The sequence below is a fragment of the Lederbergia ruris genome (genome assembly GCF_018332955.1).
GTDB lineage: Bacteria > Bacillota > Bacilli > Bacillales > Bacillaceae_C > Lederbergia > Lederbergia ruris.
Genome location: NZ_BORB01000009.1, coordinates 1 through 57,671 on the forward strand (window position 1 = coordinate 1; position 57,671 = coordinate 57,671).

A 57,671-nucleotide genomic window follows, 5' to 3' on the forward strand; every position below is an offset into this window, starting at 1 on the left:
TCGTCTTTCGCAAATCACCACGCACACAGAGGCTCCATGTCAAGCCTTCAAATACACATTTAAATAAGTTTCGAAGCACAATGAAAAAAATTAACTTTTATGTGTCCTAAATATTGACGTAGATCCACTACTTAATTTAAATATTATTTCAACTTTGTTTCATAACGCCTATGTAGTGAATCCCTTCCTTAGGTTTCCCACTATACCTAAATACAAAACACGAGATAATTCCGCCAATAATATACGGGTATTTCTATCTTTTTGCTTTACCTATTTGTTCTCTTATTTAGCATTGAATGGTATTCTTATTTGTAGTATAGTTTATCTATAAAACTACTAAAGAGTATGAAACTATATTATCATATTTGAAAGCGCTTTTCACCATCTAGTATGGTAATATAGTAGATGAAAATATAAAATAAGAGGTGGAAAGAATGGCGATTATTCGTAACCCAATTCTAACTGGATTTAATCCAGATCCAAGTATTTGTCGAGTAGGAGAAGATTATTATATAGCTGTGTCAACTTTTGAATGGTTTCCTGGTGTTGGAATCTACCATTCAAAAGATTTGAAAAACTGGCGTTTAGCATCAAGACCTTTAAACCGACTGAATCAATTAAATATGATGGGAAATCCAGATTCCGGGGGGATTTGGGCACCCCAATTATCGTATAGTGATAACAAATTTTGGCTCATTTATACAGATGTAAAGGTTACAGAAGGACAATGGAAAGATTCCCATAATTATCTTGTGACCTGTGACACTATTGACGGAGAATGGTCCGAGCCTATTTATTTAAATAGTTCCGGGTTTGACCCTTCCTTATTTCATGATGAAGATGGAAAAAAATATTTGGTCAATATGCTTTGGGATCACCGCGTTGGACACCATAATTTTTATGGTATTGTTCTTCAAGAATTCAGTGCTAAAGAAGAAAAACTAGTTGGGAAGGCAGAAGTGATCTTTAAGGGAACAGATGTAAAACTGACAGAAGCTCCACATCTTTATAAAATAAATGGATATTATTATCTTTTAACTGCAGAAGGTGGAACGAAATATGAGCATCAGGCAACCATTGCCCGTTCAAAGGATTTAAGAGGACCTTATGAAGTTCATCCTGAAAACCCTTTAATTTCATCCTTTTCAAGTCCTAGAAACCCATTACAAAAGGCTGGACATGCCTCCATCGTGAAGACCCATACTGATGAGTGGTTCTTAGTGCATTTAACAGGACGTCCATTACCGAGAGAAGATCAGCCTTTATTAGATCCACGCGGATTTTGTCCGCTCGGAAGAGAAACAGCTATTCAAAGATTGGAATGGAAAAACGACTGGCCTTATGTGGTTGGTGGAAATCAACCATCTCTTGAAATTGAAGGTCCAAGTATTGATGAGGTTAAATTTGAAAAAGATTATGAGGAAAAAGACGATTTTAATTCAGATACATTGAATCTACATTTCCAGACATTGCGTATTCCATTAGGAAAAGATATTGTCTCATTAACCGACAATCCAGGACATTTGCGATTATATGGAAGAGAGTCATTAACATCAAAATTCACGCAAGCTTTTGTAGCAAGACGCTGGCAGCATTTTAATTTTACAGCGGAGACGAAAGTTGCTTTCCGGCCCGTTACTTTCCAACAGTCAGCAGGTCTAGTAAATTATTATAATACTCAAAACTGGACTTCTTTCCAAATTTCTTGGAATGAGGAAAAAGGAAGGATTCTCGAATTAATGACCTGTGATAACTTTACATTTGATCAACCTCTTAAAGGTGATGAAATTAAAATACCTGAAGATGTGGAATACATATACCTACGAGTAGATGTAAAGACCATCAACTATCAATATGCTTATTCCTTTGATGGGGATAATTGGAATACCGTTCCAGTCACATTTCAGTCCTATAAACTATCAGACGATTATATCCAAGGTGGAGGATTCTTTACAGGAGCATTTGTCGGAATGCGCTGCCAAGATACATCAGGTCAAAATAGACATGCTGATTTTGATTACTTTATATATAAAGAGAAAACGGCCAAATAACAACTAAGAAAACGACCATACTGATTTTAACTAAAAATCGTATGGTTGTTTTTGTACTGAGATTGGTCTAGCTTTTAAAACTTTATTTACAGGCTTGTTATGATAATTGCTTTATTTTCTGTATGAAAACTCAATAGTGGATTGCAGGATCCAAAAAATTATTGTATGTATAGTTGATCGGTTTTTCAAATTTTTGGTACACAAAAGCACCGGGCTGCTTTTGCCCGGTCTCTCTTCATTGCATATTTACAGAATCAGATAGGTTTTTAACTATTCAAAGCGGAACCATCCAAAGTCAAAATTGCTTCCTGGGAGAAAAATAAACGTTACTTTTTGTAGACCTGTTACCTTTTCTAGTTCAAATACCCGTTCTTCATATTCTTCTGATTGCTTGAATTCTATAATTTGGCTACTTTCGCCTTCTTCATTAGCAAAACGTACGTGAATCGTATTTTTGTCGATCACGGATCTTCCGAAAAGGACTAGTTTCGTAGCACCTACATTTGCAAAATCCATTTGTTCGAATTCTAAGGAAACATTATTGCCTATGCGCTCTATATTGTTACCCACCTGCTCAAATGAATCACCGTAAATTCTGTCACCAGCGGCAGCATCATTCTGTTCAAAGGCACGGTTCCCCTTTTCAAATGAGAATCCTTTAATATGTACCTTCTGTTGAAGGACAAAGCAAATGGAAGTAATCCCTCGTAGTTTTTTGGATAATTGATAAGTTTCTTCTTGATAAACATTCCATTTGGATTCCTTTTGATAAATGACATCAGCTAACAATTCACTACCCTCTTCCTCAGGCATCCCCTCCCAAATTTGTAAATAATATTCTTCATTTGATAACGCAAAGATCGGAATTGTTATCGTATCAGAACCATATGGACCAAAGTCGATATCCCGATAACCTACTTGAGTTTCGCCATCTCTACTTGTGGCGACTCCTCTTTCATTACCATTACCGACTTCACCTTTACTATAGTCGTAAAGACCACCTGAGATAAATCCATAAGGATCTTTATAAGCCGTACCAAGATTAACAGCCGTAAATTCTAATTCGGAAATGAGTTTCGTTTTATCTGTCCCATTCTTACTTGTACAGCGCAGTCGAAACTCTCCATCTCCCAATGCTATAACCCTTACTTTATGTCCATCTGATTCCACTTTCGCAATATTGGATTCAATCCCAACATCATTCACGACACTCCACTCAACTTCCCGGTAGGAAGTATTTTCGGGATATAACCTTACATGAATATCCATTTCTTTTGTGGTATTATCAAAGTTTTGTCCAGAATTACTTATAATCTCTAACTTCCGTAAAGGAATCTCCATTTTGTTCCCGGTCACGATTGGTAAATCCTTATTAGTTGTAAGAGCAGAAATTCCCTCGGCATCTTCACCCGCACTAGGAATAGATTCGAATGTGAATGTTTCTCCTTGCAATCCAATAGAGGATACCTCCAGTTGAATATTTCCCGCTTCTAATGTTGCCCCAATAATTGCCATTAACTTCCCACTAAATAACCTACGGCTCGTCCCTTTGTATGGATCATAGTCCGTACTATCACCGTTATCTAGACCTAGTAGACGCCCTGCTCCGGATACTTGAACAAAAACACGATTATTAGCATTTTCAACTCGATGGCCATTTTCATCTTCCACATTAACCTCAACAAATATTAAGTCTTCACCATTGGCAATAAGTTGATCCTTATCGGGGATTAAACTAATTTTCTTCGCATCACCAAAGGACTCTCGTACATCTGTCGCAATAATATTTCCTGATTCATCGTAGGCAATGGCCTTTAATTTCCCATGTTCATAAGGGACTTTCCACCACCCAAGAAGCTCTGTTCCATGTTCATGATCAATATTATGTATACCAATAGATCGACCATTTAATTGCAGCTCAATTTTTGGCGCATTTGAACAAACTCGCACATCAATCATTTGACCTTCATTAAAATCCCAATAAGGGAAAATATGAACCATTGGCTTTGTCTTATAGTTTGTCCATGCTGCTTGATAAATGTAATAAGAATCCTTCTTAAAAGTAGCTGTATCTATTTGTCCAAAATAGGAGTTCTTCGTATGATAAGGGGTTGGTTCTCCTATATAGTCAAATCCCGTCCATAAAAACTGTCCTAAGGAAAAGGAAGTGTCTCTTTCAGCGAGAATACAAAATTCCGCTGATTTTGCCCCCCAACTTGTTGAACTATTGCCTAAAGCAGAACATTGCTCATCATCATCCGCTAGAATCGACTTTTCATACGGAAAATGGTAAATGCCTCTACTTTGTACAACGGAGGATGTCTCACTACCATAAATGACCCAATTTGGATGCTCCTCATGATGTTTTTGATAATATTTTTCCGCATAATTATAACCGGCAATCTTGACAATATCTGCGCACTTCTGAGCATTTTCCCATGGCATATAATTGGAACCAATCGTAACAACAGCATTCCCTTTTGGATCATATTCGTACACATAATCCACGAGCATTTTAGTGATTTCCTGTCCTCGCTCATCGGCGTGTGTATCATAAATTTCATTTCCAATACTCCACATTAATAGACTCGGATGATTCCGATCCCGCGTGACCCAACTTTTTACATCCATTTTTGCCCACTTTTTAAAGAATCGGGCATAATCAAAAGGAGTCTTCGGTCTTTCCCACATATCAAATGCTTCAGATACGATTAGGAACCCCATTTCATCGGCTAGATCCATTAGCTCTTTGGCAGGCATATTATGTGCTGTGCGAATGGCATTAACGCCCATATCTTTCAATATCTCAAACCTTCTTTTAAGGGCAACTTTATTAAAGGCTGCTCCTAATGCCCCTAAATCGTGGTGTTCACAAACTCCATTTAATTTCATCTTTTTCCCATTCAGTTTAAGACCTTTCTGTTTGTCGAGCACAATATATCGAAAACCTATATTTTGTGAGTATTGCTCGATTACCTTTTGGTCACCATTATTTACATCACATAATAATTGTGTTTGTAGTTGATACAGATTAGGATCTTCAGGGCTCCATAATAATGGATGGGCTACAAAAAGGCTGTGTTCGACTTTCTGAAATGAAGCGTTTCCAGCTGTTACCTTTTTGGACGATTTCACAATCTCTTGCCCATTATATAAAATGGTATGGACAAGATAAGCATCATCATGAATGTTCAAATCTGTCTCTACTTCTACATACCAACTATCTCCTGCCTGTTTTGTCGTCACATAAATACCATCTGTCCCAATATGATTTTGCTCTCTAACTTTTAACCATACATTGCGATAGATACCCGCACCTGAATACCATCTACTATTGGGACTCTGATAGACAATTTTCACAAGTATTTCATTTTCGCCTTCCACAAGCTTCTCCGTGATATCGAATTCGAAGGATGAATACCCATATTTCCATTCCCCGACTAATTGTTGATTTACATATACAGAAGAATCCATATAAACTCCGTCGAAATATAATAGGAGTTGCTCCTCTTTTCCTTTTGTATATGAAAATTTCCTGCGATACCAACCGATACTGTTTTCATATAAATCCAAAGTGTTATAAATAAGCCAATCATGTGGAAGTTCCACAGGTTTAAATTCCAAATTAATACAGTCGGTTAGTTCTAAATCACTTTTAGCGAATTCCCAACCATCGTTAAAAAGAAGTTTTTTATTCACGATTATAAATATCCTTTCCTCGATAAACATTATGTAATGTCATTCTGCTAACAACCTAACTAGCAGAATGAATCACTCATTTCTAATTTCCTCCACTTGTAATTTCATTATTGGCGAAATTCTCAACAGATGTCGTTTTTTCATAGAAATAAGTGGTGTTTTTTAAGATCCCTTCCCTTGTATAAAATGGGCTATCCGTTTTAAGGGGAAGCTTGATTGTCTCTTTTAAACTAGCAGATTGATAGATCGCTGTAATAAGTTCTAGGGTTTGCTTTCCTTGTTTTCCATCAATTAAAACTTTCATGTTGTTTTCAATAGCTGAAAGCACGTCTTGGATTTGTCCTGCATGACCTTCATATGGCAAGCTTGGTAGTTGATCATATACTTTTTGGATTTCCACTTCTAATTCTTGATCTTCTTCTGGAAAACCATTTTCTTTTGCTTTTGAAGCCTTCAATTTCCAAGGTGCTGAAACGCGTGCTTTTTTCCCTTGGAATATCAATTGCTGTTCTTCTCCATGGTGAACAACCGAACTCGTAATTTGTGCGAGACTTCCATTACCATACTTGGCGATCGCAATCGACAAATCCTCTACTTCAGCATTATCATGAGAAGTGTTACTCGTGATCGCCGTGATTTCCGCTGGCATCCCGTTCATCCATTGAAATAGGTCAATATGATGTACGGCATGATTTAATGTGCAGCCGCCACCTTCTTTTTCCCATGTACCTCGCCACCACAAATCATAATAACTATGTCCTCGCCACCAATATGAATCTACTTGTGTATGCACAATCGGTCCCATTAACTTTGTATCAAGTACCTTTTTCAGTTTCATCATCGGTGTTGTAAAGCGATTTTGTGCAACAATGGACAAAACTTTCTGATTTCTATGTGCGGCTTCATTCATCGCATCGCATTCTTCAAGCGACGAAGCCATTGGTTTTTCCACTAAAACATGCTTTCCAGCGTTTAAAAAGTCAATTGAAATTTCTGCATGTGTATAAGGTGGTGTACAAACAGAAACAAGGTCAATATCCTGCCTATTCAAAAGCTCTTTGTGATTATCCACAGTGTCAGCTGTAAGCTGGTATTCCTGTTTTAACTTTTCTGCCTTTTCAGGGTATTGATCACATAAGGCGACAATTTTGCATCGATCGGGAAACTTCAGGTAAGCATTCACATGAGCTGGAGCAATCGCTCCTGTACCAATAATCGCGATATTTAACATCTAACAAACTCCCCTTTTCGATTGATTATTAGTTGAAATAGAACCATTGATAATTAAAATTTACATTTGTGTTATTACAGCATTGTCTTACTATTATATAATTTGAAAAACAGGTTTTTCATCTAGAAAATGTACAGGAATAGTTGGATAGACTGATTTTAATTTTTTTGCTAAATACCTCATCCCTGCTTTCTCACTTTCAGCATGACCAAGGAAGATTAAAGCCCTCTTACGACCTTGCTGTACGGCATCTCTTACATATTCTGGTGTTTCCCATTCAGGTCCTTCACCTGTAATCAGTAAATCAAGTTGTTCTCGTACAAATAAAGGAATCGCATTCTCACCCCCACCTCGATAGCCAACAGATACTGCTACACGTTTACATATCTGTGATACATCACCAACAACACGCACATATGGAATATTCAGCTTTTTCTTTACATATTCCGCGAATTCTCCTAATGTCATAGCAGGCAAAGTAAGAATCGATTCAGTAAGATCGTTCTTTTCTACATAACATCCCCAATCTAAACTATGAAGTAATCCTTTTGTTATGCCATCCGGTTTATATAAATGTATAGCATCATGCAAACGAAAAATTGCCATATCTGAGGATTCAATTAAGCGTCTTTTTTCAAGATAAATAGGGTCTTGTATCCATTTATCGGTTTGATCGTGATGACTATAATAAATTCCTTCGTGAGTGATAATTAAGTTGACACCTAAATCTATCGCCCGTTGAATCACATCATATGTTGCCATGAAGGTTGTACCAATTCCTTTAACAACCTTATCTTTCTCCCCTACAATGAGCGTATCTACAGTTTTTTCTGGTTCAGGTATAGGCTTGATCAACTCATTTATTACTTCTTCCACTTTTATCATCATTAAGCCAAACCCTCTTTTTTAATAGTTATCGAGATTTCAGTATTGAGACTAAACCACCTTATCTTCTTAATGTGTTAAGTAATATATTATTTTGTATAATTCTCCTCAATATCATCAATGACCGCCCTACTATTTAAGGTAAGAACATAACTTAGAACACTCGCAATAAAAATAAATAAAAAGTCCGTTGTAATAATCATCAAAAATAAAGCAATGATAAGAATCCCAATATTACCAGTCGTTATTTTCAATTTTTTAAAACTATAATAAAAGGATAGTTTAAAGACATCTCTCATTCTAAATTTAAATTTAGCTGTAATTGGAAACACATAGAGTAAAATACAAATGAGAAAACCAAGTCCCACCAAAAATACAATCGCCATAATTTGGTTGATCTTCGTACTTTCTTGATAAAAATATTGTAAATCAATAATTAGTATAAAGATCGCCGCAAGCATTGGTAGCCATACTTTTAATGTATCTTTAAAGTTAATTTTATACCCGTAAAAGAAGTCTCTTGTAGGTGAGATTTCCTTTTCACGTACTAACTTATCCATTACATAGCATAAAGCGGTGATTGCTGGGCCCGTCGGGATAAGCGCTATAAAAATTAAAATCATATTGGAAAGCTCAGGCTCCAATGTCATAAAAGCAATTAGAAAAATAAGATTGCAAAAAACAAAGTAAATATTGGTTAGCATAAACCAATAGATATGATTTGTGACAACAGACAATATCCCTTGACCGAATTCCTGTTGTTTATTCATGCCGATTCATCCTTCTTAAAGTCTTTAGTGAAATTCTTTGAAATATAAGAATATCCCATATATATAGTTTCACTGAATAGTTGCGTACATGCAACTACCTGCAATAATTTTGACTATTTTATTGCAGGTAGCTTTTTGAGTTCACTCTATCCGCTAATCTTGACTTTTGTATACTTCATTTGCTAAATCTACATAATCTTGCATTCCCATATTTTTCAACTCATTTACATAATCATCCCATTTAGCTATATCACGATCACCTAGGATGAATTCATATGTGGCTGTATCCACAAAGTCTTTCAATGGTGTGCTTAATAAAGTAGATTGTTCAAGTTCCATTTCATCATATCGAATTGGTGGGTCAGGTAATACAACTTCTTTCGTTTCAGCCATAGCATTTTGGAATTCAATCTCTTCTTCACTAAACATTGAATGAAGGAGGTCTGTTGTTCCTCCATAAGCAAAATTTCCTCCAGAGAAACCAAAATCGGCATTCAAGGCTTTCGTCCCGTCCGGGTTAAGACCAACATAGTTCACATCATCCGTTAGGGTACGTTTACCATTTTCGTCTTTTGTATAAGTAACTCCCTCTACTCCCCATTTAGCAAATTCTTGCCCTTCATCGCTATACCATAACCAGTCAACAAACTGGAGAATGGCTTCAAAGTTAGGATCGTCCTTCACTTTAGAAGAGAGCATGATCCCGTTTTCTAATTTGGAACCTCCCATTACCTGTCCTGCTGGACCACCTGGAACTACAATTTTTTTAATGGCAAAATTGTCTTCCCCTAGAATATCATTCATATCTTTACGATAATCAACTATCGTTTGTGAGTTTGTTCCTAAAACAAATGATTCCCCATTCACGAATTTCTTTTGTGCTTGATCATCATCTTGGGTCATACTTTCCTTATCAAGTAAACCTTTTTCAACAAGTTCACGGAAATAACTAACCATTTCTTTATACCCTTCTGTCGCTGGGCCAAAAACAAATTCGTCTTTATCTTTGTCATAATTCAAGGCAGATCCTAACCCCCAGCCAGCAGTCGTTCCAAAACTAGTCGCTGCAAAGCCCAAAGTGCTCTTAAATTCCCATCGATCTGAGAAAGGTGTGACATCGGGGTAAGCTTCTTTCATTTTTTCTAACACGGTTTCAAGTTCATCCCACGTAGTTGGCATTTCTAAGCCTAATTCATCTAAAATATCGGTTCTAATTGCTAGAGAGTAGTCTGGCCAAACATCTTCATGAAGACCTGGTAGCACATAATATTTACCATCATCTTGACGTAACCCCTCTAAGAAAGGCTCGATCTCCCATTTTTCAACTTTTTCCTTGTAATTAGGCATGAAGTCTACATAATCACTGATAGGTAAAATCGTACCTGAAGAAACAAATGGTACTTCTTCACCAGGATAAGTCTTTGGAATAATATATGGCGCATCTCCACTACTAATAAGTAAACTTCTCTTCTGACCATAATCACTCATTGGAACAATAGTCATATCTAAATTAACATTTGTTCTCTTTTTAATTTCCTCAAACAAAAGCCAATCTTTTTTATATGGATAATTTGGGTGATCACTATATAGCATTGGAATTGTAAACTCTTCTTTTGCCTTAAATGTATCACCTACACTATAATTATCCATAGCAGCCTTACTTTCAGGTACGTCTGCTTTCTTGTCCCCGTCTGTTTTTTCCGAGTTATCACAGGCAACCAGCGTAAAGGCGATGATGGACAAAAATGAAATAAGGAACAAAAACTTTTTAAAGCCTTTCTCCATTTAAGACTCCCCCTTAATTTAATAAACGATAGTAATACGGCAAACTAGCAACAATAGTTGATTCTGATCCACCTCCTTTTTCATAAGCAGTAAAAATTTTTTATTATTACCCTTTTACAGATCCCAACATGACACCGGAAACAAAATACTTTTGCACATAAGGATACACACATAAAATTGGTAGTACTGTTAAAACCATTGTGACCGCTTTAATATTAGAAGAAATTTGTGCTAGATCATCTGCCCCTGTTGCTCCAACAGAACGTGAAGAATCGGCACCCTTAATTAAATTCCGCAAATAGATTTGTACTGGAAAAAGGTCTTTATCTTCAAGATAGATAAATGCTGGGAACCATGCGTTCCAGTTTCCTACGGAATAAAATAAAACCATTGTAGCAAGTACAGGACCGGAAAGAGGCAGTACAATTTTGAATAATGTTCCATACGTGCTCGATCCATCCATAATCGCCGCTTCTTCCAGTTCATCGGGAATATTTTGAAAAAACGTTTTCATAATAAGCATATTGAAAACACTAATCGCACCTGGTACAACAATAGCCCACATTGTGTTCCCCATGCCAAGAGATTTCACCAAAACATAATTTGGAATCAATCCTCCACCGAAGAACATGGTAAATACAGCAAACATCGTAAAGAACTCTCTGCCCAAAAGACGTTTCTTCGATAAAGCATAAGCAAACATGGTTGTCATAATCATTTGAATACATGTCCCCACAACTGTGTAAACAACTGTATTTTTATAATTAATCCAGAACATACTATCTTTTACAATTATTTTATAAGTATCTACGTTAAATCCTTTTGGCCACAGATTAACCTTCCCTGAATTGATATAAGATTCCGAGCTGAACGATTGTGCCACGATATTTATAAATGGGTAAAAGGTCAAAGCCACAATGAGCACTAGTATGGTGACGTTAAATACTCTAAATACCTTATATTGCATGGACTCTTTCAAAATCTTTCTCCCTCCTTACCATAAACTGCTATCTGTAAGCCTTCTAGAAATATAGTTCGCTGAAAAGACCAGAATGAGTCCAATGATTCCCTCAAAAAGACCAATGGCTGTAGCATAACTAAAGTTACTAGATTCTAGCCCCACACGATAAACGTAGGTTGCAATAACATCAGATGTTTTATAGTTTAGCGGATTGTACAAGAGTAATATTTTTTCAAACCCAACCGCTAATAGGTTACCAATATTTAAAATTAACAAAGTAATGATGGTAGGAAGAATTCCTGGAATAGTAATATGAAGAGTCTGTTTCCAACGGTTCGCTCCATCGATTTTCGCCGCTTCATACAACTCATTATTAATTCCGGTCAGTGCCGCAAGATACAGAATAGCTCCCCAACCAAGCCCCTGCCATATTTCGGAACCAATATAAATCGTTCGGAACCATTCCGGTTTCTGTATAAAACTAATCCGATTCCCTGTAAAGAATTCGACAATATTATTTATCGATCCATTAACAGCGACCAGTTCCAAAATCATCCCTGATACGATCACAATCGAAAAGAAATGTGGTAAATAAGAAGCCGTTTGCACAAATCTTTTAAATTTCATCGATTTCAGTTCATTTAACAAGAGGGCAAAAATGATCGGTGCTGGGAAAGTGATCAGCAATGTGAGACTACTAAGAATAAGCGTATTTTTGAAAACTTTCCAGAAAGTTGGATCATTTATAAACATGTTTATATAATGTAAGCCCACCCATTTTTCTCCAAATATACTTCCCCCAGGCACAAATTTCCTGAAGGCAATTATATTACCGGCCATTGGTCCATATTTAAAGATAATAAGATAAAGAATTGGAAGAACCAATAAAGAGTACAGCTGCCAATCTTTCTTAAGAGCTCCTAAAATTACTGCCATTTTTGAAGTTTTACTAGCGGGTATATTTGTTTCAGTCTTTCTGGCTATTTGATGCACGTATACTCCCCCTTAGAATACCTAATTAAAATCTCCAGGTATCAAGCGCTTTCAAATCACCTTAGCTTTTACAAAACATTGTTTGTCTAATGGATAATCAAACTAAGGAAACTTTTATTTGGAAATCCTCTATTCCGAATTAACTGCAAGCATTCCAAAGTTCGACAAAATTGATCGATGTTTCGCTGTTATCTAACTTACTAGTATGTTAGTTTAATTCTATAATAGCTGTTCATCTTAAAATAAGCAACACATATTTTTATAAAAAAATAGTTTTATTCCAACTGTTTTGTTCTATAGACCTCTTCACAATTCTATAAAATTTTGAAGAGGCACTGGGAATACTGTATCGATCACACACCTGAATAAGCCATAAATCCTCCATCCACAGGCACACAAACCCCTGTCACAAATCCACTTGCTTCTTCATCTGCTAACCAAAGTAATGTACCTAATAAATCCTCCGGCCGTCCCAATTTCCGCATAGGTGTGTGTGCGACGATTTTTTCCATTCTTGTTGTTGGACTCCCATCTTCATTCGTTAACAAACGACGATTTTGGTCTGTTAGGAAAAAACCAGGTGCAATCGCATTGACGCGAATATTAGCTGGTGCCATATGAACGGACAACCATTGGGTAAAATTATTTATCGCTGCTTTTGCGGCGCTATATGCCGGCACTTTCGTCATTGGACTTGGCGCACTCATGGAAGAAATATTAATGATTGAACCATTATTCTCTAACATGCGTTTGGAAAAAATTTGTGTAGGAATTAGTGTCCCAATAAAATTTAAATTAAAAACGGATTCAAAGCCATCTCTCGATAAGTCGAAGAAGGAGGTAACATCCTTAGTCACGATATCTGCTGGATCGAATACCTCATTCGTCGTGCTTGCTTTCGGATGATTTCCACCGGCACCATTAATTAGCAAATCACAGTTACCGTACTTTTCAAACACTAGTTCATCGGCTTTTCGAACACTTTCTTTATCTAAAACATCACATTGAACAGGTAAAGCCTCGCCACCTGCATGTTTAATCTCTTCTGCTACTTTAACTGCCTTTTCATAAGTACGGTTTAAAATCGCCACCTTCATCCCTTGTCTTGCAAGTTCCTTCGCCATACAACCACATAAAATACCGCCACCCCCTGTGACGATTGCCACTTTTCCTACTAAATTTGGATTCTGTGCTAACAACATGCATACTCCTTTCTCCTTACAACTTAAAGATTTTAGTATTTACCTTGTTTTCGAATGAACAATATCTATTTTTTCTTTATAAATGCTCTCCAAAGAATCCCATATTCCCCAAAGATACATGATCCCTAAAGCGCGGTCATATAATCCATATCCTGGCCGACACTCTTCATCCCATATATGCCGCCCATGATCTGGTCTGGCATACCCCGTAAATCCACAATCATGATAGGCCTTAACAATTTCATATATATCAACTGAACCATCCTTTGTTCGATGCGATGTTTCAATAAAGTCACCATTGGCAAAGCGTTTTACATTTCTAATATGAGCAAAAGGAATCCGATCAGCAAACTCTCTAATCATAGCAGGGATATCATTAGCAGAATTGGCACCCAATGATCCACTACATAAAGTAACACCGTTATAAGGGTTATCCACTAATTTAAGAAATCTACGAATATTGTCTTGGGATGTGATTAATCTTGGCAAGCCAAAGATTTCCCATGGAGGATCATCGGGATGAATCGCCATTTTAACATCACACATCTCAGCGACTGGAATAATTTTTTCCAAGAAATACTGAAGGTTATCCCATAATGACTCTGTCGACACATTGCTATAAGCAACAAAAAGTTCCTTTAATGATTTTAAACGTTCCGGTTCCCATCCCGGCATCGTAAACTCGGGGTTATAGGCATTATTCTCTACTAATTCGAATGGATCCATCCCAACCACTTTCGCCTTCTCGTAAAATAAGGCCGTTGAACCATCTTCCAACGGTTTAAATAGATCAGTTCTCACCCAATCAAATACAGGCATAAAATTATAGCAAATTACCTTCACTCCAACTTTGGAAAGATTTTGGATTGTCTTCTTGTAATTTTCGATATATTGATCTCGAGATGGAAGACCTAGTTTGATATCATCATGAATATTGACACTTTCAACAACATCAATCTGAAAACCGTATTTATTTGCTTGTTGTTTCACTTCTAAAATACGGTCTAATGGCCATACTTCCCCTGCCGGTATATCGTGAAGTGCCCAAACAAGCCCTTCTACACCGGGGATTTGTTTAATATGTTGTAAGGAAACACTATCATTTCCTTTCCCAAACCATCTAAATACCATCCTCATCTAAGATTCCTCCAGCCGTTGTATAAACCTTGATTTCCTCCAGAATATTATCATTAATAAATCGTCCTATTATTCTCATCCGCAATGCCTGACTTCCGGTAAAAATACGTATTTACTTGATCTCTCCATTCTTTTGCATTCTTCAATTGAAGTTGGAAACGTTCTGAAACATTTACAAACCTTATCTCGTCTATCTTTCCTCGCAATCCATTCCATTTTTCTATTAACTCTTCCACTTGCTCTGCGCCTTTAAAATGTGTGTCATAAATATGTTGAATGACCGTTTTCCCAGATTTCAATTTATACGTATAAGGAACATGGTGAAAAAACAATAATAATTCATCTGGACATGTTTCCAAGTTATTATACATTTCCTTATTAGGTGAGTAGTATTGACCCGCATATCCCGTTCCGGTCTCAATAGTACGATCCACACCAATTCCATCACGATCAGCAAAATGGTAGGTTCCCCAAACGGAATATTCGTATCCATCAATATTTGGACCATAATGATGATGAGGATTGACCATCCAACCAACCCCAAGTGGAGCGGTGTAATTTTCATAAATTGACCATGAATCTAATAACATTTGTTTGATTTGTTCAACTACAGATGGATCTTGGCCAAAAGTAGAACGAATCCATTCTTCAGCAATTTCCTCTGATGTAAGATCAGGATTCCAAATTAGGCGTCCGTATCCATATAAATTCGCCTGAGCAAGTGTGTTCCCAGTCCAATTCTCGTCATTACCAATATTGGAAACAGCACAAATGCCACTAAATTTATCATTAAATAGAGATCCATTGACGATATTTTTAACCTTTGAACCTTCTCCCTTGGCATACGTATCAAATTCAAGTACTTCTTTCCATAATGGAACAAGGAAACATAAATCTTTCTGCTGTCCTGTATACTCTTGCGCCACCTGAAACTCCATCATTTGATTTGTCTTTTCGAGCGCACCAAATAATGGGGACACGGGCTCACGTACTTGGAAATCCATTGGTCCATTTTTTATTTGCAAAATAACATTATCAAGGAAATCACCATCTAAAGGTTTAAAATGGTCATAAGCAGCTCTTGCCCTATCTGTCGAACGATCCCGCCAATCTTGCAAACAGTTATAGACAAAACATCTCCAAATCACAAGTCCGCCAAATGGTTCTAAAGCTTCTGCTAACAGATTGGCCCCATCTGCATGGTTTCGATCATATGAAAAAGGTCCAGGACGATGTTCCGAATCTGCCTTCACAACAAAACCGCCGAAATCTGGGATGTATCTATAAATCTCCTCTACCTTGTTTTTCCACCATGTTTTCACATCTGGATCTAAAGGATCAGCTGTTTGTAGCCCATCAATTTCGATTGGACTCGCAAAATTGATACTTAAGAAAGTCTTTATTCCATAGGCTCGTAAAATATCGGCAATTTTCGCTACATCTGGTAAGAAATCGTTTGTAATTAATTTTGTTTCTACCTTCCAGACATTCACATTATTGATCGAAATGGCATTAATCCCTATAGATGATAGTAATCTTGCATAATCTTTAATTCTTTCGAGGTTTGTTGTGATTTTATGATTCTCATAAAAAATCGATTGACCTGAATACCCCCGCTCCACACTGCCATCCATATTATCCCATTGGTTTAACATTCTTAATTGATTTTTTGGGGATTCAACAATATTTACTTGTTTCAATGATTCCCGTAATTGAAGCAAACGTAATAAATGATGAACAGCATAAAGAACCCCTTTATCCGACTTAGCAGCAACAATAATCTTTTCTTCATCCTTCACTGCTTTCAAAAGATAGCCTTCCTCATTCATATTTATAAGTGAAGCTTTATTCAAGCCGTAATCTTCCAAAGGGATTGATTCAAATGTTCCAGCAATAATAGAAGCTTCTTTTGCTGCTTCGTTATAAACAGTTGACTTTTGACCAAACATCGAGAAAAGTCCTCTCTCTAACTCATCAAGGGCTGACTTTAAAATAGGAGAGTCTCCAACTACCGCTATTCCCCGGCTATAAGCTACGTATTGATTATAGTATTCATGATCTCTTATCTTTTCATATTGTAGCCAACAGTCATAACTTGCCTGCCGGGAAACATTATTTTTCAAACTCACTTCCATCCCTTATTCTCCTCCTAAACTAGTCTCTCTGACAACGTTTACAAAAGACTTGCAAAAATGCGCTATCCTTTATTTAAAATAATTTGGATAGCGTGAGATCAGTTCTTCTTTTTCAAAGTTTACTAATTTTAAATGCTGAGCCATCGTGTCTTCCGCAAGATCGGGCTTATTTTCCGATATATATTGGAAGATCGCCTTATGTTGATCAAACAAAACAGACCAATTTAAAGCAGATGAGATACTTAACATTCGTACTCTATCAAAATGACTATTCATATGCCTGATCATCTTAAAGGAGCGAACTTTTCTGCATCCTTCGAATAATAAAAGATGGAAGGACTCATCAAGTTCAAACAGGTCGGGAATCAATCCTTTTTCCAGACATAATTCCTGCATAACCAAATTTTTCTCAATCTTCATTAACTGTTCTTGGTTAAAGCTACCACAAGCATCCCTAACAATGGCTTTTTCAATATTTTCTCGAATAAAACGTCCTTCCTCCACCAATTCCAGATCAATTTTTGTAACGAAAGTTCCGCTTTGTGGATAAATCCCTAATAATTCTTCTTCCGCTAATTTTAAAAAAGCTTCTCTTACTGGAGTTCGACTTACATTAAGTTTTGTTGCTATTTCATTCTCTGAGATTTTCGTTTCAGGTTCTAACTCACAATGAATGATTTGTTTTTTTATCGTTTCATACACATAATCCCTAGTGGAACCATTCGTTCTTGTCCGTACTTTATTAATACCCCTCACCTCGGCTTTCATAATGAACAATTTTATAATAACATGTCCCACGGCATTTGTATACTAGTATGGTAATTTATCAATCTAGATATTCTCGATTTACAATGGTATTTAAATAGGTCTTTTTAACCTCATTCTTTTAAATTATTATGAGATTTTTACTTTTCTCTACATTTTATTGCCAATTCACATAGTACAAATGATATAATCAAGCTAATAAAAAACACCTATAAGGAAAAAATGACCAGGATAAAGGAAAGGGGATTCATATTTAGAATTTTGCAGCCTTGCATGACTAGAATAATGACAACAAGTAGATTTTTTTACATTGAGGGAGGAAGGAATATTGGGGCACCTAGGTAAATGGTTGAATAAAGCCAAAGAATCAGGTACAAAACTTATTCAAAAAATATCTTTTAAAAACAGAAAATTACATAAGAAGAAACAAAAATTAGGATCAATCCAGACAAAAAAATCCATTAGCACAAAAATTTTATACAATTTTATTGTGACTGTTTTAATATTCGTTTCTGTTGTGGGCATCTCCTCTTATATCATTTCCAATCAGATCATCAAATCGAAAGTAAAAGATGCATCAGAACAAACGATTATTCAAGCGGGAGATAAATTGGATTTTATCTTTAGTAATTATAAAAACCGCATCACTGAGCTGATCATGAAAAAGAGCTTTACAAATAATCTGTCCTCTTTACATGAGATGGAGGGAGAGACGAACGACTATCAATATTTTCAATTAAAAAAAGAGGTAGAAGATGAATTAACAAGTGCCGCCTTGGTGGATAATTATCTGAATATACATGTATTTGATTTGGAAAAATCTGAAGTTATTTCATCTGCAAGTATTTCAGATAGTACGAAAATAATGGAATCAGATTGGTATAAAAAGGCACTTGATTCTGGTAATGGTCCGATTTGGATCGGGGGGAATCAATTAGGGATTACTGGTGACAGTTCCTACTCAACGGTTAGTTTTGGTCAGAAGCTTGCGATCGGTAATAACCCCTACCTAATTATTCTTGAATTAGATAATGATTTATTAAAAGAATCATTAGAAGATGTTCGTTTTGGAGAAAACGGCTTAGCTAAAATCGTAGACGAAAACAATCACATTGTCTTTTCATTTGATGATGAAGAAATTAATAAAGAAAACGCCTATCCTATTTCAACAGAGTCAAATGCGAATGTATTTGAATCAGGGAAACAACTTATTTTTCAAGTTAAACCCGAAAGCACGGAATGGTACTTAGCAGGGGCTTTATCTTCTTCTGAATTAACTAAGGATACAAGAATCATCTTTTTTGTCACACTCATCACCATTCTTGTGTCCATTATCGTCTCTTTAATTATCGGAAGACGGATTGTCAATATGGTTGGCGTTCCTTTAGGCAAAATAACGGGCTTAATGGCTGTTGCACAAGATGGAGATTTAACTGTACGTTCTGATCTTATGAATCGTGAAGATGAGATCGGACTTGTAGCCAAAAGCTTTAACAAAATGCTTGAAAACATTTCAGAAATGATGTGGAAAACAAGAGACTCAGCTAATAAAGTTTTACAGGCAGCCATCGAATTAAGTGAAATATCGAAAATTCAATCGGAATCAGCAAAAGAAGTAGCCGTGGCCTCCGAAGAAATTTCTAGTGGGGCAGCGAACTTAACGCACGAAGCCGAAAATGGTAGTGGTTTAGCCATGAAAATTAATGTGGAAGTAGAAAATGTATACAGTAACAATACAGAGATGGAAAACTATGCAAAAGAGGTTTTAGCAGGTAGTAATGAAGGGATTAGCAAAATGAATGAGCTCGTGACCCAGACCAAACACGGTGAGCAAATGACGACTGCGCTAATTCGTAAAACAGACACTTTAAAAGAAAGTACGAATCAGATTAGTGAAGTGATGGAGATTTTAACGAATATCGCCCAACAAACCAATTTGCTCTCACTAAATGCAGCGATTGAAGCGGCACGAGCAGGTGAAGCTGGCAAAGGATTTGCCGTTGTGGCCGATGAAATTAGAAAATTATCGGCACAATCGAAAGAATCCATTGACACAGTTGGAAGTATCACCCTTGCCATTATCAATGAAGTGAATGGTACATTACAGGTATTAGAGGAAGCGAACCCTGTTTTTAAAGAACAAGTTGTAAAAGCACAGGAAACAGATGTGATCTTAAATAAAGTGGGGACACATATGAATGAATTTATGAGCAAAATTGAACATGTGTCCAATTCAATCCGACAATTACAAGAGTCACAAGATATTCTATCGTCCACAGTTCAGCAAGTTAGCGCAACGGCTGAAGAATCATCAGCGATAAGTGAGGAAGTATCCGCATCAACGGAGGAACAATTAAAAGTCAGTGATTCATTGGTCACCACTTCAGATGAATTAAGGAGATTATCAGAAGAATTGCAGGACATCTTGAATAATTTCAAGGTTTAATCCTTTAAACAAGGCAATCGCCAGTCTTGATACTTGGCGATTGCCTCATTTATTTAACGGTATCCTTACTAATTGAATGAGTTACAATGGATACGATATTTTTTGAAAATTTTATTATGATATGTGGTTCTAAATCGCTTCGCCGCCATTTCTCACCACTCTGCGATCGTTCCGTCTTGATGTCTCCATACGGGATTTTTCCAATTATGCCCCTGATCTGCTTGCTTTTTAACGAAATCCTCATCAATCTGGATGCCTAGTCCAGGAGCCGTTAAATTTTGAACAAAGCCGTCTTGATAGTGAAATACGGATGGATCTTGCAAATAATCCAATAAATCACTTCCTTCATTATAATGAATTCCCAGGCTTTGTTCTTGGATAAATACATTGTGTGCAGTTGTGTCTACTTGGAGACAGGCTGCAAGCGCAATGGGCCCTAACGGACAATGTGGAGCGACAGCGACATCATAAGCTTCTGCCATTGCAAATATTTTCTTACATTCCGTTATTCCACCTGCATGGGATAAATCAGGTTGAATGATATCAACATAACCGTCTGAAAGTAATTTTTTAAAATCCCACCGCGAAAACATTCTCTCTCCTGTCGCAATAGGGATCGTTGTCGCATGGGCCAATTCACGAAGTGCCTCATTATTCTCAGGTAAGACAGGCTCCTCAATAAACATGGGACGAAGGGGCTCTAGTTCTTTCGCTAAAACTTTCGCCATTGCTTTATGAACCCGTCCGTGAAAATCGATGCCAATTCCAAAGTCTACTCCCATCGCCTCGCGTACAGCAGCGACCCGTTCAAGCACAGCATCCACTTTCTGATAGGAATCAATATATTGGATCTCTTCTGTTGCATTCATTTTGATTGCTTTAAATCCCGCAGCTGCTTTTTCCTTCGCTTCTTTTGCAACATCCTTTGGACGATCTCCACCAATCCAGGAGTAGACACGGACAGAGTCCCGGCAAGCTCCACCTAATAAGTCATAGATCGGGGCATTATAATATTTTCCCTTTATATCCCATAGCGCTTGATCAATTCCCGCAATCGCGCTCATTAATATGGGGCCACCGCGGTAGAAACCTGAACGATAAAGGGTTTGCCAATGATCTTCAATCCGCATCGGATCTTTTCCAATTAGATATTCACTTAGCTCCTCTACCGCAGCCTGAACGGTCTTGGCCCGTCCTTCAATAACAGGCTCACCCCAACCAACAATTCCTTCATCCGTCTCTATCTTTAAAAAGAGCCAGCGAGGTGGCACAAGAAAGCATTCCATCCCCACGATTTTCATCCCTTTTTCCCCTCCTACTTAGTTTGTTTTTTTAAAATCTTCAACAGCTTGAACATATTTTCTCGCCTTTTCCGTAAGTTGGGAAAGGTAAGCGGGCGTAACGGGCTCTTTCGAATTTACTAGTGATCCCCCAATTCCACAGCCAACTGCTCCTGCGGTCAAATAATCCTTTATATTTGTAAGATCTACTCCACCTGTTGCTAGTAATGGGATTTGTGCTAACGGACCTAAAATACTCTTAATATATTCCGGTCCCAATAAAGCCGGAAATACTTTGATCATATCTGCTCCATGCTCATAAGCTGTAAGAATTTCCGTTGGTGTAAACGCACCTGGTATACTGATGGCCCCATATCTCTTTGTCATCTTTATGGTTTCAAGATGAACAGTTGGGGAGATGAGAAATTGTGCTCCAGCCAAAATCGCTGCCCTCGCTGTTTCCGGATCTAAAACCGTTCCAGCTCCAACCACAACTTTATCTCCTAATTTGTCATTCACCTCTTCTATTAAAGATAAAGCTTTTGGAGAATTCATCGTGATCTCCATCACTTGAATTCCCCCTTCATATAGAGCCTGGCAAACTTCTAAAACATGATTAGGATCGATATTGCGAATAATCGCTATCAATTTTTCTTCAAACAAAATAGAACGCACATCCATCTCTTTCAGCCCCCCCATTGATATTTTGTCTTGAATTCTTTCTACCGATCAACATAGGCACTCACTTTGAATATACCTAATAACTCTCCTACCGTTAAAGATGCCTTCGGTTGAAAATCGGCACCTTTTAGATATTCCAGTAATTGGAAAAACAATCCTTGTACTTCCGGAAGTTTCATTGTTTGTCTATCCATGAAATTGAAAGAAGAAACAAACAATTTTCCTCTCCCAACCTGCACTTCATAAGCATAGGCTAGACGTTTTGCTCGATTGAAATTATCAATCACCTCTACGATTGGCTCCACCTGTGGAATTAGGTCCATACCCAATGCCACGGAATTATCGACTAAATGAAACCATAGCCAATCCGAGAATCGGTCATTTGGAAAATCCTTTAAACCTGGGTGCTTGTGGTTTAGTATTCCCATCGTCGTTCCCCTTTGTTGAGGAAACCATAGATAATTCCAGAAGATTGGTAAATATTTTGTATGAACCTCATCATGTTGATACCCTTCCTGGGCCATCAACCAAACTGACCCACCATCGACTAGATATTGGAAAACATCTCTCGATAATTGGTTCGTGATCGCCACATCTACATTCTCTTCTTTTTGAAAACTATAGTGTTTTAAACCGATCGTCCCTTCTCTTCTTGCTCCGTAAAGGATGGAACCAAGTGAATGGATATTGGTCCAAATCCTCTCCGGATTCTCAGGTAACTTATATCGGGGAAAAGCCCATATATCCCATTCATTCGTCACCATTTCACCATTTATTTTTAAAGAGGACTTTAAGGTAAGTTTCCTAGCCTTTCCAGCTGGGAGATGGACTTGAATCTTTGTAAGATCCATCAATCCATCTCCTGGGATTAGATCAATCATTCGGTCTCCTTCTTCTATGATTTGATTCTCCGATTCTATGACCCAATGAAGCTCTGCCAATTGGGCAGCCTGACCAAAGTGAGAAACCTCCAAGTTCGCACAAAAATGCTCATCATTAAAATACGTTCGTCTCTTAGTTCGCATTAATAGTACTGTTTGTTCATTAAACTGACGAAACGCCCTCTCGTCAATAATGCCTTTTGAATCACCAAAAACATCTAAGATCCCAACCGTGGCATGGCCTTGACCAGGGAAATCGCGAACATCTAATAATTGAATCCCTGATAATCCTGGAGTCCTCCTTGCCTTCTCCATCGCCTCTTTTAATGTGCGGATCAAATGGACACCGGTTGCTTCAATAAACTCTTCCACCCTGCTATCAAGTTTCTTCGTTGAAAGGGTATCATTTATCGTTTCGAGCCAACTAGGCTTTAAAATTCCTTTATATTTCTCCTTTATATTTCTCCTTTTCCTCTGGACGGACATACATCGTAAATTGACCATGTTCATGAGCGATTAAAGGTTTCTTTTCCATCCTTGTCACTTCACGAAAATCTAGTGTTGTATCTGGACTAGCTGAGTTATCAATATGATAAGGTGGGTGCCAATTTAATGTTGGAATATAAAAGTCTCCTCCCCTATCATGGGCAGGGAGCTCACCAAACCCAGTATTATCTGTGTACAGACGTGACGGATCTAATTCCTTCCCGAGTTTCACCAATTCATTCAATTGAGGATGTCCTTCTTCACTAATCAATTCATTTCCCATCGACAACATGACAAAAGATGGATGATGCTGTAAATTTCGAATCATTTCTATCAGTTCTTTTTTTAAAAATTCATGTACTTGTTCATCTGCATTCCTGTTTCGATTCCGATAATGGCTACTCCAATGCGGTAATTCTGTTTGCACAAGTAAGCCGACTTGATCGGCCGCATCCCAAAAGGGTTCTGGGGGATTCCATCCGTGTAAACGAACATGATTAAAGCCATAGCTTTTAATCGTTCTAAACTGCTTTTTGTAATACTCTAGATCCCATACTGGATAGCCTGTCTGTGGGAACACACAACAATCAACATACCCTGTTAAAAAGATCGGTTGTCCGTTTAATAGAATCTGGTTTTCCCTACTTTCGATCGTCCTTAGTCCGAATGTGCGCCTTTTCAAATCATGCTGTTCACCATTGGCTTGAATTTCCAATTCTAAGATATATAGATAGGGATTTTTCGGAGACCATAATATAGCGTCTTCTCCGAGTTGCAGGTCGATGACTGTGTTTTGTATGAGTGCTGAATTCTGCGTCGCCACAACGTCTCCATTCTGTTGTAGCACACGTGCTGCAAGAGTTCCGTTTTGTGAGTCATTCCATTCGTGACAATCCATTTTTACTTTTACACGAATACTTTTTTCAATACTATTTGTATGAATCAATACTTCCTCAACAGAACCATTCTTATGCGCTTCCAAATCAATGCCACCCGTAATTCCTCCCCAATTTGTTGCTGTATGGTAAGAATGGATATGACTTTCCTCTAGGTCATATTTCATTGTCGTATCAACGCGAATAACGATACGACACGTTTTCCCTACTTGAACAAAAGATGTCAAATCATAGCGATGGACATTGACTAAACTTTCATTTCGACCGACATACGCCCCATCAACCCAGCATTCTGTCAACCAACGGACACCTTTAATCGTTAGAGAGATTTTTTTGTCTGCAAAGTTTTCGGGGATTTCTACATCTTTTACATACCAGCCAACTCCCTCATATTCGCGCTTTTTCTTCCAACTACCAATTGGATAATGGGTCGATTCCGTCCCAAATCCCTGTTCCTCCCACGAACGAGTCGTCTGAATGCAATCTTGGGGAATGCTCGCTGCTTGTTCATATGGTTTTAACTGATTTTCAGGATCTAAGGCAAATTTCCAGTCCTCATTTAATTGTAAAATAGATTGTTGCTGGCTTGGATTTTGAATGAACAATACTTATTCCTCCCTCAAATTCAACCCTTAATGATAATCATTTCTTCATATAGTAGAAATTTCCCTCCATAAAATGATTCTAACAATAATCTGAATGATACAGTCTTGATGAGACCCCTCCATCCATCACAATGATTTCCCCTGTCATCATACTGGCGGATTCAGATGCAAGATAGACTGCTAGATTGCCAATATCTTCGGGTTTACAGATTCTTGAAGAGGCATGCAATTTTAATACCTCTTTATGTACAAGCGCTCCATCTTCTTTTTCTGATAGCCAATCCTGATAATGAGGAGTATCGGTAAATCCTGGACAAATGGCATTTACTCTAATTCCATATGGTCCTAGACTAAGAGCCATACTCCTTGTCATCGCATTCACTCCACCCTTCGCCGCCGCATAGATTTCTGAATTTGGGAGAGTAGCAATAGCGTGATTAGAAGAAATATTGATGATGGAGCCACCTTTTTGTTTTTTCATAAAAGGGAGGACATATTTACTGCATAGAAAAGGACCCCGCAAATCAATATTCATTAACGTTTCCCAATCTTCCACTGTTGCCTCTTCCAGAGGTTTAAAAACAGTAATGCCTGCATTATTGACAAGCGTATGAATCTCTCCATATTGTTCAACCGTCTTCTGAACCATTCCCTGAATACTTATTTCCGATGATACATCTGTTTGAATAAAAGTAGCCTCTCCATTCAATTTTCGGAGTTCTTCTTCGGTTTTCAATCCTTCTTCAGATTCGTTGGTTGCGATGACAACTGCAGCACCTTCTTTCATAAAGCACTCCGCAATTCCCTTACCAATGCCCCGTCCTGCACCGGTTATAATCGCAACTTGCTTGTTCAAACGTTTCACTCTATACCACCTGCTCATTCCTTTGTAGTTTAGACGAAAAATTTTAGAGAAAAGATTCGACTTCTCTTACCAGGTTTTGATCATTCAAACCTGTGACTGACCATCCCTTTCACATTCGTCTTCACTTTGAACAGTCCCCCTGATCCTGGATATTCCGCTAATTCTGCTTCACTTAAACCATTTTGGGCTGTTGTAATATATAATTCATCGAGATTCTTGCCACCAAAAGTACAGGAGGTCACATTTTTTGCTGGAACTTTCACTTGGCCTAGCAGCTCCCCTGTCTGCGGATTCCAACGTGTCACTCGTGCTCCGCCCCAATGTGCGACCCAAATCATCCCATCGCTGTCAATCGTCATTCCATCCGGATTGCCCATATCATCCGGAATTTGAACGGCTAGCCTTTTATTAGAAATATCCCCGGACGGATCATCATAATCAAACGCAACAATTTGCTTGGTTGGTGTATCGATAAAATACATATATTTTCGATCCGGGCTCCAAGCTAAACCATTGGATATACTGACATTGGACAACATTCTAGTCATCTTGTTATTCGCATCTAAACGGTATAAACTTCCCTGTCCCATTTTTCCATTCAAATCCATCGTTCCAGCCCAAAAACGCCCTGCTGGGTCACACTTCCCATCGTTAAAGCGGTTATTCGGTAAGTCAGCTTCGGGGTTTGTAATAAAAGTTAGCTCATTTAATTGGCTATCGTATTGATAGATTCCATTTTTCATTGCCAATAGGAATCTACCCGGTTTCCCAAGTACAACTGCACCAATATACTGATCAAATTGATAGGTGCGATTTTCCCCTGTTTTGGGGTCAAAGGCATGAAGTTTCTTTCCTAAAATATCGACCCAATATAAAGTCTCATTTCTTGAATCCCATTGTGGTCCTTCCCCTAAACTAGCTTGCAAATCTAATACCAATTCTGCTTGATAAAACATCTCCATTTCTCTCCTTTTAACTTTGATAGTCATAGAATTAATTGTGAATGTTGGTTTTCCTATTTCTTCATAAGGTTGTTTACCCTAACTTGACCATCGCTTTGATCACCTTTGATTCCGGTAATAACCAACGATCAAAATGAACAATCATTTCAGCAAACGGGCAATGATGAGTAATATAAGCATCACTATTCACACCACCGGCCTGGAGTCGTTCCAAGACATACATAAAATCATCACGTGTGGCATTTCGACTGCTTAATAGTGACAGTTCTTTCTTGTGAAAATCTGGATCAAAAAAACGAATTTCATTCTGCACCAATCCAACGTAAATTAATGTCCCACCATGTGCTACATACTGAAAGGCCCCTTCCATTGAATGAACATTCCCCGTAGCATCAAAAACAATCGTCGGCAGATCGCCATTTGTCTTTTTTGCCAACGTTTGAAAACTACCTTCTCCAGCCTGAACAGTTGCATCCATTTTGGCCCATTCTTGACAAAACTGCAATCTTTCCTCGTTGATATCCATTGCGATGACGCTTGCCCCTTGATGTTTGGCGAAGGCCATCACTCCAAGCCCAATGGGACCCGCCCCAATAACAAGGACTGTTTCTCCTTTTTGAATATTGGCTCTTCTTACTGCATGGGCCCCAATGGATAGTGGTTCCAAAATGGCCGCTTGATCCAAGCTAATCCCATTCGTCTTCATTAAATTTGTGATCGGAACAGACAGGACTTCACACATGCCACCGTCTTGATGCACCCCTATAACGCTTAATTCCGTACAACAATTTGTTTTTCCCTTGCGACAAGCCAGACATGCCCCGCAATGAAGATAGGGAATAATCGCGACTTGATCCCCTACCATTAAACCTGCCTCATTCTCATCTATCTCTATGATTAGGCCGCTTAACTCATGCCCTAGAATCCGTGGATAGGTAAAAAAAGGTTGATTCCCCTTATAGGCATGCATGTCTGTCCCACAAATTCCTATTCTTTTAATCTGAATAAGCGCTTCTCCTTCAACTCTTGTCGGATAAGATATTTCCTTTGGCTTCAATTGGTTCGGTTCTTCACAAATAATACTTTTCATCGTATTCTCCTTATTTTTACATTTGATTTAAAGTACATAATATTTCCTTCCTTATTTTTTATGGTTAAGAAAATTATAAAATTTTGGTATATGGATAACCCGCTTATGTTGCGGTTTGACATCCAGCTCCAGCGCCCAGCGACTAGCAAACTTTCGGTGCCTTCCTACGATAAGTCAACATCAGCTCGCCTTTCAATGTCTAGCTGCAGGCGGTAGGGGCTCGAGGTCAAATAACCTGGAATCCTTGAAGGGAAAGAACGCCCTTCCAGGATTCCAGAACATTTGCTTGTCGCCCCTGAACAACCGCCTTCCGCTTTTCGTGGCTCACTGTGTTTCCTTTATCTCAGGCCAACAGGATGTTGGTCAGAACGGCGTTGCGCCAGGACGGCGCGAATTTAGCTGTTCATCCCTTCAATCCTTCAAGTTTGTACGTCGCTAAACGGGCGCTTGCGCCTTTGTTATTCTACAAATAACTTTTGCTCCTCATAGGATAGATGTTTATTTTGTTTGCGGAACTGCATGGGGGACACACCTGTCATTTTTTTAAAAACTTTATTAAAATGAGCGATCGAATGAAAACCGACATTTTCGGCAATCGTCAATACCTTTTCATCTGATTCAATCAATTGTCGTCTCGCCTCTCGCATGCGAACCGCTTGAACATATTCACTAAAGTAAAAACCAGTTACCTTTTTGAATGTCCGACTTAAATAAGAGGGACTGATATAAAATTGTTCGGCAATATTTTTCAACGTTAATTCCTCAAGATAATGTTGGTGTAAATATGTAGCAATTTCTGAAACTTTCTCATGCATAGGATGATCATATTCCGGTGGTGCATGAAAAGATTGCCGATATATTTGGATTAATAATTTAGATAATAAGGCTTTGACATAAAGGGTGTAACCAGTCTGTTTCTTCTTGCACTCTCTTAGCATTTCAAAAATAAGTTGCTCCGTATTTGGCTGCTCTTCCAAAGGAAAACGAATCAGTTGGGAACCGTGTTGGAAAGGCAGTAGGGGTAAGTCCGATGACAAGATGCCTGGTTGAATAAAATCATGGGTAAAATTAATTAAAATTCGTTCAAATTCGGGGATGGTTGAGCTTGTCGTTCGGTGCACATCATGTGGATTGATCACAATAATATCACCGCTCTTCACTGTGTATACTTTCCCATTAATAAAATAAACACGCTCCCCCTTACGTAAATAATACAATTCATAAAAGGCATGGGCATGAGGTGTGGACATTGAGGAATATCCTTTTCGCCGCATCAATTGGATGGAAAAAGATTCGTTTTCCAAATAATACTTTGGGCCAAAGATATCTGGCATTTAATCATCCCCCTACAAAGGCTAATGACAAAAAAAGCAAAGAATTAGAGAAAAAGAGCAAATATATAGATAGAGTATAGCACTATTATGCAATATAATGAAAGCGTTATCTATTTTTATTCGTTTCAAAAAATAATAGAAAAAAGGGGTGGCGTGCCGATGAGGCAGAAATTACGGGGTCTGTTCTTATTAATCGGGATCATGCTATTGGTCGCTGGATGTGGTGGTAAAACGAATGGACAGGGGACAGATGCTTCTACAAGTGATGGTACAAAAGAAGTTGATAATGAAACAGATGAGCAAAAAGAAGCAACTGTTGCGCTCATGATTCACTGGGGGGATAAGGAATTTGAGAACTTTTTCCGTGCGCATATAGAAAAAGCCCTTCCCCACATTACATTAACTTACATTCAGGCAAGTAACCAAGAAGAAATCGAAGAGAATTTTGCGAAAGGATTAGTCCCAGACCTTGTGATGGGAAGTGATTTTGAAATGTATCGTAAGGTTGATTTAGCACGTGATCAAACACCTCTCATTGAGAAACATGGCATTGATTTCAACCGACTTGATCCAAGCATAGTTGAATCTTTAAGAAATGCCTCACCTGAAGGAGAATTACTTGCCCTTCCACTTTTTCGGCCTGATTTTATGATGGCTTATAATAAGGATATTTTTGATGCCTTCGGTGTTCCTTACCCAGAAGACAATATGACATGGGATGAGGCCATTGAGCTAGGCAGACAATTGACGGGTGAAATTAATGGAGAAACATATCATGGGCTTTGGCCTGATAAAGAACAACTAAATCAAGTAGGTGCTTCTCTGATAGATCCCGAAACAAATGAACCGAATATATTAGACAATAAAGAATTACGTCTATTTCTCGAACGCCAACAAGAAATTTTTAATATTCCTGATAATCTACCGGAGATGGACTCAGTTGAGGAATTGGCTGATTTTATGTACAACGGAACTGGGAACGCTGATTTAATTTTTGATTATGCCCTCGTACCGGGACGTGCTTTTACAAAGGGACATTTACAACGGGAACAAGACGCTGGTTTGAATTTTGACTGGGTCACATATCCAATTTGGGGTGGAGAATATCCAGAAGAAATTCCAAATGGTCTTTACCATAATATCTTTGTCACAAGTCAAAGTGAAAATCCTGATGCTGCCTTTGAAGTCATTCAATACTTGTTATCAGATGATTACCAAAAATGGTGGACGAGTACAGAATATGGAGTGACCCCTTTGGTGAATGAAGAGGTACGAAAAGAGTTTGGACAGAAATCAGAATACCTAGAGAGCTTAGAAGAAAAAAATTGGCGCGCCCAGCTAGCTCTGCCAGGTGCTCCCATTCCTAATCAATCTTCGTATGAAGGACCTGTTCGTAAACCATTATTAATCAGTGCTTATCAAGGATTGTTAGAAGGAAAAGATGTCAACACCGTCTTAAGAATCATGGATGATGAAGCGCAAAGTATGGTCGCAGATTTGGCAGGAAAAAAATAAAAATTACTTTAATAGAATGGAGATTTATAGAAATGAAACTGAATACAGTGAAAGAAAAGCAAAGTTGGATAGCAGATTTGGGCAATGGATACTATCAAAATCCCATTTTATTCGCTGATTATTCCGACCCGGATGTGATCCGGGTTGGAGATGATTTTTATTTAATTTCTTCAAGTTTTGCGAGTACACCGGGCATTCCTGTGCTCCATTCGAAAGACTTGGTGAATTGGGAAATCATTAGCCATGTGTTCGATCGCTTGCCCTATGATTATTACGATACAGTCCGGCATGGAGCGGGAGCTTGGGCCCCAAGCATTCGTTACCACCAAGGGCAATATTGGGTTTTCTTCGGAATCCCGGATCACGGCATTTTCATGAGCACAGCAGAAAACCCTGCAGGTCCATGGGCTCCTCTTCATCTAGTGAAAGAAGCCAAGGGCTGGATCGATCCATGTCCGTTTTGGGATGACGATGGGCAAGCCTATCTTGTTTTCGCTTTTGCTAAAAGTCGTTGTGGCATTAAGAATAAATTAAAGATGTGTCGGATGAAACCCGATGGAACCGCCCTTTTAAGTGATCCAGAATTGGTGTTTGATGGTAATGCCAACCACCCCACCATCGAGGGGCCCAAAATGTATAAACGAAATGGCTACTACTATATTTTTGCGCCTGCTGGCGGAGTAAAACCTGGGTGGCAAACGGTTTTACGCTCGAAACAAGTATATGGTTCGTACGAAGATAAAATTGTCTTACATCAAGGTAAATCACCGATTAACGGTCCCCATCAAGGTGGGTTAGTAGAATTAGAATCTGGAGAATCTTGGTTTATTCATTTTCAAGATCGCGATGCTTACGGTCGGATCGTTCATATGCAACCGGTACGTTGGGAGAATGATTGGCCCATCATGGGACATCAGCAGAACGAAGAAAACATCGGTGAACCCGTCCTAAAGTGGAAAAAACCTAATGTTGGCAAGGAATATCCGATAAAAGCACCTGCTACATCTGACGAATTTAAAGAAGAAATACTTGGACTACAATGGCAGTGGGAGGCAAATCACAAGCCGGAGTGGTATAAGTTAAATGAAGAAACAGGATTACGGTTATTTGCCCAACCATATCCGAAGAACTCACATCAAACCTTAGCCGAATGTCCACATGTTCTATGCCAAAAGTTCCCGGCACCAGTTTTTACCGTTACAACGAAATTTAGCTTTCATTCATCCTCGCCTACCGACCAAGCAGGTTTGGTTATTTTGGGAAAGGAATATGAATATATTGCACTAAATTCGGATGGACTTGTTCATGTGGCTGGCACGAGAGAGAATCCAATGCCAATAGAAGAAGAAAAAGAGCAACATCTGCTTGATTCATCCACTGTATATTTACGTGTTCAAGTTCAGGAAGAAGCCGTTTGCCAATTCTACTATAGTGTAGATGGAAAGGATTTTCTTAAAATCGGTGATGCTTTTCAAGCGAAAAAGGGGCATTGGGTTGGAGCAAAAATAGGTTTATTCTGTACGACGAAAGAAGTGCAAAAAGATACCGGCTTCGTTGATGTTCGTTGGATTAGAGTCGAGAATAATGGAATGATAACAGCAAAATGATAGTTGAACATTCAATGAAGTCATTACAGCCAGAATTTTACCAAGGAGTGTGTATTCGATGAAAAAGTATGCCATTTGTGGAGTAAGTAATCGCGCAATCGGAATGTTTATTCGTCCGATTGTCCAGCATTTTTCTTCAGAGAACGAGGTGGTCGCCTTATTAGATGCAGATCCAAGAAGATTTGAGGTATGTAGGCAAGCTCATACAGAAATGGAAAATGTCCCACAATATCTCCCGAAGCAATTTAATCAGATGGTAAAAGAAACCAACCCGGATATCGTCATTGTAGCAAGTAGAGATGATACACATGTCGATTATATCCTTCAAGCCCTCCAAAAAGATTTAGATGTGATTGTCGAGAAGCCAATGGCCACAACGGCGGAGGATTGTAAAAGAATTATGGATGCTGAAGCGACTAGTAAAGGAAATGTGACTGTTACCTTTAATTATCGTTACAGTCCCATTCATACGAGAATAAAAGAGCTGATTTTAGAGGGGAAAGTTGGGAGGATTACCTCTATTGACCTAAATTGGTATATTGATACCTATCACGGATCAAGCTATTTCCAACGTTGGAATCGCATGCGGGAGTTTTCAGGCGGCCTTTCCATTCATAAAAGCTCTCACCACTTTGATCTTATCAATTGGTGGACAGAGCAAACGCCTGTTGAGATCTTTGCTTTTGGAGGACTCTATTATTATGGTGATGAAGGACCATTAAATCCCAAAAGAGAAGATGGTAGACATTGCAGCACCTGTGCCGTTAGACAAAATTGTGATTATTACACAAGATGGAACACAAGAACGAGAAGCGAAAAAATAAAAGATGATCATCTCGGAACTGTGGAAGTAAAAGGTACAAAAGGAAACTATACGAATTATCGCCCAGACCAATGTATATTCGATTCTGAAATTTCCATTGAGGATACATATACTGCAACAGTGCGATATGATAAAGGGGCATTATTAAGTTATTCAGTAAACTTTTCAGTTCCATATGAAGGCTATCGTCTCGCGATCAACGGAACAAAGGGAAGGATTGAAACAACCGAATATCATGCACCCAATCGCGTGCCATTTCCAACACCACAGCAGACCATTGACTATTTTCCATTATTCGGTTCAAAGGAAACCATTCATGTTGTCCATAAAGAAGGCGGACACGGTGGCGGGGACCCCGTTCTTTTAGAAGATCTGTTTTTAGGTGTTGACCCTAACCGCCCATACCCCATACTCTCGGGATCAAAAGATGGGGCGAATGCTGTCGCAACTGGAGAAGCCGTTTGGCGCTCCGTTAAAGAAAATCGTCCGATCAAAATCAAGGATTTATTGAATGTTAACATGCCTCAATCAAAGTAGATAGCGGAACTTTCTGTAGGGATCCGAACCATTTTTATACCGTTTATGTGGATAACGAGTTCCAACATCGGGCTTTAACAAATTCATTGAAAACCTTTTAGTAATCTATTAAAATACTAGGAAACTAAATAGTCCTAAAATTCTTACGGGTCCCTATCTAGTAATTTAAAAGAGGAGTGAAGGATAATGAAAGTACATTTCCTAGGCACGGCAGCAGCAGAAGGTTTTCCGAATCCGTTTTGTTTATGTAAGGCTTGTCAAAAAGCAAGAACTTTAGGTGGACGTAATATTCGTTCCCGCACATCTGTCCTGTTTGATGACGTATTGAAAGTAGATTTTCCACCAGATTTTTTTCACCATGCCATTCGGTATCAAATGGATATGGCTTCAGTTAAAGATTTATTGATAACGCATACACATTACGATCATTTTAATCCTTATGATTTATACAATCGTATTGAGGGATTCGCTCATGGGATTGAACAACCTTTGCAAATTTTTGGGAATGATCTCGCTATGCAGGGACTTCATCAGGCCTTACCAGCTTCCCAAGAACATAAAAGATTTGCCTATCATCGGGTGCTTCCCTTTAAGGAAGTGGTCACGCAAACCGCAAAGATCACACCCTTACTCGCAGATCATGACCAAATGGAAACATGTCTACTCTATTATATCGAAAGAAATGGAAAGAACATTCTATATGGGAATGATACGGGCTGGTTCCCTGAAGACACTTGGGAATGGTTAAAAGGGAAAAAAATTGATTTAGCCATTCTGGACTGCACGGGTGGTTTCAACTCAGACAAACGAAGTCGCAACCATATGTGCATTGAAACCATCCTAGAAGTCCAAGATGTTTTTCAACATGAAAACATGCTTGAGGAAAACGGGCAAATCATCGTCACCCATTTCTCCCATAATTCAGGCCTGTTACACGAGGATTTCGTCAAAGCCTTCCAACCACACGGAATCCAAGTTGCCTATGATGGAATGATTGTTTATTTATAAAATTCTTACCCCATTGAGTAACTGCCCCTTACTATGGTAAGCAAGGGGCAGTTACTTCTTTTATTGCAATGTTCACAATACCTTGTAGATCCGTCATAAGTTATTAACAATTTTGGGCAGCTCCTTGCCCCTATTTTTTTACAATTGCGATTCTCGTGACGAAAACCCGATTTTACTTTCCGTAAATATCTCTTCATTCCTCGGTTAAAGTGGCAACAAAAATCAAGCTAACAAAATCACAAGGAGATTTTGTTAGCTTGATACATCAAAATCTAATTATTTTTTAAAAACAGGTACATCAAAAACCAAATTATATGAGTTTACTAAACTATATAAGTTATGAAGTTGGTAAATTTGCTTATTTGCCCAACCAATATCTGTTGCATATTGATGTGTAGCCTTTCCGGTATCATTGGCACCGTCTGGATTCCATCTCATTTTGTATAATGTGTTTTGGTTGGCATGGATATAACCATTTGAAATATATTTTGCCCCACCGATAATGGCTTGCTCAGGTGTAAACCAACCCGCATTATAAGCAAATTGCGCTCCTTTTGCAATGGCATCCCCATCAAAGGCGCCTATTCCATACATATTATAAACAGTTTTCCCATTCACTTTAACACCATTTGCCAACGTGGATTGGCCATTTCCTGTTTCAAGCAAGGCATGAGAGATTAAATACATTTCATTCACACCTAATGATTCCCCCGCTTGGATAAACGCGGATGCCTTTCCACTTAATATTCCCTTTCCAGAAAGAATTCGATCATTAACCTCATTCTCCTGAACTTTGGTGGAAGTTGCTAGATTGACAAACTGTAAGGATTTAATAGGATCTTTGGCAAAGTTATTAGGATTAACATAATACTTAACATCCTCAGGACTCGCATTTACCCAAGCCTTTTTAAAATCAACTTGGTACCATGTATACCCGTCCGTCCCCTTTACAGAAGAAAGGATATTTAACTTTGTACCATTGGAAACTTGTCCCACTGTCCAAAAGCCGGTTCCAGCTCCACCTCTTACATTCCAACCATTTCCTTTTACTGTTCCCACATTAGATTTTACGGATAAAGCATCTTCTCTAATGTATGTATTGTATTTCGTATCTGTTTGTGGATTTGCTTTCATCTGGATGTCCACAAATTCGTCGATTGTAAAATCATATTGACTGTAGACTGTTTCCTTCTGTTGTCCTTCTGGTACTTTGATTTCACTTGTTAAATATTGTGTGCTTACATAGCCCACTTTCCCGTTTGCCGATACTTTTGCCCAACCATTTTTCTCTGAAAGAACTTTCACCACAGTTCCTCTTGATAATTTGCTGACAATTGAGCCGCTAGTAGAAGCAGAAGAGCGCATATTTAAACTTGAACCTGGGTTTACTTCCACATATCGCAAATCTTCTTGGGCATCATTTTCATGATCCTTACCGGTCTCATTTGTATCAGAAAGAAACTTAGATTCTATGTATCCTTCTTCCCCATAAACCTTAATTTTTGCCCAACCATTTTCCTCAGATAAAACAACAACTGGTATTCCGGAGGCAATTTTAACCATAACGGAAGATTTCGCTGATGGCTTGGTATACATATTTATCCCTGAAACCGATGCACCTTTAATATACTTCGTTGGTGGAGTCGAATCAGCTATTTCTTTAGCGGATGTTAAAAACTGACTACTCACATAGCCGGTCTTTCCATTTACTTTAACTTTTGCCCAACCGTTGGATTCAGATTCCACCGTTACGGCCGTACCATTCTTAAGACTTCCTAAAATCGATGAATTCGCGCTCGCACCACTGCGTAGATTTAATGTCGAACCGGCATTCACACTTACATATTTGGTTTCTGTCTTTGATGGTGCGGACGTTGATGGTTTAGATGGATTTGTGCTCGTCTTGCCTGTTAAATACTGACTACTCACATATCCTGTTTTTCCATTCACCTTCACTTGTGCCCATCCGTTGGACTCAGATTGAACCGTTACCGCGGTGCCATTCGAAAGACTTCCGATTATCGAAGCACTTGCGCTGGCACTACTGCGTAAATTCAATGTCGAACCAGCATTCACACTTACATATTTGGTTTCTGTCTTTGATGGTGTGGACGTTGATGGTTTAGATGAATTTGTGCTCGTCTTGCCTGTTAAATACTGACTACTCACATATCCCGTTTTTCCATTCACTTTCACTTGCGCCCAACCGTTGGATTCGGATTGGACTATTACCGCGGTGCCATTCGAAAGACTTCCGATTATCGAAGCACTTGCGCTGGCACTACTGCGTAAATTCAATGTCGAACCAGCATTCACTGAGACATATTTGGTTTCCGTCTTTGATGACGCGGACGTTGATGGTTTAGATGGATTTGCGTTCGCCTTGCCTGTTAAATACTGACTGCTCACATATCCCGTTTTTCCATTCACTTTGACTTGCGCCCAACCGTTGGATTCGGATTGGACCGTTACCGCGGTGCCATTCGAAAGACTTCCGATTATCGAAGCATTTGCACTGGCACTACTGCGTAGATTCAATGTCGAACCAGCATTCACTGAGACATATTTGGTTTCTGTCTTTGATGGTGTGGACGTTGATGGTTTAGATGGATTTGCGTTCGCCTTGCCTGTTAAATACTGACTGCTCACATATCCCGTTTTTCCATTCACCTTCACTTGCGCCCAACCGTTGGATTCAGATTGGACTGTTACCGCTGTTCCATTGGATAGACTTCCAATTATCGAAGCACTTGCGCTGGCACTACTGCGTAGATTCAATGTCGAACCAGCATTCACACTTACATATTTGGTTTCTGTCTTTGATGGTGCGGACGTTGATGGTTTGGATGGATTTGCGTTCGCCTTGCCTGTTAAATATTGACTACTCACATATCCGCTCTTACCATTCACCTTCACTTGCGCCCAACCGTTGGATTCGGATTGGACCGTTACCGCGGTGCCATTCGAAAGACTTCCGATAATGGAAGCACTCGCGCTCGCACTACTACGTATGTTCAATGCAGAACCGGCATTCACCGAAACATACTTTCTTTCAGTTTTGACAGGTGTTGTCTTAGGGGTAGATGGCTTGGTCACAGTTTTTTTCTCATTCAAATACTGATTGCTGACATAGCCTGTTTTGCCATTGGCACTAATTTTTGCCCAACCATTCGTCTCTGATAGCACTGTGACTGATGTTCCGTTCGCTAGTTTACCAATGATAGAAGCATTCGTGGAAGCCTCCGCCCGCATATTTAGACTAGAACCCTGATCAACTGCGACATACCTCATATTATGTTGTGATTCAATCCCACTTGGCGGCTCAGCAGCCTCAATTGTTTGCTCAAAAGCTACAGTAGACAAGACAGCAAAACATAAACTAGGTAAAATGACTCTCTTTTTCATTGAGCTCTCCTTTCTAGATGCGAATCGTTTAATATACAAAAGTCCTTAAAAATGAGCAATTCCCTACAGTTTCACTAGTTTTTTAATTCGTTATATACCCTTCGACCCCTTTCATGACAGTGTATAAGGACCCTTTACTTTTAGATCAGAGAACCTTATCATAATATACGGACTACGCCATACATTCCATAAGGACCAAAGGCTAAATTCGCGACAACAACCGCCACGCCTTTGTGACCTACATCCTGCAGACCTAGAATTTAAATTTGTGCCTTCAATCAACTTCCCAAAATTGAATGGTGGCACTGCACTTCTGTGCATAAATATAAGTCGAAACCGCATTAAAAATGCTGCGGACACTTAAATGATAGAGTAAATGAAACGGCTTTAACTGGATTTGTGCTCGTCTTGCCTGTTAAACTGACTCGTCACATATTCAGCTCCTTTTTACCCTTTCATTCAACCTGAATATTCTGCTGTAATGGAAAATTGAGCCATTTGCGAGTTTCCCAAAAACACGCGCTGGCGGCATGGCGTATGTTAAATCGAGCCCACTTTGATGGATGCCTATTCGTTTTTCATCTTAAGGGGCGATAGGGTAAATGGTTTTCTGGTCGTGCTAGTCTTGCCTGTAAACTGACTCTCGCATATCCAGTTTCCCATTTACCTTTCCTTAACGATGATTTTTGATAATACCATTCGCGAGTCGTTCAAACATCATTACTTTCGTGTGATATGTCCAAAGACATATTTACTGCTAGTCCACGAGCATAATAGATGTCTCTTTACTAGTTTGCTAATAATGACCGCATTGAGTGGCCGGAGTTGCATATTTTCATAAGTGGCCTTATCAACCATATGTTATGATCGGAATGAATCTAGCTCAATTGCTTTTTGGCAATTGAATCCTCTGTCCAAAACCATCGTTGACAATACTGAATTATGTACTAGGTAAAATGACCCTCTTATTGAAAATCTCCTTTCCCCTTTAAATTATATAATAGATCTCAAGTTTAATATACAAAAATATGTAAAAAACAGCAAATATTACCACCCTTTTTTCATAATAAGGCCTTTGGATCCATAGTCTTTTGGCCTGTTAATTGTAGAATAACTAAAATACCTTCTTTTTACAACTATATTATCTAGATGTCTATGTAATTAATTTCCGCCACTAATAGCAATCTTACTATTATTCTCTCAACTTACCTTTCCCTTTTTCCCTTACGATTAAACCTAAAAAATCTATCTTTTTCGCTTTAGAAACCTCCAAATATAAAAGTTTGTAACTGAACAGTGTAGAAGGCCTTAGAGTTAGAACATTCGATCCCTCTTGGTCACTGCAAAGGGGGATTTTTTCTTTACATTAAACTCCTCCATAGCTATGAATTTGACTCCATAATGATCAAGCATTATAATAGAAAAAATATTACCTACGTAAAACATAAGGGGAGTAGCTATACAACAAAGTCGTCAATACAGGATTAAAATCCTCGGCTTTGTCGGCAATGCATTAGCATTGTTTGCGAGACCTTACCGATTTTTGGTAAGGTCTTTTATTCATTTTTAAGACGCCATACCAAAATCGGGTTATGGCGTCTTTTATTGTTTACCAAGAATGGATTTTATATTGCACATTGTAAATAAATTTAACAACATGCGTGATTATTCAACTTAAAGTTTTACAGCGAACTATGTTCTAGGAAGGAGTATGCAGATGGGGTTTTATAAAGATTTAGCGGACAGTGTAGTCATCCAAAATAAAGGTAAAAAAAAGGTCCTCATAGATCATAAGGATACCTTAACCTTAATTGGTGTTGGGCGAAGTGCTTTTGTATTTAAAATAAAAAATACCAATAAGGTCATCAAAGTATTCTTTCCTACGCATCGACATTTTGCTTATGAAGAAGCAATGGTATATCAAGTTGTCCAAAATATTGATTATTTCCCTACTATTTATGAATTTGGTTGGAATTATATTGTCATCAATTATATTGAAGGTTACACGCTTTTTGACTGCCTTACACGAGGAATACAGGTTTCGGCGAAAGAAATAAAAGAAGTTGAATCGGCTATATTGGTAGCTCAAAGTTTGGGATTAAATCCCTCAGATATTCATTTACGAAATATCATTATAACGACTGAAGGGAAAATCAAAATGATTGATGTAGCTCGTTTTCGGCAAGCAAAACTGTGTCCTCAATGGGAAGATTTAAGAACAGCCTTTTATCGTTTTTACACAAAACCTTTATTTCCAAAGAGGCTTCCCTCCTTCCTCTTAAACACAATTGCATTTCTTTATAAAAGGTGCTTTTATTAAATAGCCGAGAACACTTGTGACTTCAGTCATGAGATGAATCGGCTTCGGATAGGGCTTGGTTTATGCCAGGTCAGCTATTCGACATATGTATAATAGATAATTAAAACAAAGTACTAACATAATCGAATTATTCCCCGAAAAATCTTATGACATATGTTATCATATAGACGAGGTGGTACATACGGGAGAAGTTAAGCGTGGTAGAGGGTACGTGTACTCCATCCAATACCATGTTGTATGGTGCGTTAAGTATCGCCATAAAGTATTAACGGGTGATATAGATGTAAGACTAAGGGAATTGTTACACCAAATTGCAACAGATAACGGTTTTACCATTTCGGAAATGGAAACAGATTGTGACCATATTCATCTGTTAATCGATTGCACTCCACAACACTCCATCCCGACGATGATTAAAGCCTTAAAAGGTGTTTCTGCAAGATTACTATTCAAGGAATACCCAGTTTTAAAAAAGAAATTGTGGGGTGGCCATCTGTGGAATCCATCTTATTTTGTTGCAACAGTTAGCGAGAATACGGGAGAACAAATTCGGCAATACATACAAAATCAAAAAGGAGGTGAGAAGTAGAAATGATGGTGAAGAAAGCCTTCAAATTCCGTATCTATCCCAATAAATACCAAACTACGCTTATTAATAAAACCATTGGCTGTAGCCGGTTTGTTTTCAATTATTTTGTCGGGAAACAAAAAGAGAAAGATGCCTATTGGTATATCGTGAACGAAATGGTTCAGAACGGTCAACTCCCTCAAAATAATTGGAAAGGTGAATTTTTTAATAAAAACAAGTCAACCAAAGCCGTTCGTGAGTTGAAGAAACACTATCCATTTTTGAAAGAAGTCGATAGCATAGCCCTCCAAAAGTCCGTTGAAATAGTACATGATGCGTACACACGATATTACAAAAAGCAAAATGATGAACCACGTTTCAAATCGAAAAAAAATCCTGTTCAATCATACACAACGAAATTTGTAAATGGAAATATTGCTGTATTAGACAAACATATTAAACTGCCTAAACTTGGACTGGTACGCTACGCCAAAAGTCGAGAAGTGCACGGACGCATTATAAACGCAACAATAAGACGTAATCCGAGTGGTAAATACTTTGTATCAATTCTTACAGAAACGGAAGTGCAACCATTAGACAAAACAGGTTCTTCTGTCGGTGTTGACGTGGGATTAAGGGACTTCGCTACGCTTTCAGATGGTACCGTATACAAAAACCCTAAATTTTTCCGCGCGTTAGAAGAAAAATTAGCCAGAGCCCAACGTATTCTATCAAGGCGACAAATAGGTTCCTCCAATTGGCATAAACAACGTGTAAAGGTCGCCAAAATCCATGAAAAAATCGTGAATGCAAGAAAGGATATGCTAAATAAAATCTCAACCCAAATTGTCAAAAACCACGACATTATTGGGATTGAAGATTTGTCTGTAAGCAATATGCTCAAAAATGAAAGGCTTTCTAAAGCAATTAGTGAAGTTTCCTGGTCAGAGTTCAGAACAATGTTGGAATACAAAGCAAAGTGGTATGGAAAGCAAGTAGTAGTCGTGGCGAAAAACTTCGCTTCTAGTCAACTATGTTCCCGTTGTGGCCACCAACACAAAGACGTTAAGGATCTAGCACTACGAGAATGGACATGCCCGATTTGCGATTGTCATCACCAACGCGACCTTAACGCAAGTATCAATCTTCGCAATGAAGCATTGCGATTAACCGCAGGAACTGTGGGGATAGCCTAAACCATTAGAAATCAATAGGTCTCTGTACTTAGGAATCTCGTGACTTAAATCATGAGAGGTTCAAATATTATACTAATAAAAGAGTTAGAAAATTTCCAAACAAAGGAGTGGGGACATTTGGTACAAAGCTTACCTACACGCGCACAAGTAAAAGAAGAAGAAACATGGAATTTAAAAGATTTATTTGCAACGGAAGAAGCTTATGAACAGGCTTTGAAAACTGTAGGGAAGGAAGCAACGGAATTTGCGAATGCCTATAAAGGTACGATTCAGGATGCAGCATCGGCACTAAATGCATTAGACGAATATAGAAAACTATATGAACAACTTATTCCAATTGGTACCTATGCTTCTCTTGCAGCTAGTGTTGACCAAACGGATGATCAGGCACAAATGCGAGACAGCAAATTCAGTTCAATGGCCGCGAAAATTTCCAGCCAAACTTCTTTTCTCATGAGTGAATTATCAGAGCTATCATTAGAGGTTTTACAGGATGCGAGTGCTCAGTCAGAGGATTATGCTGTCCTACTAAAAGATATTATCAAGAAAAAACCATACCAGCTTCATCCTGAGGTCGAGAAGACATTGGCAGCTTTCTCATCTACTTTTGAGGCACCCTATAGTTTATATAACACAACAAAATTAGTAGATATGGAATTTCCAGATTTTAAAGTGAATAATGAAAATTACCCATTAAGCTATGTTTCTTTTGAAGGTAGCTGGGAATCTAATCCTGATACAGCGAAGAGACGTGCTGCATTTAATGCGTTTTCCGCTAAGTTGCGCGATTATCAACATACAACAGCCAAAACATATGACATGCACTTACAAATGGAGAAAACGACTTCTGATTTACGTGGATATCCATCTGTCATTGACTATTTATTGATGGAGCAAGATGTCGATCGTTCCATGTATAACCGTCAAATCGATGTAATTATGAAAGAATTAGCTCCACATATGCGGAAATACGCGAAGCTTTTACAAAAAATTCATCAATTAGATGAAATGACCTTTGCTGATTTAAAAATCCCTGTCGATCCTTCCTATGAACCAACGGTCACGATAGAAGAATCGAAGAAATATATCGATGATGCGCTCGCCATTATGGGGAAAGATTATACAGATATGGTGGATCGAGCTTACTCAGAAAGATGGATTGACTTCGCCCAAAACACCGGAAAATCAACAGGGGCCTTCTGTGCTAGTCCATATGGTAATCATTCTTATATCTTGATTTCGTGGACTGGAAGTATGGAGGATGTATTCGTCCTTGCTCACGAGCTTGGTCATGCCGGACATTTCTATAATGCTTACAAACATCAAAGTGTATTTAATGGGGATGCGTCTATGTATTTTATTGAGGCTCCTTCGACCATGAATGAAATGCTGATGGCCAATCACCTGTTAAAAAATTCAGATGACCCGAGATTCAAACGCTGGGTACTATCCTCCATCATTTCACGTACTTACTATCATAATTTCGTCACTCACCTGCTTGAGGCAGCTTATCAGCGGAAGGTTTATGAAATCATTGATAAAGGTGGAAATGTCAATGCTACGATTTTAAATGAGTTAAAAAGAGGAGTTCTAGAAGAATTTTGGGGTGAAGATGTTATCATCAATGACGGTGCGGAACTAACATGGATGCGTCAACCACACTATTATATGGGCTTGTATCCTTACACATACAGCGCTGGTTTAACCATCTCTACAGAAATGACAAAGCGTGTGTTAAAAGAAGGCAAACCAGCTGTCGACGATTGGCTAACTGTCTTACAAGCTGGCGGCTCCAAAAACCCTGCGGAACTAGCGCAAATGGCTGGCATTGATATCACAACAGATAAACCATTACGGGACACGATTGCCTATATTGGCGAACTGATCGATCAAATCGAAAAACTAACCGAGGAAATTGGATAAATCCTTCCTAGCCACGATCCCGTTTTAAAGGAATCGTGGCTTACTTTTTTGTTCCTAGAAAAATATGCTTTTCTTATTCTCCTAGCTTTTAAACTTTCTCTTTTATTTCCCTACCAAAATCCAAGCTTCAACAATACTCCTTGAGCCATTTCTTCTTTTCCGTCTTGGACTCCAGGATTCATAGCACTTTTTGATAACCAATTCTCATTTTTTCAAACGGCTTCGGGCACCATGCGTGCTAATTAATTCGTAAGTTTTGATCAACTAAAATATGCAATTCCAAAGATGATAGCCGCTATAATAACTACGAAAAGCAAGATTTTCCCTATGCTTTTTCCTGAATCCCCATCTTCTTCTGAACTTTCTTCAGCACACTCTTCTAATACATACCTTTTCTCTAAAAGATAGGCCTCCACTAACTCATCACAATTTTCACAAATCCAATGACCACCTGACCCATCTCTTTCGATGAATTCTTTATCTGATTCGTGTCCACATAATGGGCAGTATCGAATCTTCGCTATTCTCTCATCCATTTAATTTCGTCTCCAGTTCTAATTTTTATAAACGATTTTCCTTAAGATCAGCTTGTCCGGAGTCGGAAGCATCGCTTTCGTTGCTGGTAAGAACCTCGCTCTCAATCACGCCGCAGGCATAATTGCTTTACTGATTTTCAATTCTTGAGCAAATTTCAATAACCTAACAGCTTTTTAATGTCGCAAGAATAGCCTTTTCGACATTTACGTTATTCCCATTTCGCCTTTAAAGGTGGGGAATAATTCTCCATTTTAGCCAATAAACTCTTGGGATCAGAATCCATAATAATCAAATCCTTATACTTTGCGTTCATAAATCCTTCATCAATCGTATAATCTAACATCGAAATTAACGGTTCAAAAAAGCCATTTACATTTAATAATCCACATGGTTTTTGGTGATAACCAAGTTGTGCCCAAGTGAATACCTCAAACCATTCCTCTAATGTTCCCGCACCTCCAGGAAGAGCAATAAATCCATTCGCTAAATCAGCCATTTTTGCTTTTCGTTCGTGCATCGTTTCTACAACATAAAGTTCTGTTAATTTCTTATGGGCTATCTCGACATCTTGTAATTTCTTAGGAATTACCCCAACTACATTTCCTCCACCATTTAAAGCCGAATCGGCCAATGCCCCCATGCAGCCAACTTGCGCACCACCATATACTAACGTTCTATTACTATAGGCTAATTCTTCACCAAGTTTTTTGGCATTTTCCAAATAAATTTTATTTTTTCCTGCGCTTGAGCCACAGAACACGGCTATGTTTTTAACTTTCATAATCCATCATCCTTCTAATTTCGGTATCTATGTAACAATTTATTTTTATGTTGTAAAAAAATATCTTCTAAATCAATATTATATTTATTAGCAATCACTGCCACATTGCCTAATACATCTCCCAACTCTTCTGTAAGATTTTCCTTACATTTCTCAAACATGTCCTCAACTTCATCTGGTCGGTCCCTACCTATTTCTAATGCCCTAATCGCCCTTGCTACTTCTCCAGTTTCTTCCGACAAAAAACCTATTCGTACAAAAATATCTAGATCAGACCAGCCTCTATCTTTATAATAAGAATCGATCCATTTCTGAAACTCTTTCGCATTCAAGCCCGCTCCTCCTCAGCTCGATATATAGTGTCTAATCATGAATAATAACACAATATACAGTGTTTTTCTATATAATGTAAAAATAGATATTAAAACTAATAACAAAAAACAAAGCACCCCCAAAGTTCCGGCGCCTTCCGTAACATTGGGGGTGTCTCCACCTGCACTATTTTAAGAATTTATTAGAGATTTTCTTTCTGCTTTAAAATGGAAATTACCTTTGCTCTCCTTCAGTTTGCTGTGCGTTAAATGTCCAGGTAAGATCGAGTGAATCTCCTTGGAACTGGTTTTGGTCTTTTCCATTATCAACAAAATGGAATTTTACAACGAGGTCGTTCATTTCACCGGTTGGTAGGCCTTCTTCATCGAAGATTGGCTCGAAAACCTTTTCATTAATAACCTCTGGTTTCATGTCTTGAAGCTTAGCTAGAGTTGTTTTGTAAATCACTTCGTCAAGCTTGTCCAAGTTGTAAAGAAATTCCACTTCAATATGCTCCCCAAAATCCTCTGTGTTATCCCCCTGTGCATCGACTACTGTATAGGAGGTTTCTAATAAAACTTTTCCAATATCCAATGTTCCATTATTTTGCAGTTCAAAATCGCGAATAAAGGAATCTCCTGGTTGTATATTGTCAACGCTAATAATTTGTGTAGGGTTGACAGCGAGATCCAATGTACCGACTGCAAAGGTATTATTTGTTTCCTCACTGTCACTAAAATATGCGTAGGTTCCCCCTCCAATTAATGTAATACCGAGTACCGCCGACACTAATCCTGTGCTTAATTGTTTTTTGACATTCATCCGTTTTCTCCCCCAATTTTTTATATGGTTTCTTCTTTCTTTGGCCCTTCAATAAGACGTAGCGCACGCCATATGGTAAATATAGCATGTCCAAGAAACAACAGACCCGGTATAAATAAAAACAATACCGCTCCTTGCTTTGTATTCATATAATGGAAGACATATCCGGCATAGGGGATAGTCGTCCCCGAGTATTTCCCAACGATATTTTCTGCTAAAACTGGTTCAACATCAGGCCCATTATTATTGTCCCCTTTGGTAATAAATCGTTGACCATTATGTTCTACCTCAATAATTCTGTGGGTCACTAAAATATTTTCACTCGTTCTAAATGTAATCACATCTCCAGTTTTGAACGTCTCCTTTTCATCCACTTGCTTAGTTAAAATTAGCGAACCAACTGGCATTTCTGGCTCCATGGAACCGGATAAGACCGTTTTCAACTGATAGCCAAAGAGACTCGGTTCTCCCCCTGCCGCTCGGGATGAAATGACAATCAATACTGCACAGACTAACAGGATGATCAACAGGGTTGAGATACTATTGCTTATCCACTTTAAGATGGTTTTCCCTTTCATATTCTCCTCACTCCGATGGATCCAATTTTTGCATGTCCGATTCTATTATGTCTTTGGTGGAATCTAGTTCGGTTTCACCTCGTCCTTCACTTTTCGTAGCTTGTTCGGCTTCGATTTCGATACCCTGCTTTTCCTGATCCCCTACAACATTAGCATCTGGACGAGATGCTTCCTGCGAAATATCCTGATCTTGTGTTTTTTCTTCTTGGTCCCCCTCTTTCTCATTTGGACTTTGTTCTTTCTTATGACTCTCTTGATCCTGTTCCTCTGTTTCAGAAACCTCTCCAGAGCCCTGCCTTTCTTGTTCATCACTTTGATCTTCCTCAATACCTTCATCAGCTATATCTACTGAATTTTCACCTTCGCTTTGAAGAAGTGACTCCTTCTCCTCCTGCTGATGTTCCATATCAGGATCTGCTGATAGTGTCCCCCTGATCGTTGTCACATCTTGAAAAGAGGCGCTAGTCGGTGATGTGAGCTGTGAACAGATAAAAAAGAACAAATATAACAGAATTAACAGCTGAAACGGTCGTCTTGTCCTACTTTTATCCGTACTCTCATTTTCTTCAGTTTTGCGGTAATTCCTCATTTTCATCTCCCTTCCAAAAGGCTTTCAAATCTCACCAGATGTATCAATCTGATCCGATTGATCAAATATATGAGTAAGGAATATCATAATACTCTGAAACTGGTGGCTCTTATGAAATTTCCCATTCCAGGAAAAAATAGGAAATTCACTTATATACTTCTAGATCATCCCCCCATTTCCCTTCTCATTTCTGAATAAGCCAATTGGTATCTGCCTTTTAATTTTTTATCTTTGATTTGGAACACCTACATTATAAAACGTTTACATTTAGAAGGTGAATAGAATAACTTTCAAAAAGATTGCAAATTTATTTGATTCTTACCTATATTCAGATTCGGTAAACTGCAAATTCTTTTGAAAAATTGCATTATTTTTCTCCCAATCCCTTAATATTTAACCAGGCTTATCTTGTGGGACTAGCCCCTAGATTGGGGCCGCCCACGAAGATACTCCTACTGAATTGAACAAAATTCGGACAACGAACATTAAAAAATTCAATTAGATGTTTTAAAATTCAAACCCTTTGCATTTTTTGATAATCTGTCCAATATGACTTAATCTCAAAATTGAAAAATTTTATGTACAATTGGTGAAATTCGGGATTTAATTGGTGAAAACTTTGACACAATTGGTGAAACTTTGATATTAATTGAGGAATTTACTTTTTTTAAAATTTATCCTTGCATTTTTCTCCACCCAGGCTTATAATCAGTTTCAATCAGATAATGCTTTATTTTTTTAAAGACGATGAAGAGAAAAAGTAGGATTAATGGTTTTATACAGAGAGCTTCGGTAGCTGAAAAGAAGCAAAAATCACGATCTGAACAATGGCCTCTGAGTTGCGAACTGAACATCCGCTTTCGGATTAGTAGGTGCCGACGAGATTTGGTACTCGTTATCAATACCACAGTATTTCGAGCAAAGATGTATTTGTGCTCCAGTACTTGCTGAGGCTGTTTTGTGTGAGCAAACAGTAAAATAAGGTGGTACCATGTGAATGCAACCACGTCCTTATCTTTTGTATAAAGATACGGGCGTGGTTTTTTGGTTTTCTAAAACTTTTTTACAGATGGAGGAATTTACAATGACAAACAGTTTAGTGATTCAAACAGATTTCGGTTTAAGTGACGGTGCAGTGAGCGCTATGTACGGTGTGGCGATTTCAGTCGATCCGACACTTAGAATCTTTGACCTAACCCATGACATACCACAATATAATATATGGGAAGGGTCGTATCGCCTCTATCAAACCATATCATATTGGCCTGAAGGAACGGTCTTCATTTCAGTCGTTGATCCCGGAGTTGGCTCCAATCGCCGTAGCATTGTAATAAAAACAACGGAGAATCAATACATCGTTACCCCAGATAATGGAACATTGACTCATATAAAAGACGCGATTGGGATCGAAGAAGTCAGAATCATTGATGAAACCGTCAACCGCCTCCCTAAATCGGGGGAATCGTATACATTCCATGGCCGTGACGTGTATGCATATACGGGGGCAAGACTTGCATCTGGAGTCATCACATTTGAAGAAGTTGGCCCTGAAGTTCCAGTCGATTCTGTCACTGAACTTGCAAAATTTGATCCAACCATCGATGAATCTTCCGTTACTGGAAATATCGATATTCTTGATATCCGTTTCGGAAACCTTTGGACGAATATCGACAGAACTCTTTTCCTGCAATTAGGAGTTGAGTATGGAGATAGTTTTGAAGTGACTATTCATAATGATACACGCCAGGTATATAAAAACATCATGACGTATGGACGATCCTTCGCTGACAGTCATTTAGGCGAACCATTAATTTACGTAAATTCGCTTGATAAACTCGGAATAGCTCTCAACCAAGGGTCATTCGCCAATGCCTATCATATTGAAACGGGTGCAAATTGGAAAATATCTCTCCGCAAAGTGCCAAAAGCCATATATAATTAAGTAGACATTGTTATTAAAAATTTTCAAAAAGGGAGAAGGATCAAAAGTGGGGAAAAATTTAGCAATTAAAACAATCGTTGCGATTGGGATTGGAGCCGCTGTGTTTGTAATTTTAGGTAGATTTGCATCGATTCCTACAGGAATTCCGAACACTTCAATTAATACAGCATACGCATTTTTAGCGCTAATGGCGGTTGTATTCGGTCCAATTGCAGGTGGACTTATCGGGTTGATTGGGCATGCTTTGCAAGATTCGATTACGTACGGCTCAATATGGTGGAGCTGGGTAATCGTTTCAGCATTCGTTGGACTATTTATCGGATTGGCCGCCAAACGAATCGATATCGAATCCGGAGAATTTGGTAAAAAGCAAATAATTTCTTTTAATATTGTTCAAGCTCTTGTCAATATTATTGGCTGGGGACTAATTGCTCCATCCCTTGATATACTCATTTATGCGGAACCTGCAAACAAAGTATGGACTCAAGGGATTGCAGCCGGACTAGCAAACATAGTTACAGTAGCCGTCCTAGGCACAATTTTACTCGCAGCTTACGCAAAAACTAGGGTGAAAAGTGGCAGTTTGAAAGCAGAATAAAGATTTTTAATATACAATAGAGAGGATGATGCGAGGAAATCGTAATTCGATTTCCTCGTTTTGAGTTCATTTTATGAAATCCAGCAATGAGTAAATTTTCAAAGGAATTGCGAGTATGTAACCAAGGAGATCACAAATGAAAAAGCCCGTTATTCAATTTGAACAATTTAATTTTAAATATCGCACCCAAACCGATCCGACTCTTCATGATATTAATTTAACGATTTACGAAGGGGAAAGAGTGCTGATCGTAGGTCCATCTGGTTCAGGAAAAAGCACGATTGGTCATTGCCTCAACGGTTTAATTCCGTTTTCCTATAAAGGAGAGATTACCGGGAATTTGAAAATTATGAGGCAGGAAACAAAAAACCTCGATATTTTTTCACTTTCAAAAATGGTTGGAACGGTTTTACAAGATCCTGATGGGCAATTTATAGGTCTTACTGTTGGCGAGGATATCGCTTTCGCACTTGAAAATGACGTGCGGGAGCAGGACGAAATGTTCTCAATCGTAAAAGACGTTTCCAAAATGGTCGATATGGACGATTATTTACAATCTTCGCTTCACCAATTATCGGGAGGTCAAAAGCAACGTGTGTCTTTAGCAGGAGTAATGGTGGATGATGTTGATATTTTACTTTTTGACGAGCCGCTTGCCAATCTTGATCCAGCAACAGGAAAACATGCGATTCACCTCATCGATCGCATTCAAAAGGAAACAAATACAACCGTCGTCATCATTGAGCATCGCCTCGAAGATGTACTTGAATGCCATGTCGATCGAATTATTGTTGTGGATAAAGGCAGAATTGTAGCCGACCTTACACCCGATGAATTACTTGCATCTTCTATCCTAGAAGAATGCAATATTCGCGAACCGCTTTTTGTAAAAGCTGCAAAATACGCAGGAACCGAAGTGACAGCGGAATCAAAACCATCCCATATCCATACATTTTCCGTTGATAAGGACAAGCTGCTCAACTGGTTTGATGCGACGAATCCACCTGAATGGAAAAAGAAAACAGATCCAATTTTAGAGCTGGAAAACATTCATTTAAGCTATTCGCCAGGACGCGAAATTATTCACGGCGTTTCTTTTACCATTGAAAAAGGCGAAATGGTTAGTATTGCTGGTAAAAATGGAGCCGGAAAATCGACGCTTGCTAGTCTTATCTGCGGTTTTAACAAGCCCACCTCCGGGCGCATCCTCTTTAACGGTAAAGACATCATGAACGATACGATCAAGGAACGAGCGGAACGAATGGGACTCGTCATGCAAAATCCAAACCAAATGATTTCAAAACATATGATTTTTGAAGAAGTGGCGCTAGGATTGGTGTTGCGCGGCGTGCCTGAAGATGAAATAAAGGAACGAGTTGAAAAGACTTTAAAGATATGTGGCCTTTATCCATTTCGAAATTGGCCGATTTCAGCCCTTAGCTTCGGGCAAAAGAAGCGCGTCACCATTGCTTCGATATTAGTATTGGAGCCTGCGTTAATTATTTTAGATGAACCAACTGCAGGACAAGATTTCAAGCACTACACAGAAATCATGGAATTTTTATCCGAATTAAATGAACAAGGCATCACAATCTTAATGATCACACATGATATGCACTTAATGCTTGAGTACACACCGCGAGCAATCGTCATTGCCGACGGGGAAAAAATTGCTGATGATACTTCAGCGAATATCCTTACAGATCGAAACGTAATCAAAAAAGCGAATTTAAAAGAGACTTCCCTATTTGACTTAGCCGTAAAAGCAGGAGTCAAAGAACCAAGAGAATTCGTTGGACGATTTATCGCCTTCGATAAGGAGGTTCGAACATCATGGCAGTAGAAATGCTTGCATATATTGAGCGCCCATCGCCGATCCATCGGCTGACAGGTGCAACGAAACTCATCTGCTTTATTTTATGGTCCACAGCCGCCATGCTTACGTATGATACACGAGTGTTACTATTTTTATTTGTCGCAAGCATCGCTATTTTCATCGCGTCTCAAGTAAAAGTTCGCGACATCTCCTTTGTGTTGATTTTCATTTTGGCGTTTTTACTTCTAAACAATATCGCCATCTACATTTTTTCACCACAAGAAGGAGTAAAAATTTATGGTACAAGCCATGTCGTGTTTGAAATAATAGGAAGATATAACGTAACATGGGAGCAACTATTTTACCAATTTAATATAACAATTAAGTATTTTACAATTATCCCAGCTGCTCTTTTGTTTATTGTAACAACACATCCGAGTGAATTCGCGGCTTCACTGAACAGAATCGGGGTTAGCTATCGAATTTCCTATGCTGTCGCATTAGCTTTACGCTATATCCCTGATATCCAGCGTGACTTCCGCAACATTGCCATCACCCAACAAGCACGAGGAATCGACATGTCGAGCAAAGAAAAATTAGGGAAGAGAATCAAAAACATGGGTTCCATCATCATCCCATTAATACTATCAAGCTTAGATCGAATCGAAGTCATTAGCAACGCCATGGAACTACGCGGTTTCGGAAAAAATAAAAAGCGCTCTTGGTACAGTGCCCGTCCATTCAAACGAATTGACTATATTGCTCTCATTTTAGTAGGGATTGCGTTCGTTCTTTCGCTTATTATTACTTTTTATGATGGAAGTAGATTTTATAATCCGTTCGGGGCATGATGGTATGCCCTTATGACAGGGGGAATCATTTTAAACAACGAGAAAGCCAATAATTCCTTCATACCTGAAAAAGTGAAACGTATTTTTATTTTTTTAGAGTCCCCATGCCCAGCAAAATCCTTGCATGGGGAACTCCATTTGTTCGTTTGGTAAATTATTAATCTGGTTTATGCTTCTTCCCATTTCTGAATGAGTGAATCACAAATTACTCTTTAAAGATATCGCCATATGGAGCCAATTAGACACTCATCAATTTTAGATGATATAATGCAAGTACCCTAATATTTTCGATTAACATTTTTGTTTCATTCATAGACGATCTTATTTAGATAAGGAGAATGTAGATATGGAGCCATTACTAAATGGTGCTGGGACTCTGTGGATTCAACACAAAGGTCTTAGAATTCAAGTGACTTATCATATTTATAAACAGCATACAGAAGCTTTCGCCAGCTATTACTACTGGGAAGAAGAAAGCATTGATGGGATGGGAGACCATCCTAAGCCCAAGCAGGCGATTATCGAGGCGATCGAAAATCTCATGGAAGAAATGGCAGCAGTCGGCATGGAAATATGGACGACAACCCGACCATCCACTGATCAGAAGGTCAAATTCGTGATGATACCTGAGGAAATCAGATAACAAATCATGGTGAATTCTACAAAAAAAGATCTGGCTACTATTCCATTCAGGAACAATAGCCAGATCTTTTTCTATCTATCATTTTAGCATAATTTTATTGCCCATACCTGTAATTCTTTGGATCAACAGGTGTCCAGTTTTGATTCGGTGTGTAAAATCTTAAAAGGTCGCCGTAGAGGACACGATCGGATAATTCGAGTTCTTGCATGACATTTTCACGCAGTTCTTCCATTTCCTCAGTTGGTTCTTCTATGACTTCTTTCGTTTGAGTGTCGTAGTAAACGCCGTCCACTCGACTAAATCGTTCCGTCATAAAATCACCATTTCGGAATGGAACGAAATCTTGATGCTCCTCAGAGAATAAATCCGTTCCGAATTGAATGTAGTCTCGCGCTTCAATTCCTAAGAGATGCAGGAGTGTTGGCACCACATCCATTTGTCCCGCATACTCATGGTTAATGCCTCCACCTTCGATCCCAGGTATTTTAATCAAAAAAGGGACACGCTGTAATTCAGCAGATTTTAATTTGGTAACCTCTTCCCCAAGCAACTCCGACATCGCCCGATTATGATTCGTCGAAACGCCATAGTGATCGCCATACAAGAAAATCACGGAATCATCATATAACCCAGATGCCTTCAAATCATTGAAAAATTGCTCCAATGACTCATCCAAATAACGTGCGGTTTGGAAATAGCGATCCACAGACGCATCCCCTGTTGTGGCCGGCCCAATCGTGGCATCCTCATCATCAATCAAATAAGGATGATGATGCGTTAATGTAATCATATGGGCATAAAAAGGTTGCGGCAATGATTCAAGATAAGGCATGGACTCCGCAAAGAACGGCTTATCTTTTAAACCGTATCCAATCACCTTGTCATCGTCCATATCATAATAGCTGGCGTCATAGAACTCGTCGATTCCAAATTGCTTATAGATTTCATCCCGATTCCAAAAAGATTTATAATCTCCATGGAAAACAGCATTTGTATATCCTTGCTGTTGCTGTAAGATCGCTGGCAATGCTTGATATGTGTTATTTCCTTTTGTCACAAAAGCTGATCCTTGTGGCAAGCCATATAAGGAGTTATCCATAATCAATTCAGCATCCGCGGTTTTTCCTTGTTCTGTTTGATGGAAGAAATTATCAAAATATGTGAAATTTTGCTCCGAATCATGAACAAGTGAATTGATGAATGGAGTCACTTCTTCCCCATTTAATTTATAATCAATCAAAAAAGATTGAAAAGATTCAAGATGGATTTTTATTATATTCTTACCAGCTGCTACACCAAAATAATCAGGATTGGGTTCTGCATACTTACTTTTCGTATAATTTTCGACCTCTGTGAGATCATCACTTGATGCAAGAACACGTTGCTTCGAGGAGTTAAAACTTTGCACTGCATCATAGATCATGAAATTATACGCACCCAAATACTTCACAATATAATTTCGGTCAAATGTTCTTTTTAATAACTGGGGACGATCAATTTCTGCCAATCCTAGGTTCACCGTAAATAAGATCGCACCAGAAGCAAGAACAAGCAAAGGTTTCTTTATTGGTAAACGCTCTGTAGACCAATGAGCCTTTGTTAGAACAAAAAAAGCAAACAACAAGATCAAATCAATTATATAAAATAGATCGTGCCATGCCACTAAATCGGCAATACTTCCTCCAAGACTCGTGAAATTACTTGTTTGAGTGAGTGTTGGGATTGTAATAAAATCACTGTTAAAACGATAAAACACAACATTCGCGTAGAGAAGCGCATTTAATGTTGTATAAATCGTTAGTAGCCAAACTCCCGCTTTTCTTCCTTTTGCAAATAATGCCACCCCTAGAAAGATAAGCGCTGAATTAAGCGGATTAAAAAACAATAAGAATTGTTGCAATATATTTTGAACCCCTAAGTCAAACTCCACCTGATAAATGATATACGTTTTTATCCAAAAGCAAAGGACGATAACGGAAAAGAAACCGGATTTAGACGTTAGAAATTTCCTCATTATGTTCACCTCATAAAATTCTCATCCCGTATACTTCCCAATTCGTTTGACTTTCATTTCTCCTATGTGAGCACGTTCTACTCAATAAATTTGGGTAATCTTTTCAAGTATCCTATTACCCGCTCTCTAAATAATCAAACATTACAATTATATTTCAGTGTTAATGTCTTGGCAAATCGCTTACGTCCCCTTCCCTCACCTTTTAGTTACCAGAGGCCTGCGGGACACAGGTCACAAAGGCGTGGCGAATGTTGCTACGAATTTAGGCCAACTGGATGTTGGTCAAAACGGCGTGACGATTGACGTGGCGCCTTTAGCCGATTATCCTTTGTTCATCCATTTGATCCTTATTTCTTGAACATCCCCTTTAAACAAAAAAAGAACCATAAGTGTTCACATCTCTATTTTATCAAAAAAAACCGGAAGTATGAAGCCCCCCTCCAGTTTATCAAAAAGCACTTAAAATATTCGCTTTTTACAGTAGAGTGGGAAGCCCCACCCTACATACAATTTTCTTTGTTCTCACGGGATAAGCTGAGATACTTCTTTTTTTGCTTTATTCCCACTTGGCTATTATTAAATCGGCACTCTCAGTGAGGACGTGATACGCCTTGTCGGAAATCAATGCATTTTCCTTCTGATGGTCTAGTAACAATTTAAAGCTTTCCATGTGTTTGACTACTTTTTTTGCGATTTGTTTTTCCTCGTAATGTCCAACCGCAGTTAAATGGATTTTTAAAGCATGGGCACTATTATTTCTAACTTCTCCCTCTTCCTCGAAGTGCTCAACAAGTTCTTTTAGCTCGGCTGCGTTCGTTGCCGTTGGTGCGTCCTCACCAACCTCTATAGTGAAATTGGTAAAATGAGCTTTGGTATTCTCGTTAACCACCCCCACACTCATGTTTCCTTTCATCTCTATCGTTCTTTCTAAGATTTTCTTGCCATTGCAATAGAACCTAAAAACGTCCCCTGTTTTCTCTACTTTCAATGCTTGTGGTTCTTGGAGCTCTACACTATTAGGTAAGTCGGCTCCTTCCCATCCTAATTCTCGATCACTATACTTCATAAAGGTTTCTAACTGATGAATATCCTTATTAAAGAAGGCCGAAACGTTGGTACCTTTTTCATCGACAATCATGATACCATATTTAGGGAACCCCTCATTTCCTTGTTCTACCCATTGAATATCAGCAGAGACATTGAAATCACCTGTAACCACTTCATCTTTATAAATCTCTTTCCAATCGGGATTATGTTCAACATAGCTTGTCACACTTGAGCCATCCTCAATATCCCATTTTCCAGAAAATGCCCTTGTCGTAGGAGAAGGTCCCCAGCCATCTATATAATCTGATTCTTTGTCCTCCAGGACTCGGACCTTGATTTTTTTTGACGTTTGACTGTTTGGGTCACGAACTGTGACAGTCGTAACGCCCAACTTGACTCCAGTTATTTTGACTTTTGTTTCATCCAATTCATCTATTTGGATAAGATCTGGGTTATCTACTTCCCACACCAATGGTTCTGTAATAGACAACCAATCCGGCTTAGCATGAGCAGTAAGCTCGATCGATTCCCCAACTTCTAACCCCACATTTTCCTCACTAACAGCCACTCTATCGATTTTTCCTTCATCAGGGGCTTCACGCCAGATAGAATGTAGATGATAGAAATTGAGTGAAGTAAAATTCACACGACCACCCTTTGTATATAGTTCAATTCCCTTATTTGTCGGTTTTGTGTAAATTAGATTAGTAAACACATATTCACCATCATTAATAAACAACTCCACCGAAGACTCGTCGACGAAACCATGAATTTTAACCTGTTTTCCATCCTTAGAAAATTTCGTTTCAAACCGTTTACCAAAATTAAATAATTGACCATCGCGATCTATTAAAGTCTCCAGACCTGCATTGGTTCGGTCAAGAAATACAGTTTCTGTATTTGTATTCACTCCGACTACCGTTTCCTCTGTATCTGATTGGCGTAGACGAATGCCAAACTCATCCACTTGTTCCCATTCAACAATTGCTTCGAACTCATAAGTTGTCCCCGCGAAATCACTGATTTCACGTTCACCTTCTAATGTAAAGGCATCTACAGAGTGCTCAGTCGCACGGATACTTTTTAGTTCACGGATGGG

General features: G+C 38.6%; 43 protein-coding genes and 1 other annotated feature (1 of these 44 running past the window's edge). Of the genes, 15 read left to right on the forward strand and 28 right to left on the reverse strand.

Annotated elements, in window-relative coordinates; translation table 11 throughout:
* Nucleotides 1-434 precede the first annotated feature (434 nt).
* The gene (locus tag KI363_RS06680; protein WP_212965894.1) at nt 435-2,051 is read left to right on the forward strand and encodes a glycoside hydrolase family 43 protein; all 1,617 of its coding nucleotides are present in this window, start codon (nt 435-437) and stop codon (nt 2,049-2,051) included.
* A gap of 270 nt (nt 2,052-2,321) precedes the next feature.
* On the opposite strand, the gene KI363_RS06685 is transcribed toward KI363_RS06680, so the two are convergent.
* The 11 genes from KI363_RS06685 to KI363_RS06735 all read right to left on the reverse strand — a co-directional run bounded on the left by KI363_RS06685 (nt 2,322) and on the right by KI363_RS06735 (nt 17,596).
* On the reverse strand, nt 2,322-5,750 hold the full coding sequence (locus KI363_RS06685; protein WP_212965895.1) for a glycoside hydrolase family 2 TIM barrel-domain containing protein: 3,429 nt from the start codon (nt 5,748-5,750) through the stop codon (nt 2,322-2,324).
* A gap of 82 nt (nt 5,751-5,832) precedes the next feature.
* Nucleotides 5,833-6,981: a Gfo/Idh/MocA family protein gene (locus KI363_RS06690; RefSeq protein WP_212965896.1), complete on the reverse strand. Its 1,149-nt coding sequence runs from the start codon at nt 6,979-6,981 to the stop codon at nt 5,833-5,835.
* Nucleotides 6,982-7,074: 93 nt separating this feature from the next.
* Complete coding sequence (locus KI363_RS06695) at nt 7,075-7,869, reverse strand: Nif3-like dinuclear metal center hexameric protein (protein ID WP_212965897.1); 795 nt, start codon at nt 7,867-7,869, stop codon at nt 7,075-7,077.
* Nucleotides 7,870-7,955: 86 nt separating this feature from the next.
* A complete protein-coding gene (locus KI363_RS06700; protein ID WP_212965898.1) occupies nt 7,956-8,636 on the reverse strand; it encodes a YesL family protein in 681 nt (226 codons plus the stop codon).
* 153 nt (nt 8,637-8,789) lie between these two features.
* Nucleotides 8,790-10,421: an ABC transporter substrate-binding protein gene (locus KI363_RS06705; protein WP_212965899.1), complete on the reverse strand. Its 1,632-nt coding sequence runs from the start codon at nt 10,419-10,421 to the stop codon at nt 8,790-8,792.
* Nucleotides 10,422-10,527: 106 nt separating this feature from the next.
* Nucleotides 10,528-11,400 carry a carbohydrate ABC transporter permease gene (locus KI363_RS06710; protein WP_212965900.1) on the reverse strand — a complete coding sequence of 291 codons (873 nt, stop codon included), beginning with the start codon at nt 11,398-11,400 and terminating at the stop codon, nt 10,528-10,530.
* A 15-nt stretch (nt 11,401-11,415) separates the two neighbouring features.
* Nucleotides 11,416-12,318 (reverse strand): ABC transporter permease, encoded by a 903-nt coding sequence (locus KI363_RS06715; RefSeq protein WP_158321051.1) that lies wholly within the window; start codon nt 12,316-12,318, stop codon nt 11,416-11,418.
* 410 nt (nt 12,319-12,728) lie between these two features.
* Nucleotides 12,729-13,574: an SDR family oxidoreductase gene (locus tag KI363_RS06720; RefSeq protein WP_158320948.1), complete on the reverse strand. Its 846-nt coding sequence runs from the start codon at nt 13,572-13,574 to the stop codon at nt 12,729-12,731.
* Nucleotides 13,575-13,616: 42 nt separating this feature from the next.
* The gene (gene uxuA / locus KI363_RS06725; RefSeq protein ID WP_212965901.1) at nt 13,617-14,714 is read right to left on the reverse strand and encodes a mannonate dehydratase; all 1,098 of its coding nucleotides are present in this window, start codon (nt 14,712-14,714) and stop codon (nt 13,617-13,619) included.
* A 53-nt stretch (nt 14,715-14,767) separates the two neighbouring features.
* Nucleotides 14,768-16,849 (reverse strand): alpha-glucuronidase family glycosyl hydrolase, encoded by a 2,082-nt coding sequence (locus KI363_RS06730; protein WP_212965902.1) that lies wholly within the window; start codon nt 16,847-16,849, stop codon nt 14,768-14,770.
* Nucleotides 16,850-16,918: 69 nt separating this feature from the next.
* The gene (locus KI363_RS06735; protein ID WP_373306744.1) at nt 16,919-17,596 is read right to left on the reverse strand and encodes a GntR family transcriptional regulator; all 678 of its coding nucleotides are present in this window, start codon (nt 17,594-17,596) and stop codon (nt 16,919-16,921) included.
* 346 nt (nt 17,597-17,942) lie between these two features.
* Between KI363_RS06735 and KI363_RS06740 the strand changes: the two genes are divergently transcribed.
* The gene (locus tag KI363_RS06740; RefSeq protein ID WP_246516792.1) at nt 17,943-20,060 is read left to right on the forward strand and encodes a methyl-accepting chemotaxis protein; all 2,118 of its coding nucleotides are present in this window, start codon (nt 17,943-17,945) and stop codon (nt 20,058-20,060) included.
* A 152-nt stretch (nt 20,061-20,212) separates the two neighbouring features.
* Here KI363_RS06740 and dgoD read toward each other — a convergent pair whose 3' ends face one another.
* The 8 genes from dgoD to KI363_RS06780 form a co-directional block, all read right to left on the reverse strand.
* Nucleotides 20,213-21,361 (reverse strand): galactonate dehydratase, encoded by a 1,149-nt coding sequence (dgoD, locus tag KI363_RS06745; RefSeq protein WP_158320953.1) that lies wholly within the window; start codon nt 21,359-21,361, stop codon nt 20,213-20,215.
* Nucleotides 21,362-21,379: 18 nt separating this feature from the next.
* The gene (locus KI363_RS06750; RefSeq protein ID WP_158320954.1) at nt 21,380-22,021 is read right to left on the reverse strand and encodes a bifunctional 4-hydroxy-2-oxoglutarate aldolase/2-dehydro-3-deoxy-phosphogluconate aldolase; all 642 of its coding nucleotides are present in this window, start codon (nt 22,019-22,021) and stop codon (nt 21,380-21,382) included.
* A gap of 41 nt (nt 22,022-22,062) precedes the next feature.
* Nucleotides 22,063-23,274 carry a DUF8487 domain-containing protein gene (locus KI363_RS06755; RefSeq protein ID WP_212965904.1) on the reverse strand — a complete coding sequence of 404 codons (1,212 nt, stop codon included), beginning with the start codon at nt 23,272-23,274 and terminating at the stop codon, nt 22,063-22,065.
* A 70-nt stretch (nt 23,275-23,344) separates the two neighbouring features.
* Entirely contained in the window at nt 23,345-24,889 is a 1,545-nt protein-coding gene (locus KI363_RS06760; RefSeq protein WP_212965905.1) for a glycoside hydrolase family 2 protein, read from the reverse strand.
* Nucleotides 24,890-24,968: 79 nt separating this feature from the next.
* A complete protein-coding gene (locus KI363_RS06765; RefSeq protein WP_246516793.1) occupies nt 24,969-25,754 on the reverse strand; it encodes an SDR family NAD(P)-dependent oxidoreductase in 786 nt (261 codons plus the stop codon).
* Between the two features lie 80 nt (nt 25,755-25,834).
* On the reverse strand, nt 25,835-26,710 hold the full coding sequence (locus KI363_RS06770; RefSeq protein ID WP_212965907.1) for an SMP-30/gluconolactonase/LRE family protein: 876 nt from the start codon (nt 26,708-26,710) through the stop codon (nt 25,835-25,837).
* A 79-nt stretch (nt 26,711-26,789) separates the two neighbouring features.
* Complete coding sequence (locus KI363_RS06775) at nt 26,790-27,806, reverse strand: zinc-binding alcohol dehydrogenase family protein (RefSeq protein WP_212965908.1); 1,017 nt, start codon at nt 27,804-27,806, stop codon at nt 26,790-26,792.
* Nucleotides 27,807-28,264: 458 nt separating this feature from the next.
* Entirely contained in the window at nt 28,265-29,140 is an 876-nt protein-coding gene (locus KI363_RS06780; RefSeq protein WP_158320959.1) for a helix-turn-helix transcriptional regulator, read from the reverse strand.
* Nucleotides 29,141-29,299: 159 nt separating this feature from the next.
* On the opposite strand from KI363_RS06780, the gene KI363_RS06785 reads away from it, so the two are divergent.
* The 4 genes from KI363_RS06785 to KI363_RS06800 all read left to right on the forward strand — a co-directional run bounded on the left by KI363_RS06785 (nt 29,300) and on the right by KI363_RS06800 (nt 34,630).
* Nucleotides 29,300-30,655 (forward strand): ABC transporter substrate-binding protein, encoded by a 1,356-nt coding sequence (locus KI363_RS06785; protein ID WP_191967352.1) that lies wholly within the window; start codon nt 29,300-29,302, stop codon nt 30,653-30,655.
* Nucleotides 30,656-30,687: 32 nt separating this feature from the next.
* On the forward strand, nt 30,688-32,262 hold the full coding sequence (locus KI363_RS06790) for a glycoside hydrolase family 43 protein (RefSeq protein WP_158320961.1): 1,575 nt from the start codon (nt 30,688-30,690) through the stop codon (nt 32,260-32,262).
* Between the two features lie 58 nt (nt 32,263-32,320).
* Nucleotides 32,321-33,622 carry a Gfo/Idh/MocA family protein gene (locus KI363_RS06795; RefSeq protein ID WP_158320962.1) on the forward strand — a complete coding sequence of 434 codons (1,302 nt, stop codon included), beginning with the start codon at nt 32,321-32,323 and terminating at the stop codon, nt 33,620-33,622.
* Between the two features lie 186 nt (nt 33,623-33,808).
* Complete coding sequence (locus KI363_RS06800; RefSeq protein ID WP_158320963.1) at nt 33,809-34,630, forward strand: MBL fold metallo-hydrolase; 822 nt, start codon at nt 33,809-33,811, stop codon at nt 34,628-34,630.
* A 276-nt stretch (nt 34,631-34,906) separates the two neighbouring features.
* Here the strand turns inward: KI363_RS06800 and KI363_RS06805 are convergent, their stop codons facing one another.
* Entirely contained in the window at nt 34,907-38,035 is a 3,129-nt protein-coding gene (locus KI363_RS06805) for an SH3 domain-containing protein (RefSeq protein WP_212965909.1), read from the reverse strand.
* Between the two features lie 1,717 nt (nt 38,036-39,752).
* On the opposite strand from KI363_RS06805, the gene KI363_RS06810 reads away from it, so the two are divergent.
* From KI363_RS06810 to pepF, 4 genes are all read left to right on the forward strand, one after another.
* On the forward strand, nt 39,753-40,355 hold the full coding sequence (locus KI363_RS06810) for a protein kinase family protein (RefSeq protein ID WP_212965910.1): 603 nt from the start codon (nt 39,753-39,755) through the stop codon (nt 40,353-40,355).
* A 163-nt stretch (nt 40,356-40,518) separates the two neighbouring features.
* A complete protein-coding gene (tnpA, locus tag KI363_RS06815) occupies nt 40,519-40,944 on the forward strand; it encodes an IS200/IS605 family transposase (protein ID WP_373306745.1) in 426 nt (141 codons plus the stop codon).
* A 2-nt stretch (nt 40,945-40,946) separates the two neighbouring features.
* Nucleotides 40,947-42,119 (forward strand): IS200/IS605 family element RNA-guided endonuclease TnpB, encoded by a 1,173-nt coding sequence (tnpB, locus tag KI363_RS06820; protein ID WP_212965912.1) that lies wholly within the window; start codon nt 40,947-40,949, stop codon nt 42,117-42,119.
* Nucleotides 42,120-42,236: 117 nt separating this feature from the next.
* A complete protein-coding gene (pepF, locus tag KI363_RS06825; protein ID WP_246516794.1) occupies nt 42,237-44,042 on the forward strand; it encodes an oligoendopeptidase F in 1,806 nt (601 codons plus the stop codon).
* Between the two features lie 260 nt (nt 44,043-44,302).
* Here the strand turns inward: pepF and KI363_RS06830 are convergent, their stop codons facing one another.
* The 6 genes from KI363_RS06830 to KI363_RS06855 all read right to left on the reverse strand — a co-directional run bounded on the left by KI363_RS06830 (nt 44,303) and on the right by KI363_RS06855 (nt 47,661).
* Nucleotides 44,303-44,578 (reverse strand): hypothetical protein, encoded by a 276-nt coding sequence (locus KI363_RS06830; protein ID WP_212965914.1) that lies wholly within the window; start codon nt 44,576-44,578, stop codon nt 44,303-44,305.
* Between the two features lie 209 nt (nt 44,579-44,787).
* On the reverse strand, nt 44,788-45,360 hold the full coding sequence (locus KI363_RS06835; protein WP_212965915.1) for an LOG family protein: 573 nt from the start codon (nt 45,358-45,360) through the stop codon (nt 44,788-44,790).
* Between the two features lie 14 nt (nt 45,361-45,374).
* The gene (locus KI363_RS06840) at nt 45,375-45,692 is read right to left on the reverse strand and encodes a MazG nucleotide pyrophosphohydrolase domain-containing protein (RefSeq protein ID WP_158320968.1); all 318 of its coding nucleotides are present in this window, start codon (nt 45,690-45,692) and stop codon (nt 45,375-45,377) included.
* Between the two features lie 214 nt (nt 45,693-45,906).
* On the reverse strand, nt 45,907-46,494 hold the full coding sequence (locus tag KI363_RS06845) for a CalY family protein (RefSeq protein WP_212965916.1): 588 nt from the start codon (nt 46,492-46,494) through the stop codon (nt 45,907-45,909).
* Between the two features lie 20 nt (nt 46,495-46,514).
* On the reverse strand, nt 46,515-47,072 hold the full coding sequence (gene sipW / locus KI363_RS06850) for a signal peptidase I SipW (protein ID WP_158320974.1): 558 nt from the start codon (nt 47,070-47,072) through the stop codon (nt 46,515-46,517).
* A 7-nt stretch (nt 47,073-47,079) separates the two neighbouring features.
* Nucleotides 47,080-47,661: a hypothetical protein gene (locus KI363_RS06855; protein ID WP_212965917.1), complete on the reverse strand. Its 582-nt coding sequence runs from the start codon at nt 47,659-47,661 to the stop codon at nt 47,080-47,082.
* Nucleotides 47,662-48,399: 738 nt separating this feature from the next.
* Nucleotides 48,400-48,677, forward strand: a binding site (T-box leader).
* 68 nt (nt 48,678-48,745) lie between these two features.
* Here KI363_RS06855 and KI363_RS06860 point away from each other — a divergent pair.
* The 5 genes from KI363_RS06860 (at nt 48,746) to KI363_RS06880 (ending at nt 53,511) form a co-directional block, all read left to right on the forward strand.
* Complete coding sequence (locus KI363_RS06860) at nt 48,746-49,603, forward strand: SAM hydrolase/SAM-dependent halogenase family protein (protein ID WP_158320976.1); 858 nt, start codon at nt 48,746-48,748, stop codon at nt 49,601-49,603.
* A 46-nt stretch (nt 49,604-49,649) separates the two neighbouring features.
* Nucleotides 49,650-50,201 (forward strand): ECF-type riboflavin transporter substrate-binding protein, encoded by a 552-nt coding sequence (locus KI363_RS06865; RefSeq protein WP_212965918.1) that lies wholly within the window; start codon nt 49,650-49,652, stop codon nt 50,199-50,201.
* 136 nt (nt 50,202-50,337) lie between these two features.
* Nucleotides 50,338-52,044 (forward strand): ABC transporter ATP-binding protein, encoded by a 1,707-nt coding sequence (locus KI363_RS06870; protein WP_212965919.1) that lies wholly within the window; start codon nt 50,338-50,340, stop codon nt 52,042-52,044.
* Nucleotides 52,035-52,868, forward strand: a complete 834-nt coding sequence (locus KI363_RS06875; RefSeq protein ID WP_212965920.1) for an energy-coupling factor transporter transmembrane component T family protein — start codon at nt 52,035-52,037, stop codon at nt 52,866-52,868. The genes KI363_RS06870 and KI363_RS06875 overlap by 10 nt, the downstream gene beginning before the upstream one ends.
* 346 nt (nt 52,869-53,214) lie before the next feature.
* A complete protein-coding gene (locus tag KI363_RS06880) occupies nt 53,215-53,511 on the forward strand; it encodes a hypothetical protein (RefSeq protein ID WP_212965921.1) in 297 nt (98 codons plus the stop codon).
* A 94-nt stretch (nt 53,512-53,605) separates the two neighbouring features.
* Here the strand turns inward: KI363_RS06880 and ltaS are convergent, their stop codons facing one another.
* On the reverse strand, nt 53,606-55,525 hold the full coding sequence (gene ltaS / locus KI363_RS06885; RefSeq protein WP_158320994.1) for a lipoteichoic acid synthase: 1,920 nt from the start codon (nt 55,523-55,525) through the stop codon (nt 53,606-53,608).
* Nucleotides 55,526-56,081: 556 nt separating this feature from the next.
* On the reverse strand, nt 56,082-57,671 hold the 3' portion of the coding sequence (locus tag KI363_RS06890; protein ID WP_246516795.1) for a GH32 C-terminal domain-containing protein. Its footprint extends 1,068 nt past the window's final position; 1,590 of the gene's 2,658 nt are visible here — the last part of the coding sequence; its start codon lies off the right edge, out of view; it ends in the stop codon at nt 56,082-56,084.

What these genes read in the sequence shown, in the direction of transcription:
- KI363_RS06680 (WP_212965894.1), top strand. Translation starts at nt 435, where the DNA reads ATGGCGATTATTCGTAACCCAATTCTAACTGGATTTAATCCAGATCCA.
- KI363_RS06690 (WP_212965896.1), bottom strand. Translation starts at nt 6,981, where the DNA reads ATGTTAAATATCGCGATTATTGGTACAGGAGCGATTGCTCCAGCTCAT.
- KI363_RS06695 (WP_212965897.1), bottom strand. Translation starts at nt 7,869, where the DNA reads ATGATGATAAAAGTGGAAGAAGTAATAAATGAGTTGATCAAGCCTATA.
- KI363_RS06700 (WP_212965898.1), bottom strand. Translation starts at nt 8,636, where the DNA reads ATGAATAAACAACAGGAATTCGGTCAAGGGATATTGTCTGTTGTCACA.
- KI363_RS06705 (WP_212965899.1), bottom strand. Translation starts at nt 10,421, where the DNA reads ATGGAGAAAGGCTTTAAAAAGTTTTTGTTCCTTATTTCATTTTTGTCC.
- KI363_RS06715 (WP_158321051.1), bottom strand. Translation starts at nt 12,318, where the DNA reads ATGGCAGTAATTTTAGGAGCTCTTAAGAAAGATTGGCAGCTGTACTCT.
- uxuA (WP_212965901.1), bottom strand. Translation starts at nt 14,714, where the DNA reads ATGAGGATGGTATTTAGATGGTTTGGGAAAGGAAATGATAGTGTTTCC.
- KI363_RS06730 (WP_212965902.1), bottom strand. Translation starts at nt 16,849, where the DNA reads ATGGAAGTGAGTTTGAAAAATAATGTTTCCCGGCAGGCAAGTTATGAC.
- dgoD (WP_158320953.1), bottom strand. Translation starts at nt 21,361, where the DNA reads ATGAAAATCGTGGGGATGGAATGCTTTCTTGTGCCACCTCGCTGGCTC.
- KI363_RS06750 (WP_158320954.1), bottom strand. Translation starts at nt 22,021, where the DNA reads ATGGATGTGCGTTCTATTTTGTTTGAAGAAAAATTGATAGCGATTATT.
- KI363_RS06770 (WP_212965907.1), bottom strand. Translation starts at nt 26,710, where the DNA reads ATGTTTTATCAAGCAGAATTGGTATTAGATTTGCAAGCTAGTTTAGGG.
- KI363_RS06775 (WP_212965908.1), bottom strand. Translation starts at nt 27,806, where the DNA reads ATGAAAAGTATTATTTGTGAAGAACCGAACCAATTGAAGCCAAAGGAA.
- KI363_RS06780 (WP_158320959.1), bottom strand. Translation starts at nt 29,140, where the DNA reads ATGCCAGATATCTTTGGCCCAAAGTATTATTTGGAAAACGAATCTTTT.
- KI363_RS06785 (WP_191967352.1), top strand. Translation starts at nt 29,300, where the DNA reads ATGAGGCAGAAATTACGGGGTCTGTTCTTATTAATCGGGATCATGCTA.
- KI363_RS06790 (WP_158320961.1), top strand. Translation starts at nt 30,688, where the DNA reads ATGAAACTGAATACAGTGAAAGAAAAGCAAAGTTGGATAGCAGATTTG.
- KI363_RS06795 (WP_158320962.1), top strand. Translation starts at nt 32,321, where the DNA reads ATGAAAAAGTATGCCATTTGTGGAGTAAGTAATCGCGCAATCGGAATG.
- KI363_RS06800 (WP_158320963.1), top strand. Translation starts at nt 33,809, where the DNA reads ATGAAAGTACATTTCCTAGGCACGGCAGCAGCAGAAGGTTTTCCGAAT.
- KI363_RS06805 (WP_212965909.1), bottom strand. Translation starts at nt 38,035, where the DNA reads ATGAAAAAGAGAGTCATTTTACCTAGTTTATGTTTTGCTGTCTTGTCT.
- KI363_RS06810 (WP_212965910.1), top strand. Translation starts at nt 39,753, where the DNA reads ATGGGGTTTTATAAAGATTTAGCGGACAGTGTAGTCATCCAAAATAAA.
- tnpB (WP_212965912.1), top strand. Translation starts at nt 40,947, where the DNA reads ATGATGGTGAAGAAAGCCTTCAAATTCCGTATCTATCCCAATAAATAC.
- KI363_RS06830 (WP_212965914.1), bottom strand. Translation starts at nt 44,578, where the DNA reads ATGGATGAGAGAATAGCGAAGATTCGATACTGCCCATTATGTGGACAC.
- KI363_RS06835 (WP_212965915.1), bottom strand. Translation starts at nt 45,360, where the DNA reads ATGAAAGTTAAAAACATAGCCGTGTTCTGTGGCTCAAGCGCAGGAAAA.
- KI363_RS06845 (WP_212965916.1), bottom strand. Translation starts at nt 46,494, where the DNA reads ATGAATGTCAAAAAACAATTAAGCACAGGATTAGTGTCGGCGGTACTC.
- sipW (WP_158320974.1), bottom strand. Translation starts at nt 47,072, where the DNA reads ATGAAAGGGAAAACCATCTTAAAGTGGATAAGCAATAGTATCTCAACC.
- KI363_RS06855 (WP_212965917.1), bottom strand. Translation starts at nt 47,661, where the DNA reads ATGAGGAATTACCGCAAAACTGAAGAAAATGAGAGTACGGATAAAAGT.
- KI363_RS06860 (WP_158320976.1), top strand. Translation starts at nt 48,746, where the DNA reads ATGACAAACAGTTTAGTGATTCAAACAGATTTCGGTTTAAGTGACGGT.
- KI363_RS06870 (WP_212965919.1), top strand. Translation starts at nt 50,338, where the DNA reads ATGAAAAAGCCCGTTATTCAATTTGAACAATTTAATTTTAAATATCGC.
- KI363_RS06875 (WP_212965920.1), top strand. Translation starts at nt 52,035, where the DNA reads ATGGCAGTAGAAATGCTTGCATATATTGAGCGCCCATCGCCGATCCAT.
- KI363_RS06880 (WP_212965921.1), top strand. Translation starts at nt 53,215, where the DNA reads ATGGAGCCATTACTAAATGGTGCTGGGACTCTGTGGATTCAACACAAA.
- ltaS (WP_158320994.1), bottom strand. Translation starts at nt 55,525, where the DNA reads ATGAGGAAATTTCTAACGTCTAAATCCGGTTTCTTTTCCGTTATCGTC.